The organism is Sphingobium sp. WTD-1 (assembly GCF_030128825.1).
In the GTDB taxonomy this organism is placed as follows: domain Bacteria; phylum Pseudomonadota; class Alphaproteobacteria; order Sphingomonadales; family Sphingomonadaceae; genus Sphingobium.
The window spans coordinates 4,715,350-4,771,389 of record NZ_CP119127.1; the positions used below are offsets into that span (position 1 = coordinate 4,715,350).

The 56,040-nt window shown below is 63.4% G+C and carries 54 protein-coding genes and 1 pseudogene (1 of these 55 only partly in view); 22 read left to right on the forward strand and 33 right to left on the reverse strand.

Features of this window, described 5'->3' with window-relative positions:
- Positions 1-29: 29 nt before the first annotated feature.
- The 3 genes from N6H05_RS23400 to hrcA form a co-directional block, all read right to left on the reverse strand.
- Positions 30-1,271, reverse strand: coding sequence for a threonine synthase (locus N6H05_RS23400; RefSeq protein ID WP_284111896.1), 1,242 nt, complete (start codon positions 1,269-1,271; stop codon positions 30-32).
- An 88-nt stretch (positions 1,272-1,359) separates the two neighbouring features.
- The gene (gene grpE / locus N6H05_RS23405) at positions 1,360-1,923 is read right to left on the reverse strand and encodes a nucleotide exchange factor GrpE (protein WP_125997692.1); all 564 of its coding nucleotides are present in this window, start codon (positions 1,921-1,923) and stop codon (positions 1,360-1,362) included.
- Entirely contained in the window at positions 1,920-2,963 is a 1,044-nt protein-coding gene (hrcA, locus tag N6H05_RS23410) for a heat-inducible transcriptional repressor HrcA (protein ID WP_161733000.1), read from the reverse strand. Before hrcA ends, grpE begins: the two co-directional genes overlap by 4 nt.
- Positions 2,964-3,314: 351 nt before the next feature.
- On the opposite strand from hrcA, the pseudogene N6H05_RS23415 reads away from it, so the two are divergent.
- A pseudogene (locus N6H05_RS23415) lies at positions 3,315-4,096 on the forward strand (IS5 family transposase).
- Here N6H05_RS23415 and N6H05_RS23420 read toward each other — a convergent pair.
- On the reverse strand, positions 4,083-4,376 hold the full coding sequence (locus N6H05_RS23420; protein WP_284111898.1) for a hypothetical protein: 294 nt from the start codon (positions 4,374-4,376) through the stop codon (positions 4,083-4,085). The pseudogene N6H05_RS23415 and the gene N6H05_RS23420 overlap by 14 nt on opposite strands.
- A gap of 218 nt (positions 4,377-4,594) precedes the next feature.
- On the opposite strand from N6H05_RS23420, the gene N6H05_RS23425 reads away from it, so the two are divergent.
- Complete coding sequence (locus tag N6H05_RS23425; RefSeq protein ID WP_284111899.1) at positions 4,595-5,260, forward strand: GNAT family N-acetyltransferase; 666 nt, start codon at positions 4,595-4,597, stop codon at positions 5,258-5,260.
- 343 nt (positions 5,261-5,603) lie between these two features.
- Here N6H05_RS23425 and N6H05_RS23430 read toward each other — a convergent pair whose 3' ends face one another.
- On the reverse strand, positions 5,604-6,131 hold the full coding sequence (locus tag N6H05_RS23430) for a DUF6438 domain-containing protein (RefSeq protein ID WP_284111900.1): 528 nt from the start codon (positions 6,129-6,131) through the stop codon (positions 5,604-5,606).
- Positions 6,132-6,227: 96 nt separating this feature from the next.
- Here N6H05_RS23430 and rph point away from each other — a divergent pair, with 96 nt between their 5' ends.
- Entirely contained in the window at positions 6,228-6,944 is a 717-nt protein-coding gene (rph, locus tag N6H05_RS23435; RefSeq protein ID WP_004210935.1) for a ribonuclease PH, read from the forward strand.
- A 127-nt stretch (positions 6,945-7,071) separates the two neighbouring features.
- On the forward strand, positions 7,072-7,701 hold the full coding sequence (gene rdgB, locus N6H05_RS23440) for an RdgB/HAM1 family non-canonical purine NTP pyrophosphatase (RefSeq protein WP_017499030.1): 630 nt from the start codon (positions 7,072-7,074) through the stop codon (positions 7,699-7,701).
- A 34-nt stretch (positions 7,702-7,735) separates the two neighbouring features.
- On the opposite strand, the gene N6H05_RS23445 is transcribed toward rdgB, so the two are convergent.
- From N6H05_RS23445 to N6H05_RS23455, 3 genes are all read right to left on the reverse strand, one after another.
- Positions 7,736-8,356: a CAP domain-containing protein gene (locus N6H05_RS23445; protein WP_284111902.1), complete on the reverse strand. Its 621-nt coding sequence runs from the start codon at positions 8,354-8,356 to the stop codon at positions 7,736-7,738.
- A gap of 134 nt (positions 8,357-8,490) precedes the next feature.
- Positions 8,491-9,258 carry a hypothetical protein gene (locus N6H05_RS23450; protein WP_284111903.1) on the reverse strand — a complete coding sequence of 256 codons (768 nt, stop codon included), beginning with the start codon at positions 9,256-9,258 and terminating at the stop codon, positions 8,491-8,493.
- A gap of 76 nt (positions 9,259-9,334) precedes the next feature.
- Positions 9,335-9,910: a CAP domain-containing protein gene (locus N6H05_RS23455; RefSeq protein ID WP_284111905.1), complete on the reverse strand. Its 576-nt coding sequence runs from the start codon at positions 9,908-9,910 to the stop codon at positions 9,335-9,337.
- Positions 9,911-9,962: 52 nt separating this feature from the next.
- Here N6H05_RS23455 and hemW point away from each other — a divergent pair, with 52 nt between their 5' ends.
- A complete protein-coding gene (gene hemW, locus N6H05_RS23460) occupies positions 9,963-11,138 on the forward strand; it encodes a radical SAM family heme chaperone HemW (RefSeq protein ID WP_284111906.1) in 1,176 nt (391 codons plus the stop codon).
- A gap of 5 nt (positions 11,139-11,143) precedes the next feature.
- Here hemW and N6H05_RS23465 read toward each other — a convergent pair whose 3' ends face one another.
- Both N6H05_RS23465 and N6H05_RS23470 read right to left on the reverse strand, forming a co-directional pair.
- Positions 11,144-12,742 (reverse strand): M56 family metallopeptidase, encoded by a 1,599-nt coding sequence (locus N6H05_RS23465; protein WP_284111907.1) that lies wholly within the window; start codon positions 12,740-12,742, stop codon positions 11,144-11,146.
- Positions 12,739-13,107 (reverse strand): BlaI/MecI/CopY family transcriptional regulator, encoded by a 369-nt coding sequence (locus tag N6H05_RS23470; protein ID WP_004210924.1) that lies wholly within the window; start codon positions 13,105-13,107, stop codon positions 12,739-12,741. The genes N6H05_RS23465 and N6H05_RS23470 overlap by 4 nt, the downstream gene beginning before the upstream one ends.
- 908 nt (positions 13,108-14,015) lie before the next feature.
- Between N6H05_RS23470 and N6H05_RS23475 the strand changes: the two genes are divergently transcribed.
- Positions 14,016-14,369 carry a hypothetical protein gene (locus tag N6H05_RS23475; RefSeq protein ID WP_284111908.1) on the forward strand — a complete coding sequence of 118 codons (354 nt, stop codon included), beginning with the start codon at positions 14,016-14,018 and terminating at the stop codon, positions 14,367-14,369.
- A 260-nt stretch (positions 14,370-14,629) separates the two neighbouring features.
- Positions 14,630-18,709, forward strand: coding sequence for a M10 family metallopeptidase (locus N6H05_RS23480; RefSeq protein WP_284111909.1), 4,080 nt, complete (start codon positions 14,630-14,632; stop codon positions 18,707-18,709).
- A gap of 167 nt (positions 18,710-18,876) precedes the next feature.
- Here N6H05_RS23480 and N6H05_RS23485 read toward each other — a convergent pair whose 3' ends face one another.
- From N6H05_RS23485 to N6H05_RS23495, 3 genes are read right to left on the reverse strand one after another with little or no spacing between them, the layout of a single operon-like run.
- Complete coding sequence (locus tag N6H05_RS23485; RefSeq protein ID WP_284111910.1) at positions 18,877-20,172, reverse strand: HlyD family type I secretion periplasmic adaptor subunit; 1,296 nt, start codon at positions 20,170-20,172, stop codon at positions 18,877-18,879.
- Between the two features lie 2 nt (positions 20,173-20,174).
- A complete protein-coding gene (locus N6H05_RS23490) occupies positions 20,175-21,836 on the reverse strand; it encodes an ATP-binding cassette domain-containing protein (RefSeq protein ID WP_284114303.1) in 1,662 nt (553 codons plus the stop codon).
- A 59-nt stretch (positions 21,837-21,895) separates the two neighbouring features.
- Positions 21,896-23,167: a TolC family protein gene (locus N6H05_RS23495; RefSeq protein WP_284111911.1), complete on the reverse strand. Its 1,272-nt coding sequence runs from the start codon at positions 23,165-23,167 to the stop codon at positions 21,896-21,898.
- Between the two features lie 696 nt (positions 23,168-23,863).
- Between N6H05_RS23495 and N6H05_RS23500 the strand changes: the two genes are divergently transcribed.
- A complete protein-coding gene (locus N6H05_RS23500; RefSeq protein ID WP_284111912.1) occupies positions 23,864-25,120 on the forward strand; it encodes an aminotransferase class V-fold PLP-dependent enzyme in 1,257 nt (418 codons plus the stop codon).
- A gap of 66 nt (positions 25,121-25,186) precedes the next feature.
- Here the strand turns inward: N6H05_RS23500 and grxD are convergent, their stop codons facing one another.
- From grxD to N6H05_RS23530, 6 genes are all read right to left on the reverse strand, one after another.
- Complete coding sequence (grxD, locus tag N6H05_RS23505; protein ID WP_284111913.1) at positions 25,187-25,519, reverse strand: Grx4 family monothiol glutaredoxin; 333 nt, start codon at positions 25,517-25,519, stop codon at positions 25,187-25,189.
- Positions 25,520-25,583: 64 nt separating this feature from the next.
- The gene (locus N6H05_RS23510) at positions 25,584-25,817 is read right to left on the reverse strand and encodes a BolA/IbaG family iron-sulfur metabolism protein (protein WP_037510601.1); all 234 of its coding nucleotides are present in this window, start codon (positions 25,815-25,817) and stop codon (positions 25,584-25,586) included.
- A 13-nt stretch (positions 25,818-25,830) separates the two neighbouring features.
- On the reverse strand, positions 25,831-26,154 hold the full coding sequence (locus N6H05_RS23515) for a DUF1476 domain-containing protein (RefSeq protein ID WP_284111914.1): 324 nt from the start codon (positions 26,152-26,154) through the stop codon (positions 25,831-25,833).
- A 57-nt stretch (positions 26,155-26,211) separates the two neighbouring features.
- Entirely contained in the window at positions 26,212-26,805 is a 594-nt protein-coding gene (gene leuD, locus N6H05_RS23520; RefSeq protein WP_284111916.1) for a 3-isopropylmalate dehydratase small subunit, read from the reverse strand.
- 109 nt (positions 26,806-26,914) lie between these two features.
- Positions 26,915-28,366 carry a 3-isopropylmalate dehydratase large subunit gene (gene leuC, locus N6H05_RS23525; protein ID WP_284111917.1) on the reverse strand — a complete coding sequence of 484 codons (1,452 nt, stop codon included), beginning with the start codon at positions 28,364-28,366 and terminating at the stop codon, positions 26,915-26,917.
- 99 nt (positions 28,367-28,465) lie between these two features.
- The gene (locus N6H05_RS23530) at positions 28,466-29,152 is read right to left on the reverse strand and encodes a glutathione S-transferase family protein (RefSeq protein ID WP_284111918.1); all 687 of its coding nucleotides are present in this window, start codon (positions 29,150-29,152) and stop codon (positions 28,466-28,468) included.
- A gap of 506 nt (positions 29,153-29,658) precedes the next feature.
- On the opposite strand from N6H05_RS23530, the gene N6H05_RS23535 reads away from it, so the two are divergent.
- Positions 29,659-30,147: a hypothetical protein gene (locus tag N6H05_RS23535; RefSeq protein WP_284111919.1), complete on the forward strand. Its 489-nt coding sequence runs from the start codon at positions 29,659-29,661 to the stop codon at positions 30,145-30,147.
- 350 nt (positions 30,148-30,497) lie between these two features.
- On the opposite strand, the gene metH is transcribed toward N6H05_RS23535, so the two are convergent.
- The 4 genes from metH to N6H05_RS23555 all read right to left on the reverse strand — a co-directional run bounded on the left by metH (position 30,498) and on the right by N6H05_RS23555 (position 36,181).
- Positions 30,498-33,098 carry a methionine synthase gene (gene metH, locus N6H05_RS23540; protein WP_284111920.1) on the reverse strand — a complete coding sequence of 867 codons (2,601 nt, stop codon included), beginning with the start codon at positions 33,096-33,098 and terminating at the stop codon, positions 30,498-30,500.
- A gap of 139 nt (positions 33,099-33,237) precedes the next feature.
- Positions 33,238-34,284, reverse strand: a complete 1,047-nt coding sequence (locus N6H05_RS23545; RefSeq protein ID WP_284111921.1) for a homocysteine S-methyltransferase family protein — start codon at positions 34,282-34,284, stop codon at positions 33,238-33,240.
- Positions 34,281-35,213 carry a methylenetetrahydrofolate reductase gene (gene metF, locus N6H05_RS23550; protein ID WP_037506096.1) on the reverse strand — a complete coding sequence of 311 codons (933 nt, stop codon included), beginning with the start codon at positions 35,211-35,213 and terminating at the stop codon, positions 34,281-34,283. Before metF ends, N6H05_RS23545 begins: the two co-directional genes overlap by 4 nt.
- Entirely contained in the window at positions 35,210-36,181 is a 972-nt protein-coding gene (locus tag N6H05_RS23555; protein ID WP_284111922.1) for an ArsR/SmtB family transcription factor, read from the reverse strand. Before N6H05_RS23555 ends, metF begins: the two co-directional genes overlap by 4 nt.
- 213 nt (positions 36,182-36,394) lie before the next feature.
- Between N6H05_RS23555 and N6H05_RS23560 the strand changes: the two genes are divergently transcribed.
- Together N6H05_RS23560 and N6H05_RS23565 are read left to right on the forward strand one after the other, a co-directional pair.
- On the forward strand, positions 36,395-36,613 hold the full coding sequence (locus tag N6H05_RS23560) for a hypothetical protein (RefSeq protein ID WP_004210488.1): 219 nt from the start codon (positions 36,395-36,397) through the stop codon (positions 36,611-36,613).
- An 83-nt stretch (positions 36,614-36,696) separates the two neighbouring features.
- The gene (locus N6H05_RS23565) at positions 36,697-36,930 is read left to right on the forward strand and encodes a hypothetical protein (protein WP_004210487.1); all 234 of its coding nucleotides are present in this window, start codon (positions 36,697-36,699) and stop codon (positions 36,928-36,930) included.
- Between the two features lie 57 nt (positions 36,931-36,987).
- On the opposite strand, the gene N6H05_RS23570 is transcribed toward N6H05_RS23565, so the two are convergent.
- Complete coding sequence (locus N6H05_RS23570) at positions 36,988-37,422, reverse strand: glycine zipper 2TM domain-containing protein (protein WP_284111923.1); 435 nt, start codon at positions 37,420-37,422, stop codon at positions 36,988-36,990.
- Positions 37,423-37,605: 183 nt separating this feature from the next.
- On the opposite strand from N6H05_RS23570, the gene N6H05_RS23575 reads away from it, so the two are divergent.
- Positions 37,606-38,589 carry an esterase-like activity of phytase family protein gene (locus N6H05_RS23575; RefSeq protein ID WP_284111924.1) on the forward strand — a complete coding sequence of 328 codons (984 nt, stop codon included), beginning with the start codon at positions 37,606-37,608 and terminating at the stop codon, positions 38,587-38,589.
- A 118-nt stretch (positions 38,590-38,707) separates the two neighbouring features.
- Here the strand turns inward: N6H05_RS23575 and rpmB are convergent, their stop codons facing one another.
- Complete coding sequence (gene rpmB / locus N6H05_RS23580) at positions 38,708-39,001, reverse strand: 50S ribosomal protein L28 (RefSeq protein WP_004210484.1); 294 nt, start codon at positions 38,999-39,001, stop codon at positions 38,708-38,710.
- A 153-nt stretch (positions 39,002-39,154) separates the two neighbouring features.
- On the opposite strand from rpmB, the gene N6H05_RS23585 reads away from it, so the two are divergent.
- Both N6H05_RS23585 and N6H05_RS23590 read left to right on the forward strand, forming a co-directional pair.
- A complete protein-coding gene (locus N6H05_RS23585; RefSeq protein ID WP_048938363.1) occupies positions 39,155-39,376 on the forward strand; it encodes a hypothetical protein in 222 nt (73 codons plus the stop codon).
- A gap of 118 nt (positions 39,377-39,494) precedes the next feature.
- Positions 39,495-39,953: a nucleoside deaminase gene (locus N6H05_RS23590; RefSeq protein ID WP_284111925.1), complete on the forward strand. Its 459-nt coding sequence runs from the start codon at positions 39,495-39,497 to the stop codon at positions 39,951-39,953.
- On the opposite strand, the gene N6H05_RS23595 is transcribed toward N6H05_RS23590, so the two are convergent.
- The gene (locus tag N6H05_RS23595) at positions 39,915-41,828 is read right to left on the reverse strand and encodes a hypothetical protein (RefSeq protein ID WP_284111926.1); all 1,914 of its coding nucleotides are present in this window, start codon (positions 41,826-41,828) and stop codon (positions 39,915-39,917) included. The genes N6H05_RS23590 and N6H05_RS23595 overlap by 39 nt on opposite strands.
- A gap of 44 nt (positions 41,829-41,872) precedes the next feature.
- Between N6H05_RS23595 and N6H05_RS23600 the strand changes: the two genes are divergently transcribed.
- A complete protein-coding gene (locus tag N6H05_RS23600; RefSeq protein ID WP_284111927.1) occupies positions 41,873-42,289 on the forward strand; it encodes a GtrA family protein in 417 nt (138 codons plus the stop codon).
- 19 nt (positions 42,290-42,308) lie between these two features.
- Here the strand turns inward: N6H05_RS23600 and N6H05_RS23605 are convergent, their stop codons facing one another.
- Complete coding sequence (locus N6H05_RS23605) at positions 42,309-43,202, reverse strand: AraC family transcriptional regulator (protein WP_284111928.1); 894 nt, start codon at positions 43,200-43,202, stop codon at positions 42,309-42,311.
- Positions 43,203-43,391: 189 nt separating this feature from the next.
- On the opposite strand from N6H05_RS23605, the gene N6H05_RS23610 reads away from it, so the two are divergent.
- The gene (locus N6H05_RS23610) at positions 43,392-44,123 is read left to right on the forward strand and encodes an SDR family oxidoreductase (RefSeq protein WP_284111929.1); all 732 of its coding nucleotides are present in this window, start codon (positions 43,392-43,394) and stop codon (positions 44,121-44,123) included.
- A gap of 80 nt (positions 44,124-44,203) precedes the next feature.
- Here the strand turns inward: N6H05_RS23610 and N6H05_RS23615 are convergent, their stop codons facing one another.
- Genes N6H05_RS23615 through N6H05_RS23625 form a run of 3 tightly spaced genes read right to left on the reverse strand, consistent with a single transcriptional unit; the run spans position 44,204 to position 46,651 of the window.
- Positions 44,204-45,010, reverse strand: coding sequence for a LytR/AlgR family response regulator transcription factor (locus tag N6H05_RS23615; RefSeq protein ID WP_007713350.1), 807 nt, complete (start codon positions 45,008-45,010; stop codon positions 44,204-44,206).
- Positions 45,007-46,113, reverse strand: coding sequence for a sensor histidine kinase (locus N6H05_RS23620; protein WP_284111931.1), 1,107 nt, complete (start codon positions 46,111-46,113; stop codon positions 45,007-45,009). The genes N6H05_RS23615 and N6H05_RS23620 overlap by 4 nt, the downstream gene beginning before the upstream one ends.
- A 55-nt stretch (positions 46,114-46,168) precedes the next feature.
- Complete coding sequence (locus tag N6H05_RS23625) at positions 46,169-46,651, reverse strand: winged helix-turn-helix transcriptional regulator (protein WP_010336740.1); 483 nt, start codon at positions 46,649-46,651, stop codon at positions 46,169-46,171.
- 121 nt (positions 46,652-46,772) lie between these two features.
- On the opposite strand from N6H05_RS23625, the gene N6H05_RS23630 reads away from it, so the two are divergent.
- A complete protein-coding gene (locus N6H05_RS23630) occupies positions 46,773-48,878 on the forward strand; it encodes a RelA/SpoT family protein (protein ID WP_284111932.1) in 2,106 nt (701 codons plus the stop codon).
- Positions 48,879-48,933: 55 nt separating this feature from the next.
- Here N6H05_RS23630 and N6H05_RS23635 read toward each other — a convergent pair whose 3' ends face one another.
- Positions 48,934-49,221 (reverse strand): addiction module antidote protein, encoded by a 288-nt coding sequence (locus N6H05_RS23635; RefSeq protein WP_037506112.1) that lies wholly within the window; start codon positions 49,219-49,221, stop codon positions 48,934-48,936.
- A 34-nt stretch (positions 49,222-49,255) separates the two neighbouring features.
- Positions 49,256-49,546: a type II toxin-antitoxin system RelE/ParE family toxin gene (locus N6H05_RS23640; RefSeq protein ID WP_284111933.1), complete on the reverse strand. Its 291-nt coding sequence runs from the start codon at positions 49,544-49,546 to the stop codon at positions 49,256-49,258.
- Positions 49,547-49,919: 373 nt separating this feature from the next.
- On the opposite strand from N6H05_RS23640, the gene rplJ reads away from it, so the two are divergent.
- From rplJ to N6H05_RS23655, 3 genes are all read left to right on the forward strand, one after another.
- Entirely contained in the window at positions 49,920-50,435 is a 516-nt protein-coding gene (gene rplJ, locus N6H05_RS23645) for a 50S ribosomal protein L10 (RefSeq protein WP_284111934.1), read from the forward strand.
- Between the two features lie 72 nt (positions 50,436-50,507).
- Positions 50,508-50,882, forward strand: a complete 375-nt coding sequence (rplL, locus tag N6H05_RS23650; protein ID WP_004210471.1) for a 50S ribosomal protein L7/L12 — start codon at positions 50,508-50,510, stop codon at positions 50,880-50,882.
- Between the two features lie 169 nt (positions 50,883-51,051).
- A complete protein-coding gene (locus tag N6H05_RS23655; RefSeq protein ID WP_284111935.1) occupies positions 51,052-52,479 on the forward strand; it encodes a carboxylesterase/lipase family protein in 1,428 nt (475 codons plus the stop codon).
- 9 nt (positions 52,480-52,488) lie between these two features.
- On the opposite strand, the gene N6H05_RS23660 is transcribed toward N6H05_RS23655, so the two are convergent.
- Positions 52,489-53,964 carry a porin gene (locus tag N6H05_RS23660; RefSeq protein ID WP_284111936.1) on the reverse strand — a complete coding sequence of 492 codons (1,476 nt, stop codon included), beginning with the start codon at positions 53,962-53,964 and terminating at the stop codon, positions 52,489-52,491.
- 246 nt (positions 53,965-54,210) lie between these two features.
- Here N6H05_RS23660 and N6H05_RS23665 point away from each other — a divergent pair, with 246 nt between their 5' ends.
- Complete coding sequence (locus N6H05_RS23665) at positions 54,211-55,719, forward strand: ABC transporter substrate-binding protein (protein WP_284111937.1); 1,509 nt, start codon at positions 54,211-54,213, stop codon at positions 55,717-55,719.
- Between the two features lie 65 nt (positions 55,720-55,784).
- On the forward strand, positions 55,785-56,040 hold the 5' portion of the coding sequence (locus tag N6H05_RS23670; RefSeq protein WP_284111938.1) for a DUF4112 domain-containing protein. 167 nt of this gene lie beyond the right edge of the window; only the first 256 of its 423 coding nucleotides appear in the window; its start codon is at positions 55,785-55,787; its stop codon lies off the right edge, out of view.

Consider the following 56,040-nt stretch of genomic DNA (forward strand, 5'->3'; position numbering starts at 1 on the left):
GGCGGGTGCAGACCCGCCCTCCCCATTCTTCAGAGCGACGCGAAATCGATCGGCGCGTGCCGGTCGAGCGTGCGGCTCTGGTCTTCCAGCGGATATTTGAGGCCGCTGGCGCAGTTGAACAGCACCGCGCGCTCATCCCGCCCGATCAGCCCTTCGTCCAGCGCTCGGCTGTAGGCCGCCAGCGTCGCCCCACCCTCGGGGCAGAGCAGCAGCCCGTCGTCGCGCGCCACGTCGCGCACCGCCGCCGCGATCGCCGTGTCCGACACCGCCAGCGCCGCGCCGCCGCTTTCCCGCACCGCGCGCAGGATCAGGAAGTCGCCCACGGCCTTGGGCACGCGAATGCCCATGGCGATGGTCTGGGCATCCTCCCAGCGCTCGGCAAATTCCACGCCCTGCTCGAACGCGCGGACCATCGGCGCGCAGCCTTCGGCCTGTACCGCGAACATCTTAGGCCGCTTGGAGCCGATGAAGCCGATCTTCTCCAGCTCGTCGAACGCCTTCCACATGCCGATCAGGCCGGTGCCGCCGCCGGTGGGGTAGAAGATCGCGTCGGGCAGTTCCCAGCCAAGCTGCTCGGCCAGTTCCAGCCCCATCGTCTTCTTGCCCTCGATCCGATAGGGCTCCTTGAGCGTCGAGAAATCGAACCAGCCGCGTTCCTTGACGCCCTGGCCGACGATCGCGCCGCAATCGTCGATATAGCCGTTGACGCGATAGACCCGCGCGCCCTGCGCCGCGATCTCGCGCACATTCACTTCGGGCGTATCGGCCGGGCAGAAGATCACCGATTCCATACCGGCAACGGCGGCATAGGCGGCCAGCGCCGCGCCGGCATTGCCGTTGGTCGGCATCGCCACCTGGGTCACGCCCAGTTCCTTGGCCATGGAGACCGCCATGACCAGGCCCCGCGCCTTGAACGAGGCCGTCGGCAACCGCCCTTCATCCTTGGCGAGCAACTGCGCCCCGCCCAGCCGCTTCGCCGTGCGCGGCAGCGGAATGAGCGGCGTCGCATTCTCGCCCAGGCTCACGATGTTGCTGGTCTGCCGCACCGGCAGCAATTCGCGCCAGCGCCACAGGTCCATCGGCCGCGCGGCCAGTGCTTCCTTGGTCAGCGTGGCCCGCACGCCGTCCAGATCATAGCGCACCAGCAGCGGCTTGCCCGCCGCCGACAGCCCATGCAGCCGATCCGCCTCATAACGCTCACCGGTCAGCGAACATTCGAGATGGGTGACAAAGGTCGGACGGTCGGTGGTAAGGTTGAGGTCGTGCAGCAAAAGGGGCCTCCGTTCGGGCAAGGATTCGGTGCGTTTGCGGCCCCACGGGGGACCCTGACCGATCCAGCCCGAACGGGGCGGATATTTGTCAGTCCGGCTTCTTCGCCACGCTGACCATGGCGGGGCGCAGCAAGCGGTCCTTGATGCTGTAGCCGGCCTGCATTTCCACCAGCACGGTGCCCGGCTCGGCGTCCGCCGACGGCAGTTCCATCACCGCCTGATGCTTGTTCGGGTCGAGCGGCTGGCCGACCGATTCGATCTTGGTGATGCCGTTGCGGCCGAACACCGCCTCCAGCTCGCGGCCGGTGGCTTCCAGGCCAGTCACCAGCCCCTTGAACTTGTCGTCCTCGCGCAGATCGGCGGGGATGGCGGCCAGTGCCCGACCCAGATTGTCGGCCACCGACAGCATGTCGCGGGCGAAGCTGGTCGCGGCATAGGCGCGCGCGTCGGCCAGTTCCTTCTCCAGCCGGCGCCGCACATTCTGCGTATCGGCATGGGCGTAGAGAATGTCCTGCTTGGCCGTTTCCAGCTCGGCTTCCAGCGCTGCGATACGCTCGGCATTGGCGTTTTCAGGGGCGTCCACGGGGGTCTCCTGCTCGGGCAGCTGGTCCAGGGTTTCGGTATTTTCGATAGTCTGCTTGTCTTCGCTCATCTCATCAATCTCGACAGCGTCTGTGCGGTGAAATCCACCATGGGGATCACTCGGGCATAGTTCAAGCGCGTGGGGCCGATCACGCCGACCACGCCGACGACCCGGCCGTCCCCGCCGCGATAGGGGGCGGCTATGACCGATGAACCCGAAAGGGAAAAGAGCTTGTTTTCCGAACCGATGAAGATTTTGGTCGCGCTGCCGGCCAGCGCGCTCTCCAGCAAGCGCGAAATCTCCTGCTTGCCCTCCAGCTGCTCCAGCAATTGCCGCACCCGGTCGAGGTCGGCGGCGGTGCCATCGTCGATCAGATGCGCCTGCCCCCGCACGATCAGCACGGGCCTGTCATCGGCATCATGGCTCCAGATCGCGATGCCGCGCGTCACCAGTTCGCGCGCCGCGCCCTCCAGCGTGGAGCGCTCCTGCTCCATCTCGCGCGCCAGCAGGTCACCGGCCTGGCGCAGCGTCAGCCCGCCAAAGCGCGCCGACATGAAATTGGCCGCCTCGTTCAGCATCGAGGGCGTCACCCCGCGCGGCAGGTCGAGCACGCGATTCTCGATCGATCCATCCTGCCCGACCAGCACGGCCAGCGCCTGCCGGTCATTCAGCGGCACGAAGCCGAACTGGCGCAGCACCGGCTCGCGCCTTGGCACCATGACGATACCGGCGCAGGCGGACAGGCCCGAAAGCGTCGCCGTTGCCGCCGACAGCGCCTCCTCGATCGGCCCGCCCTCGGCCAGTCCGGCCTCGATCGCGCGGCGCTCTTCGGCGGACGGCTCGGCCGCCTGCATCATCCCGTCGACGAACAGCCGCAGCCCGGTCTCGGTCGGCATTCGCCCGGCCGAGGTATGCGGCGCGGCGAGCAGGCCCAGCTCCTCCAGATCCTGCATCACATTGCGGATCGAGGCGGCCGAGAGGCTCAGCCCCATCTTGCTGATCGTGCGCGACCCCACCGGCAATCCGGTGCCCAGATAGGAGTCCACCACCATGCGAAACACGTCGCGCGCGCGGTCATTCAGTTCGGCGATGGAGGCAGTGGCGGCCATGGCGATGATGTAGGCGGCTTTAAGCGCTGGCTCAACGGGGGAGATTGGCCAATTCCCTATCCGTCATGCCGGGCCTGACCCGGCATCCTGCTTTTCTTGATTCAAGCAGGAAAAGCAGCGGGGCGCTGCAACGCGAAGCCGAGGTGGTGATGCGCGCAAAATGGCCGATAGCGGAAGGACGGGTTTCTAACTAATCTGATGATATAGCTGCCATTGGACGTGGCTGAAACAATGGTTAATCGAGCGCCTTCGCCAAACTGTATGTAACACGTCGAAGGTTAGGCGGCGTTGACAAAAGGGATTCCCAATCGGTGCGTGTTCTGATTCAAGGCTGCTCTTTGGGGAGCGGTCATGGATCGAGGGGATTTGTCGGACGCGGAGTGGGAGTTGATCGGGCCGCTACTCCCGTCCGAGCGTGGGAGGCATGCCCGACCGGCCGGCGATAACCGGCGCTTTCTCAATGGCATGCTGCATGTGCTGCGGGTCGGTTGCCCGTGGCGCGACATGCACGAGCGCTATGGCAAGTGGAACTCGGTCTATGTCCGGTTCCGGCGCTGGGCGGAGCAAGGCGTCTGGGACGCCATGCTGCAAACGTTGGTCGATCTGGGCCTCACCGACGACTGGCAGCACATGATCGACAGCACCACGGTTCGCGGCCACGTCTCGGCAGCGGGCGGAAAAGGGGGGCTTGTGCGCAGGCTTTTGGTCGATCACGCGGCGGCTTTACGAGCAAGATCCACGCCCGCTGTGACAATCAGGGCCTCCCTGTCGGCTTCATCCTTACCGGCGGCGAGGCATCGGACTATACGGCGGCCGACGATCTGATGAACCTGCCGCTGCCCAAGCCCAGGGCGCTGCTCGCCGACAAAGGCTATGATGGCGACAGGTTCCGGGAGAACCTGCTCATGCGAGGCATCCTGCCCGTCATCCCGCCGCGCTCCAACCGCAAGGTGCCGGCCCATCCCGACTACCGGCGCTACAAGGATCGCAATCGTGTCGAGCGCATGTTCGCCAAACTCAAGCAGCAGCGCCGCATCGCCACCCGCTACGACAAGACCGTCCTGTCGTTCGAGAGCTTCATCAACCTCGCTGCCGCGCGACTATGGCTGAAAGCTTTTGTCAACACCGCCTAGTATCGATCTGGCAATGCACCACTAAAATACGCCAACTTGTCAAAAGGTCGTCTTTCTGTCCGGCATGGACGATGGCCTCGCGAAGCGGACTCGGCGTTGAAAGGTTGACCGTCACCGTATGCTCATAGGTGTTCATCGCCCACGAGCTATCTTGTCCCTCATCGGCTGAATGGATGTTTATCGTCCATTCACCTTCCTTGATAACAACGGGCTGATCTTCAGGGATGATGAGTGTATCATGGCTATGGAGCCGGAAATTCCCTACTTGTATTTCTGCCATTCACCGCTCCAAAACCGATCCTTTGATCGAAGCATTGCTGAAACCCTCCCATAAAGCATCATCCGAGAAAAGGCGACAGGCCCGATCGTCGTTCTACAAAAACCGTTATACTGGAAACGGATGTGAGTAATCGCATGTTTCCGACACGACGAAATAATGTATAGTGCCTATTCAATGACGATTGCCGTCGTGACATCTCAGCAAGGGACTACATACACGTGACGCACTTGTCCGACGCGATACCGCTGGAACATTTCAAGACGCTTTTCTCTACCGTGGAGGAGGTGATTGTGGCACGCAACACCGCCGCCTACTACGTAAGAGACTCTGCGAGCGCTTCGACCACGAACCTGTTTGTTTGGGACGAAGCCATTGGCCGAGGCCTAGTCAAGGATGGTGAAGAAATGCGGAAATATCATCCGCATAAACTACGTAAAGCCTATGGTCTGACTAAAGATCGAATTGGCGAGGAGCCTTTCAAAGAAGTCTACTGTGTCAAATATTTCAATGAGTACAGCACTCAGAATTTTTTCGGTGAGGAGGCGCGCTTCCCATTCGCGCAGATTGATTTGGTACAATGTTATCCCGGTGATATCCATATTTCTGACGTCACCCTGCTTGACCTGACCAAACCCCTCATGGACCAGAGCAAAATTGCGCCGCGTTCACATAGAGGGTTGCATGTGTTCCCAATGTTGCTCGACGGGTTGAAGTCGGTTGCAAAGCAGAAGGGGATACGCCGGTTATCACTCATGGCGGCTTCGCCAGCGGCACATGAAACGTTTTCGCGATACGGAGTTACACCGACCGATGCGCCCGCCTCACAATATGCGTTCAAAAACTTGGGCTTCAGTCATGCGATGGCGTTGACACTCGATCCTTGATGGGAGTTCAGTTCTGCTTCTGGGCATCGCGCAATAGGCAATCAATGGCCGACATGGGCGCACTCCCGACTTCCCTTTCCTACTCGCCGCTCTTCTGATCTACCCTGCGCGATGGAACAGGCCGCTCCCACGCCCCGCTTAACACCTCTGCCCCACGCCCTAACCTGTCGCCTCGCTGTCGCTTCATTGTCGCGTAACAGGCGCGCGACCGTCGCGTCGGCGTGACCCGCGTGTGACGTGCCTGTCGCTGCGCCGGCGCGTGGCAGGCGCCATTCGCCGGAATCGACGCAATTTAGCCCTGCGACACTGTGAACTTCGGGCTGTCGCGTCGCGGGGCGACGGTTCAGCTTGCCGGCTTGGGCTTCAGCATCGGTTCGATGCCCAGCATCTTGGGTATCCCGCCGATCGTCGTGCGGAGTTTCGCATAGCGGCTGTCCATGCAGCCCGACTGGAAATCGAGCCGGGTCGGCTTCGTCCCGTTCTTCCCGCCGCCGCGCGTCCATTCGATCGTGTAGCCGGGCATGTCGGTGGCGAAGCGGGTGCAATTCTCGCCCTGGGCGATGCGCTTTGCCGTGCCGGTCGCCGGCTTCCACGGGGCGAGGCCGGCGCGCAGCTGGCGATATTGCGCGGCGCTGACGGTGAAGCGGGTCGGACCGGGGACGGAGGTGAAGCGCTCGGGCTCCAGCAGTCCCGAGCCATCGGGCGTCACCGTGAGCGTATAGGCGGGGCAGGCGCCGAAGCAGCGACCGGCGGTAAAGCGGATCGTGTCGCCGGCGGCCGTCGGCGGCTCCAGCTCCACCTTCTCCCGGTCGGTCACGCATCCCGCCAGCGCCAACATCGCAACCGGCCCCATCATCATCGCTCTCTTCATGGCGCCCCTCTTATCGCAACTTTTGGCGGATGGCACTGGCATGACGCGCATCCCGGCGCTATCCCCCGCCACCTGACCGCTTCGGAGTAGAATATTATGCGTCCTTCCGGCCGCGCGCCCGACCAGATGCGCGACATCACCATGGAACCCGGCTTCACCATCCATGCCGAGGGTTCGTGCCTCGTCAGCTTCGGTGACACCCGTGTCCTCTGCACCGCCTCGATCGAGGAAAAGGTGCCTCCCTTCCTGCGCGGCAAGGGTTCGGGCTGGGTCACGGCCGAATATGGCATGCTGCCCCGCGCCACCCACACCCGCGGCAGCCGCGAAGCGGCCAAGGGCAAGCAGTCGGGTCGCACGCAGGAAATCCAGCGCCTGATCGGCCGCTCGCTGCGCACCGTCGTCGATTTGAAGAAGCTTGGCGAACGCCAGATCGTGATCGACTGCGACGTGATCCAGGCCGATGGCGGCACCCGCACCGCCGCGATCTCGGGCAGTTGGGTTGCGCTGCGCATCGCCGTCGACAAGCTGCTCGCCTCGGGCGCGCTCAGCGAAGACCCCATCATCCAGAAGGTCGCGGCGATCAGCTGCGGCATCTATGAAGGCACGCCGGTGCTCGACCTCGACTATGCCGAGGACAGCAATGCCGAGACCGACGCCAACCTGATCCTGACCGGCGACGGCAAGTTCGCCGAAGTGCAGGCCACGGCGGAAGGCGCCGCCTATGACGAGGAAGAGCTGCTCCGCCTGCTCCGCCTCGCCCGCATCGGCTGCGCCAAGATCTTCGCCGCGCAGGATGTGGCGACGGGTCGGTAAGCCAAAACACAAAATGCCGTCATGCCAGCGAAAGCTGGCATCTCCCTTTTCTTTCGGCTCTAACGTCAGAAAGAAGTGAGATCCCAGCCTTCGCTGGGATGACGGAAATAATGCAGGGTAGAGCCAGATGAGCGACGACTATGGACAGGAACAGGCGATCCGCAAGCTGAAGCCCGGCAAGCTGGTGATCGCCAGCCACAATGCCGGCAAGGTGCGGGAAATCGCCGCCCTGCTCGGCCCCTATGGGATCGAGCCGATCTCCGCCGCGTCGCTCGACCTGCCCGAGCCGGAGGAGACCGGCACCACCTTCATCGCGAACGCCGAGCTGAAGGCGATGCAGGCCGCCGACCTCAGCGGCCTGCCTGCGCTGGCCGACGACAGCGGCCTGTGCGTCGAGGCGCTGAACGGCGATCCGGGTCTCTTTTCCGCCCGCTGGGCCGGGCCGGACAAGGACTTCGGCATGGCGATGCAGAAGGTGTGGGACGGGGTCCAGGCCAAGGGGCCGGACGCCGGCCATGGCGCCCATTTCATCTGCGCCCTGGCCCTCGCCTGGCCCGACGGCCATGTCGAGGCGTTCGAGGGCCGGGTCGACGGCCTGCTGGTCTGGCCACCGCGCGGGGCAAATGGCTTTGGCTATGACGCGATGTTCCAGCCCTTGGGCCACGACATCAGCTTCGGCGAGATGGACCCGGACGCCAAGCACGCAATGAGCCACCGCGCCGACGCCTTCGCCCAGTTGGTGAAGGCGGTGATCTGATCGGATTGGGGGGGGGGGGCGGTCCCGGCCGCCCCTATTCCTCGCCGCTCGCCAGCACCGGCGCTGCATCCAGCGGCCCCATGCCGAACATGTTGCCGGCGGGATAATAGCGGCAGACGAGATAATCGAAGCTGCGCCCCTCGGCCAGCGCGCAGCCAACCGACCGGGTGCCGCGCCAGATAATCTGGGTATAATGGGCGACATCCTGCCAGCGACCGGTGGTGCTGAAATTGGGCATCTTGCCGGCCCGGCGGAAATAGCGCCGTTCATTGAGGAAGGCCCCGACCATCACCTCATAATCATAGAGGCCCCGGCTTCCCATCCACAGATTTTCGCCGCTCGGCACTGCACGGGTCGCGCGCGGACTGTGGGCAAAAATATTGGTCCGCGCCATCTGCCGCGCATAGCGCGCAGCATCCGCCGCCAGCGTCCGGTCCCAGGTAAGCGGAACCAGGCCCCAGCGGCTGCGCTCGTCATTATGCATGCCCAGGACCACGTCCTGCAGCAGCCCATCGTCGCGATCGGCCTCTTCCATGCCATATTGTTCGGCCGGGCTGGGCGCGCGCCGCGCCGGCGCCGCCTGCCCCTTGCCACCGAAAATCCCCAGCATCATGGCAGCCGTCGCAACGGCCAGCCCCCATTTCCACCCGCGCATCGTCTTTATTCTTTCGACCCGATAATCCGCGCCTCTCCCCCGGCCGGACCGGTTCGGAGCACGATGCTGCGGCTAGGCATCGGATCATATGAAGCGGGGATGAATGGTCGGGCACAGGCAGCACGCCGCCCGCCTCACTCCGACGAAACGGGTCGCAGCTTCGCCGAATCGATATGCCAGCGCCGCTGCGCGGCTGACGCCCCATCGACATCATTGACGCGCCGCACGACATAGGTGCCCACAAAATGCTGGCGGGTGCCATCCGCCAGTTCCGCGTCGATCGTCACCGGCACCGGCTGGTAAACGGAGCCGGCGCCCGCATCGCCCGGCGTCATCCGGCCGATCGTCACATGGGTCGCACGGGTGGCGGCAAAGCCGGCCTGGAATTTTTCCATCGTCTGCCCTGCCGGCCCATTCTCGCCCCACTGGCTCCAGGCGGTGCCATAATCGCGCGCGTTGATCGCCGCATAATAACGCTGCACCACGGCCGCCGCAGCCGCCAGACTCTTGGGCTCGGGCGTGCATCCCGCCATCGGCTCGCCCTGGCCGTCAAACAGGGCGCAACTGCGCGCGATCTCATCCTCGATCATCGCACAGCTATTGGCGGCATTGCAGGGCGGATGGGTGGCTGGCGACACACTGATGCACAGCTTCACGCGACGCGCGGCCGCAGCAGCGCCGATCTCGGCGGTACAGGACAGGGGCGACAGGTCGGCCTCGCTGTGCTGGGGGAGCGGCGCCTTTTCCGGCTGGGCAGCGTTGCTGGAGGAGTTTTCCGGCGCGGCGGGCGCAGCGCCCTGATTGTCGGGCGTCGGAGATGGTGAACCACACGCAGAAAGGGCAAGCAGCGTGATCGCTGTGCCTATGCAGGCCCATGGCCTTGTTCTTGAATCCAGCTGCATTTTTCCTCCCCCCTTTTGCCGACTGCGCTTCAAGGCATAATCGACAGAGAGGAAAAATGATCCGCTTGGGAAAACCTCAGCCCTGCCAGCCGCCAAAGTCGCGGTCGAACGGGCTCATGCCATAGACATTGCCAGCCGGATAATAGCGGCAGACCAGATAATCATATTGGGCACCCTCGCCCAGCGCGCAGCCGACCCGACGGGTGCCGCGCCAGATCATCTGGGTATAGTGGCCGACATCTTCCCAATTGCCGGTCGTGCTGACATCGGGGAAGCGGGCCTTGAACACGAAGGCACGGCGTTCGTCCATGAAGGCGTCGAGCATGGCGGTATAGCCATAGGCCCGGTGCGTCCCCATCCACAGATTTTCGCCGATTTCCTCGTCGCGCTCGCCGCCATGCGAATGGCGGAACTGGTTGGTATGCACCATCTGGCGCGCATAACCGGCGGCGTCAGCAGCCAGACCGTCGTCCCAGGCCAGCGCGGGCACGCCCAGCGACTGGCGCTCGCGATTATGCACGTCCATCACCACCTGGCGCAGCATCGCGTCGGACCGCGGCGCCGGCTGGATATTATAATAATTCCACACGTCGCGATTGACCGAAGCCGATGCCGGTGCGACCGCCCCTGCGATCATCCCGCCGAAAAGCATCAGTGCAGCCGCTAGCGGGCCGCGCTGAACGCGTCTAAAGATATGTCCACTCATGTCACCCGAAGTCCTTCTCGCCCCACCGGCTTTCACCGAGGCTCTTGGCCTATATGTTCATTGGCCATTTTGTGTTTCGAAGTGTCCTTACTGCGATTTTAACAGTCATGTGCGCGACCGGATCGACACCGATGCATGGCAGGCTGCATTGCTCGCCGACCTTGCCCATGAGGCGGAAAAAACCGGCCGGCGACCGCTCCGTTCGATCTTCTTTGGCGGTGGCACGCCGTCGCTGATGCCGCCCCGCATCGCCGCTTCCCTGATCGAGGCGGCGGAAAGACATTGGGGCTTTTCCAACGATATAGAGATCACGCTTGAGGCCAACCCGAACTCGGTGGAAGCCGCGCGTTTCGGCGATCTGGCGGCCGCCGGGATCAACCGCGTGTCGCTCGGCCTGCAGGCACTCGACAATGAGGCACTGGCCTTCCTGGGACGTGCCCATGACGTGGATGAGGGGCTGGGCGCACTCGACACGGCTCGTCGCATTTTTGACCGGGTCAGCTTTGATCTTATCTACGCGCGCCCCGGCCAGAGCGAATCGGACTGGGAAGCGGAGCTGGCGCGCGCCCTCTCCTTCGGCACCGGCCATTTGTCGCTCTATCAGTTAACGATCGAGCCGGGCACGCGCTTCGCCACGCTCGCCGCACAGGGCAAGCTGAAACCGGTCGACCCAGATCATGGCGCCACCCTTTATGAGCTGACCCAGGCGATGACCGCGCAGGCCGGTATCCCTTCCTACGAAATCAGCAACCATGCCCGGCCGGGCCAGGAAAGCCGCCATAACCTCATCTACTGGCGCTATGGCGACTATCTCGGCATTGGTCCGGGCGCCCATGGCCGCCGCGGCGGCATGGCGACATTGCGCCACAAGAAGCCGGAAAACTGGATGGGCGCGGTCGATCGCAACGGCAACGGCCTGCAACAGGAAGTGCCGCTGCAGGCCGAGGACAAGGCGCGCGAGGCGCTGCTGATGGGATTGCGTCTGGGCGAAGGGGTCGATCTGGCCCGGATCGCCGGCCTGTCGGGCCTGCCGATCGACGCGCTGGTGGATGATCGGGCGGTCGACCGGATGAATGATCTGGGGCTGGTCTGGCGAACCGGCAACCGGCTTCAGGTCAGCCCGGCGGGCATGTTGCTGCTCGACGCCATCCTGCCCGAAGTGGTCGCGGTTTAAAAGCCTCAGTCCGGGTTGCGATCGAGGTCGGCCAGTTCCTGATCGATGTCGCGCAGTGCCTCTGCCCGGTCGCTTTCCGGCATGCGGCTGGCGGCGATCTGGGCACGGGCAGCGGTGAGCCCGGCGCGCGCGGCATTGCGCCCCGCCCGTTCGGCATTGCGGGACATGCGCTCGGCATCGCGGGCGTTCAGCATGGCGATCCGCTCCGCCTTGCGGGCCTGCGCCTCGATCGCCCGCTCACAGATACGCACCCGGATGTTGCGGCGGCCATTGGCATCGACAAATTCGCGACGGCTGGTGACCTTGTCACCCTCGCAGCCTTCGCGCACGTCGACCACCGGCACCATGCGGGCAATCTCCGCCTCGGTCGGGATGCGATGGGTTTCGACCCGGCCATTGGCATGGGTGACGATCACCCGGCCCGGCTCGCTGCGCACCGTCACCGGCGGCACGGGCGGGACCGGCGGAACCGGGGGCACGATGTCGGCGGCCGGAACCGGTGGCACGGGCGCTGCAGGCGGCACGCGATCGGCATGGGCAACCGGCGCGGGCGCTGCCGCCGGCATGGGCGCGGCGGCGGGAACCGGTGCGGCCTGCGGCAGGGCCTCGCGCGCCGATACGGGCTGCGACACCAGGTTGGTCAGCTTGGCGAAATCGGCCTGATCGACCTTGTCGGTGATCGCCGCCATCTGCTGCGCGGCGCGGCTGCCCGACGCGGTAAGGGCCAGGCCCGTGGCGACGACCATGGCGACGGCAGCCATGCCCCAACTGATGCGCTTCAATGATGTTTCATGGCTCGAAAGCATTTTCAGCCTCCCCTTGAGCGTGGTGATGCGGGTGAGATGGCAGGCGCCGGCAAATTGGCGACCACCGGCGGCCTTCAATATGGCGCGGCCATAGGCATGGGCCTGATCCTGGCCGTAGAGCGAGAGGACGCGCGCGTCGCAAGCGGTTTCCTGATCGGCGCGATAGGCGCGGTAGGCGATCCAGGCGACCGGATTGCACCAGTGCAGTGCCAGCAGCAGCAGCGCGACCATATTGGCGGCCAGATCGCCGCGCTCATGATGGGCGCGTTCATGGGCGATCGCCATATCCTGCTCCTGCGCGTCATAGCGCAGTCCGAAATCGGCCGGCAGGACAATATAGGGCCGAAAAATACCGAAGGCGAGCGGCCCCGATGCCTGTGGGCTGGTGATCAGGCGGATGCGCCCTTCCTCACCCAGCGGCGTCGATCCGGCCAATATGTCGCGGCGAAACCGGGCATAGCCGATCGCCTGCACGACCAGGAACAGCACGACGCCCAGCGCCCACAGGCCGATCGCCATTTCCAGCCAGGGGATGCTCGTCTCTGCGGCCTGTGTCGCGGGCGATGGCGCAATCTCCAGCAGCGCCGGCAAGCCCGCCTGATCCACGACATTATGCAGCGGCGAAGGCGCGGCAACCTCGCGCGGAAGCGTCGGCAACAGCATGCGGGCCAGCGGCAGCAGCCACAGCCAATAGGCCGCCCCTGCCCCCAGCCAGCGCGCCACCGGGCGTCGCAACATCATCACCATCGCCATCAGCAGGGTCGTGGCGATCAGCGTTTCGGCCATCCAGACGCTCATGATTTCAACCCCTTCAGGATTTCCTCAAGCTCCGCGATATCATCCGCGCTCAACTGGTCCTGGCTCGCCAGCTGGGCGACCAAGGGAGAGATGCGTCCACCGAACAGGCGATTGACCAGCCGGCCGGACTCGCTCGCCACATAATCCTCGCGCGCCACCAGCGGGCGATAGAGGAAACGGCGGCCATCCTGGTCGGCGGCGATCACCTCCTTGGCCATCAGCCGCGACAGCAATGTCTTGACCGTCTGCAGGCTCCAGTCGCGTTCGGCGGTGACGCGATCGGCGACGTCATTGGCGGTGGCCGGCGCCTGTTCCCACAGCGCTTCCATCACCACCAGTTCCGCTTCGCTGATCTTCTCGCTCACTGCCTGATCCCGACCTTGTTCCGACTCTCCAACTACATATGTAGTCGCACCGATTACGAATGTAGTCAATAGCCTTGCATGGCGCGCCGGTGGGGCGGATTTTTGAGATTGGCAGCGGCAACATGGCCGCAAAGCTTTATTTATCCTCAAAGAAATGGCGGAAAAGCGCCACTTCAGCCGCGTGTCATTGCCAATCTCTATGGTCCACATGTCGGCAATCGAAAATGTCGAAAACACTGGATTGCACTGAGATTGCGGACAGCGGCGGTGACCCCTGCCATGATTTCCGCGCGGCAAATCCGTCGGGCACCCGCTGTGCATGCCTAGGAGTAATCGCTACCAGAGCGGCAAATTCGCCAGCGGTCAGATAGGTCATGCTCATTCGCAGGTGCGGGATGTCCGCGCTGCCTTGTGCCAAAGCCTAGGCAGGACGTCCAAAACGGCGCGCGGCTCACAGGTCTCTTAAGAGGTTTTGAGAGGCATTTGAAGATCGAATTGGGCACGGGTCTTTCTTCTTCTCCCCGTGTCATCATTGGCAGAGCAATCATGCGCAAGCATGGCCAATGATGAGCTGGGACAGCGACCGCAAACGCGGCCTCACCCCTCTCAACTGGGCGCGGATTAGGTCACCGCGTCGCCTCGCTAGCTGAGGTGAACGGGGGAGCGGCACTTCTTCTCCCTGTTCCTCCGTCCCACACAATCCCGGATGATCTCGGACTATCCCGCCTCATTTCCCGGTTGGCGATGCCACGGGGCAAGGAACACTGCCAATCTCCATGATCCTATCTACCGGCCAGCCGTTGTCGGTCTGGTCGAGGCATGGTAGAATAAGCGCCGGTACGGGCATCGTCGCACGGAACACTGCTCCGATTACAGCCCGCTTCTCCGACTGGCCCTGGATCGCGCCCTTGGCCATCGCGCCCATCAGGGAGATGCCGATGCCCCCCATTTACCGCGCTAGCCTGCTCGCGGCACCTTTGATCGCTTGCCTTGGTTCCGCGCCATCCGCCGCGAAGGACGAAACGCCGCAAGGCACCCTGGTGCCCCCGCTGCCTTCGGGAACGAAAGCGCCACCGGGCACCGGCGGGATCATGGCCCCTCCCGGTGATGCGGACGAAGCCATCCGATCGGAATTCAGGACGATAGAAAAAAGGGGTACGCGGGACGCCTATCTGCTTTTCATCGAGCGCCATCCTGACCATCCGCTTGCACAGGAAGCTCGCAGACGCACGACAGAACGCACAAATCGAACACCCGAATGATCGTTTCCAATATGTTACATTATTAAGAAAAAATGTTATTTTTCATTAACCTAAAATAAGAATAAGACATGATTGAAAATAACCTCAATTAAAAATTCGAACCTTTTCATGACCATGCCACCCGGAATCAACTAAGTTCATGTTTTTAATGGAAAACACTTCTCTTGGAATCCATTATAAATAGTGACATTACTTGGCCAAAATAAACGGTCGCCGACCGACACAGCGAACGTGTCAGCCTCTAACCCTTGGGAGGATGTATGTTCAAAGTTACTGGAACGGGCCCGGCAAAAGCGAAGCTGACCCCCGATTATTCTGTACCCATCGCGGATGAGCAACAGGCGGCCAACGCAGGCACGGTAACCTGGGCAGTTTCGCGCGAGGCGCAAATTCGCAGCGAAGTCACGCTGCTCTATCCCCAGGATGTGATGACGCCGCCGGCCACGACAACGGGCAGCGCGGGCGATCTCGACAAGCCTCAGGAAAATGGCAGCGCATCAACCACGGCCAGCCAAGCCGCAACCGGCGATGCCAAGATCGATGGCATATTGAGCGGCGTGAAATGGGCCGCAGGCATCACCTATAGCGACGTGGACTCCGCCGCAGACTATCAAGCCGGCTACAGTTCCGACGGCGATGGCGACGGCATCAGCGCCCAGAATGAAGGCTTTTCCCAGTTCACGGCGCAACAGACGCTGGCCATGCACACGGCGTTGAACAATGCCACCTATACGCAGTTGGCTGCCGCCTGGGGCTTTTCGATCGAGGGATTCACAAATCTGACGATCGACTATGCGGGCGCCGGCGCCGCCAACGCGACCATCCGTGCCGCCAATTCAAGCGATCCCAGCACCGCCTATGCCTATTATCCCAACAGCAACATCTATGGTGGCGACACCTTCTTCGGCAATTATTATGACAGCAGCATATATACGCTGAAAAATCCGGTCGCGGGCAATTATGCGTGGCACACCATGCTGCATGAACTGGGCCATTCGCTCGGTCTGAAGCATGGACAGGAAACCGGCGGGCCGGCCAATGTGGCACTACCCTATGCCTGGGACTCGATCGAATTTTCGGTCATGACCTATCGCAGCTATGTCGGCGCCCCGCTCTCGGGCTATACTTATGAACAATGGGGTGCGCCACAGACCTACATGATGCTCGACATCGCTGCGCTACAAACGATGTATGGCGCGGATTACTCGGTTCAATCGGGTGACACGGTCTATACTTGGAGTCCGACGACAGGCGAAACCTATATCAACGGCGGCCTGGCCATCGATCCGGGCGACAATCGTATCTTCGCCACCATATGGGATGGCGGTGGTATCGACACCTATGACCTGTCGAACTACAGCACCAACCTGACACTGGACCTCAATCCCGGTGGCTATTCGGTTTTCAGCAATGCCCAGCTCGCCTATCTTGGCTCCAGCCAATATGCGCGCGGCAACATCTTCAATGCCCTGCTGTTCAACGGCAACACGGCCTCGATGATCGAAAATGCCATCGGTGGATCTGGCAATGACACGATCACCGGCAACGATCTGGCCAATGCACTGACGGGTGGCTCCGGCAGCGATTATCTGTCCGGCGGCAAGGGCGATGATGTGCTGGACGGCGGCGATGGCGACGACACGCTCCTCGGCGGCGATGGCAACGACATCATTGACGGCGCCTCTGGCGCCGACTTGATCTATGGCGGGGCCGGCAACGACATCATCTACGGCGGCTGGATGGACGACACCGTCTATGGCGAAGCAGGTGATGATATATTCGTCATCCGCCAATCGCTGGCCGGCACCGAATTTGGCGATTATACCGATGGCGGCTCCGGCACGGATCGGCTCGACCTCAGCCAGATCGCAACCGACTATAGCGCTATCGTCAACCTCGGTACCGGCACTTGGCAGTATAATCCGCTCTATGGTGGCCCCTGGACCATCACGGGCGTGGAAAATGTCGACGGCACGCAACTGGGCGACATCATCACGGGCAACAGCGGCGTCAATGTTCTGAATGGCAATGGCGGCAACGACAGTATCGATGGGGGGGCCGGCAATGATATCATTGATGGCGGCAGTGGCGACGACACCCTCTTCGGCGGCGACGGCAATGATATCATTGATGGTGGTGATGGCGCCGACCTGATCTTCGCCGGGGCTGGCAACGACATCATCTATGGCAGTTGGTACACCGACACCGTCTATGGCGAAGCTGGCAATGATGTCTTCATCATCCGCCAGTTCGGGAGCAGCACCGAATTTGGCGACGATACCGATGGCGGGTCGGGCACGGATCGGCTCGATCTCAGCCAGATCACCACCGCCTATGGCGCTGCCGTCAATCTCGACACGGGCAGTTGGCAGTATAATCCGCTCTATGGTGGCCCCTGGACCATTACGGGCGTGGAAAATGTCGACGGTACGCAGTTGGATGACGTCATCACCGGTAACAGCAGCGTCAACGTCTTGAACGGCAATGGTGGCAACGACACCATCTATGGCGGAGGCGGAAGCGACACCATCAACGGCGGCAGCGGCAACGACACCATTTATGGCGATGCCGGCAACGACGTCATCAACGGCGGCAGTGGCAACGATGTGCTGATCGGCGGTGACGGTAACGACGTGTTTGATGGCGGCGATGGTACAGACCTTATCTATGGAGAGGGCGGCAACGACACCTTCCTGCTCGCCAATGGCTGGACCGGCAGCTATGGCGAAGTCTTCCTTGGCGGGGCCGGCTCAGACACGTTCGACATCTCCGCAGTTACCGGACTGGCAACATCGACCATCAACCTGACCGATGGCACATTTACCTATACGCCCGGCAGTTCAGGGCCGATCAGCCTGTCGAGTATCGAAAATGTGGTCGGCAGCAGCGCCGCTGACGAGATCACGGGATCTGGCGAGATCAACCGGCTCGCGGGCCTGGCTGGCAATGACATATTGTTTGGCCTGGGCGGCGATGACATGCTGGATGGTGGCGCCGGTAACGATCTGCTCGATGGCGGCACCGGCATCGATACGGCTGTCTATGGCGGCGCGACCTCAGCAGTCACCGTCAGTCTGGCCATCACCGCCGCGCAAGCGACCGGTGGCGCGGGCACCGATACACTCACGGGAATCGAAAATCTTAGCGGCTCTGCCTATAATGACACGCTGACGGGTGATGCCGGAAACAACGTCCTGGACGGCAGAGTCGGGGCGGATACCATGACGGGCGGGGACGGGAATGACACTTATTATGTCGACAATGTCGGCGATCTCGTCGTCGAAAACTCCTCTACCGGCGGCACTGACGATCGGGTTTTTTCTTCGGTTTCCTATTCGTTGACGAACCGGACGATCGAGACCCTGACCCTGACGGGCGTTGCCGCCATATCAGCAACCGGCAACAGCAAGGCGCAAACGCTCAACGGCAACGATGCCGCCAACACCCTGATGGGGCTGGATGGCAATGACGTGCTGAACGGCTTCGGCGGGGACGACACGCTGGATGGCGGCAACGGCGATGACAGTCTGGACGGGAATGACGGCATCGACACCGCCGCCTATAATACCGCAACCAGCGCCGTCACCGTCAGCCTGGCCGTGCCCGGCGCCCAGGCGACCGGTGGCGCAGGAACCGACACATTGGCCAATATCGAAAACCTGATCGGCTCGGCCTATAATGACACACTGACGGGCAATAGCGGCGCCAACGTCATCAATGGCAAAGCCGGCAGCGACACCATGGCCGGCGGCGATGGCAACGACATTTATTATGTCGACAATGTCGGCGATGTCATCACTGAAACCTCAACAGGCGGTAGCGACACCGTCTACAGTTCGGTCAGCTACAGCGTTTCGAGCACCTATGTCGAAACCTTGATCCTGACGGGCTCCGCAGCGATCAATGCAAGCGGCAACAGCCACAACAATAGCCTCACCGGCAATAGCGGCGCCAATGTCATTCAGGGGGGCGGCGGCAATGATGTCCTCAATGGTGGCCTTGGTGCCGACACGTTATCGGGCGGGTCGGGATCGGATATCTTTGTCTTCAACTCTGCACTAGGCGGTGGAAATGTGGATTCGATTACGGATTATTCGATATCCAACGACACCATCCGGCTGGATGATTCCGTCTTCACCGGCCTAGCTCTGGGGGCCTTGGCCGCCAACGCCTTCTATGTCGGGACGGCGGCGCACGATGCGGACGACCGGATCATCTACAACAGCAGCACTGGCGCATTGTTTTTCGATGCCGACGGCAATGGTGCTGGCGCTGCGATCCAGTTCGCAACGCTCACCACCGGACTACCGCTGGTCGCGAGCGAATTCGTCGTGATCTGACACACGAACCAGCCGATAAAAAAAGGGGGCGCCCGATGAAACGGGCGCCCCCTTTTTGTCTACTGCATCCGTCGCATAGGATGCCCTGAGACCTCCCGCTCAGGCCGAACCGGGAGGATGACAACCCACGCAATCCAACGGATCAGCGCGATCGATGATCCATTCGCTCATTCGCGGAAGGCGGTCTCGCGCAGCCGCGTCAACGGCGTCAGAATATATGCCAGCACAGTGCGCTTATCGCCCAGAAGCTTGACCTCGGCCCCCATGCCTGGGCCAATCAGCAATCGACGGCCATTCCGATCCATGATCGCATTGGCCGTCGTGCGGACCCGGACCAAATAGTGGCTTTCCCCCGTGCGCTCATTGACGACGGCATCGGGAGAAATGGCGATCACCCGACCATCCATCGACCCGTAAATCGCACTGTCATAGGCCGTAATGTCGATCTTAGCGCGCTGGTCCAGCCGGACCGATGCAATATCCTTTGCATCGACCAATATTTCGATCAGCAGATTGTCATGTCCTGGAACCATCTCCAGCAGGGGATCGCCGGGCCTGACGCTGCCACCGATCGTCGTCGCGAAGACACGATTGATCCGCCCATCCATCGGCGCCCGCACAATCGTGCGTTCCAGCTTATATTCATAGGCCGGCAATGCCGCCTGCCGCGCTGCCGCTTCGCCACGCGCCGCCGTCAGTTCGCCGGCGGTCCGGGCGAACCAATCGCGCTTGTCCTGCGCGGCGCTGGCCTGCGCCTCGGCCACCGCCGCCTGCGATCGCGCAAGAGCAGCCGCCGCCGCAGCCGCATCGGCGGCTGCGACATTATATCCATTTTCCGCCTGCAATAACGATCGGCGCGGTTCAATGCCCTCCAGCACCAGCGGCCGGACAAGTTGCAACTCTGCGCGGGCGGTATCGCGGGCCGAGTTGCGGGCCATCTGTGCAGCCTCCGCCTCCAGCACGGCCCGCCTTGCCTGGTCGATCCGCGCCGAATTGACCATCATCAAGCTGCTGAACTCAGCGATGCGGGACCGATGCAGCCCCTGTTCCACGGCGATCTGGCTCGCCATGACAGGATCGCGGGCGGCTGGGAAATCCGGCTCTCGTCCTGCCATTTCCGCTTCCAGCCGAGCAGTCTTGAGCGACAGGACATCGCTGCTGGTACGATTGACGGCCAGATCGGAACCGGGCTGGATGGGATTGAGCCGGATCAGTTCGGCTCCCTGCTTCACCTGCTGTCCGGTCCGCACGAGGATCGCCTCGACGATCCCGCCCTCAAGGTTCGAAATAACCTGCAACTGGGAACTGGGAATGACCCTGCCGGCGGCACGGATGGTGCGGTCGATTTCCGTCAGCCCCGCCCAAAGCAGGAAGATCAGCAGGAAGGCCCCGATCGTCCAGAGGAAGATATTGGCCGGAACCGCCGCCTGAATCGGCGCGACCGGGTCCATTTTGCGCTCCATCTTCATGCCGCCTTGCCCTGCGCCAGCCGCTGCAATACCGCATCGCGCGGACCATCCGCCACGACCCGCCCCTGTTCCAGCACGATGATCCGATCCACAAGTCGCAGCAACGGCGTGCGATGAGTGATGAGCAGGAAGGTCCGGCCATGAATTTCCTCCTGCAACCGGCCAATCAGATCCAATTCGGTCTGGGCATCCATCGCGCTGCTGGGCTCGTCGAAAATCAGAATTGGCGGTCGTCCAGCCAGAGCGCGCGCGATCGAAATCGACTGGCGTTGTCCGCCTGACAAACCGTCACCACGATCCGTCAGTTTCAGATCATAGCCATTGGTGATCTGCCCCATGAAACGATGGGTGCCACTGATTTCGGCGACACGAACCATTTCATCCGGATCGACATGATCGCGCTCAAGACAGATATTTTCGCGGACCGAGCCGGCCAGAAGCGCATTGTCCTGCAGGGCCGCGCCAATATGCCGGCGTAAATGGATGGGATCAAATTGGCGTATGTCGATCCCGTCGACCATCACCACGCCATCCTGCGGTTCATACAGGCCAAGCACCATGCGGGCGAGCGTCGACTTGCCGGACCCCACTCGACCAAGAAAGCCGACCCGTTCCCCCGGCGCGATCATCAGGTTGAGTTGGTCGAGCGCCTTGTCCGGCGTTCCGGGATAACGAAAGCCGACATTGCGCAATTCGATCCGTCCCTGCACCGACGGTCGCAGCGCATCGCCTTCCGGCCCTTCGCTCGGCGTTTCCATCAACGCATTGATCTGGCGATAGGCGACACGTGTGCTCGACAGGCGCGAGAGCAAGGTGGCAATCTGCGCCAGCGGCGCGATGGCGCGACCGCACAGGACGGAACAGGCCAGCAATGCGCCCGTCGTGATGCTGTGGCTGCGTAACAATCCGACACCGACGATGATCGTACCACAATAGGCAATGGTGTTCGCACTGCTGGCAATGGTGATCGCCACCGACGAGAGCAGTCGCTGGCTGAGGGAACTGTGGGAATGACGATTGAGCGCCATGCGCCAGCGCGCATTGAGCATTGGCCCGGCACTGGTGGCCTTGACTGTCTCCAGATTGCCGATCGCTTCAACCAACACCGATTGTTTGACAAGACCATCGCCCAGGCTTTGGGCTGACAGCCGGTCCAACGCCGGATTGGTGAAGATTCCGGCCAGAACCACGATCGGAATCATCGCAAGCGGCAACAGCACCAGAACCCCGCCCAACATGGCAATCACGGCCAGCGTCACGAGAATGAACGGTACATCTATGAACGCCGTGAGAGTGGCCGATGCGAAAAAATCGCGCAGCGTTTCCAATTCCCGCATCAGACCGGTCAACGTCCCGGTCGACCCGCGACGCTTATCGAGCCGCAACGCCACGATCTTGGCAAACAGGGTATCGCCGACCTCATAGTCGATGTTCGCGCCGGCAATATCGACAAAATAAACGCGCAGCAGGCGCAGTATAAAATCAAATATCACGACGATGATCAGGCCGATACTCAACCCCACCAGAGACGAGGACGCATCATTGGGGACCACCCGGTCATAAACCGTCATGGTGAAGAGCGACGAGACCAATGCGAACAGATTGATCATCGCTGCCGCGATCGCCACCTTGATATAGGTTCGGCGATTGCGCAGCATCGGTTCGATCAGCCAGGGGGCGAAACGGGCCTTGGCAACGGCAAGCAGGGGCTGGTCGGTCACGGGGTCACCATCCGATCGGCTGGAGCGATGCTTATTCCCAGTTCGGCGAGCAACTGGCCATTTTTCGCCAGCAATGCAAAGCGGGACAAATCCCGTTCCGCCAGGGTCTCGACAAGGCTGGTGAGAGCCAGAAAATAGCTGTCCTCGGAATATATCAGGTCGTAGAGCGTCCCATCCAGCGCCTCGAACCGGGTTGCAACGACATCCCTGGCGTCGCGATTGGCTCGATAACTCGCCTGCGCCGCGACAAGCTGCGCCTCCACCCCCTTAAGGTCCGCCAGCGCCATTTGGGCGTCGCGCAAGGCTTCCTGGCGTACACGGGCAGCATAGGCCTCTGCGGCGTCCGCCCGCGCCGTGGCCTGGTCCGCCCGTGCATTGATCCCGGCCCCCAGTTGGGCCCGGACGATGATACGCCCACGAATGTCGTAATCATCCGGATTTTCGAACAAGCCGTATCGGCTTGCTTCCAGCCCCGCTGCGATGGTCGGCAACCGTTCCGCACGGGCTGCACGGGCGTCCTGTCGCGCGGCACGCGCTTCGGCATCGGCACGCAGAACGGCCGGCGAGCGCAGAACCAGCGCCTCCAGCGCATCGCTTTCATCGCGAATATCGATATATGGCAACGGCCCACGCGCAATTTCCGCCGGTACATCATGGCCCGTCAGCGATCGATACTGTGCCTCGGCGCTGCCCCGGTCACGACGAAAGCCCGCAAGACGCATTTCCACCGAAGCAATCGAACTGTCGAGGCGAGGCAGGTCGCCCCGCGCCGAATAGCCGCGCGCGATGCGCCGTTCCAGCGCCGTTCGGAACCGCTGCTGCCGCGCAATATATTCGATTGCCGCCTGCTCCATCCATCGCTGGGCGAGGATCGAATACCAGGCCGTAATTGTTCGAATGGCAACATCCTGCCCATAGCCCTGCGTGGTCGAACGGGCCGCTTCCACCCTCGCCGTTCCCGCCCCGATCCGATTGGATGCCGTTCCAAAATCGAGCAACCGTTGGCGCACGGATGCGATGGCATCTGTACGCCCTCTGGGACGCGCCCTTTCGATCACATTGTCGGGATCATCAGAAAAATTGCGTGCGAGCGACCGGTTGGCGTCAACACTGAGGTCCACGGACGGGAACAGGGCCGATCGGGCCTGAACACGGGCAGCCTCGGCCTCATGCTCACCAGCGCGCCCTTCCTCGATCAATGCATTGTTCCGGACCGCAGCCGCCACTTCCGAACGGAAAAAGGCGCCGCTGCTGGTTTGGTCGATCAAGGCGAGTACCGGATCATTCGTCGCCGGCGCTGAGAAGGGATTGGGATTGGGGGGAACGACCAATCGATCCTGGCACCAGGCTGGAATGATCGATGCACTGTTGAACGCAATGACCAGCCCTAAAAGCTTCGGCTTACACCAAAGATTTTCGTTCCTCATTGAGCCTGTTATCATTGACACTCGCACAGAACCCCAACCGTGCTAAAGCCTCATTTTCCAACCATGACTCACCCCAAGCTTCGCCATGATCTTCAGCATCCAACAATGCCTGAACAAATAATATGACACAACTCCATAAAAAACGATGCTCATATTACATATTTGGTAAATTTATTTAGCCATCACATTATGATATCACTGTACCATCGATAATCATCCATATTTTCAGTATATTTAGCCCGAACCCTATATTGCAGTGCGCGAGCGACGATGTTCGCTGCAATTCCAAAAAATGTCGATCAGGCTTACAATGGGATTGATGGGCCATGCGTCATTAACCTTCATCACGCCCTTATTTTCGCCAATCAACACAATTGGCACGACGCCTGCTTCTCCCCGTGCATTCCCACCGTTCAACTACCCGGGGGATGCCGGCACGGTCTCCGCCGGCATCCCCCACCCGGTGGCCCTCCTCCTCCTTCTTGCCGCGCGGATCGCTCCGCTTCATTCGTTATGCATGACGAAGGGGACGGCGCGATGAACAAGCGGGACATGCTCAAAATAAGTGCCACGGCCGCCATGAGCCTGATGCTGAGCAAAGGCAGCATGGCGCAAGCCCTCGCTCAACCACCAGCCGATCTGGCACGAAACGAGCCCTTCTGGGCCGCGCTCCGCGCCCATTACCGGACCGACAATCGCTTCATCAATCTGGAGAATGGCTTCTACTGCTTCCAGCCCGATACCATCCTCGACGCCCATTTCGCGAATGTCCGGGCGATCAATGGCGAGGCGTCACATTATATGCGCACGAAGCTCGAGGCCGATGTGCTGAAGGTCCGTGGTCAGGTCGCGCGGCTGGCCGGCTGCCCGGTCGAGGAACTGGTCGTCACCCGCAACACCACGGAATCGCTCGACACCATCATCAACGGCATCGACTGGAAACCGGGCGACGAGGCGGTGATGGCGACCCAGGATTATGGGTCGATGATCGACATGTTCGCCTTGCAGGCGCGGCGCCATGGCATGGTCAACCGCATCGTCGAGGTGCCGCTCCACCCGAAAAACGATGCCGAGATCATCGACGTCTATAGCGCCGCCCTGACCGATCGCACCCGCCTGCTGATGGTATCCCACATTGTCGGCGGCACCGGCCAGGTGCTGCCGGTCAAGGCGATCTGTGCGATGGCGCAGGAACGCGGCGTGCCGGTGATGGTCGACGGCGCCCACAGCTTTGCTCATCTCGACTTCGCCATTCCGGATCTGGGCTGCGACTATTATGGCGCGTCGCTGCACAAATGGCTGTCGGCGCCGCTCGGCCTTGGCCTGCTCTGGGTGCGGCGCGATCGCATACCGGCGTTATGGCCGATGTTCGGCGATGCCAGCATGGCGGACGACGATATCCGCAAGCTCAACCATCGCGGCACCCACCCGATCCACAGCGACCTGACGCTCGCGACCGCCATCGCCTTCCACGAAACGATCGGCGCATCGCGCAAGCTCGCCCGGCTGCGCCATCTGCAAAGCTATTGGACCAGCAAGGTGAGTGTCCTGCCCAATATCCGGCTCAACACGCCCGCTGACCCGGCGCGGACCTGCGCCATCGCCAATGTCGGTGTGGAGGGCATCGCCCCGGCACAGCTCGCGGCGATGTTGATGGACAGATATGGCATCTACACCGTCGCGATCGATCGCGGCACGGTGCAGGGCGTGCGCGTCACGCCCCAGCTCTATACGTCGATCGCCGAGCTGGATGCGCTGGTCGCCGCCCTCACCGCCATCGCCCGCAGCGCCTGAGCCCCAAAAGAAAAAGGGCGGCCCGACCAGCGGACCGCCCCTTACTCTCTCATCCTGAAACGGGGATCAGTTCGCCGCAGCGACGCCGTTGTCGGTCATCAACTGCTGCAGTTCGCCAGCCTCATACATTTCCATCATGATGTCGCTGCCGCCGACAAATTCGCCCTTCACATAGAGCTGGGGAATGGTCGGCCAGTCGGAGAAGGCCTTGATGCCCTGGCGGACCGCCTGGTCCTGCAGCACGTCGACCGTCTCGTAATTCACGCCCAGATGCTCCAGGATCGCGATCGCGCGGCTGGAAAAGCCGCACTGGGGGAAGAGCGGCGTGCCCTTCATGAAGAGCACCACGTCATTGCCGTTGACGATGTCGGCGATCCGCTGCTGCACGGCGTCGGTCATTTCACTGGGTCCAATTCTTTGTCTGGCGTCGCCGCGCGGCGGGACGCAAATGTCGCTATGGCGGTTAGTTGGGAACGGCGGTGGTCAGTTGCAAGGCATGGAGCACCCCGCCCATGCGTCCGCCCAGCGCCGCATAGACGGCGCGCTGCTGCGCCACGCGGGTCATGCCCCGAAAGCTTTCGGACACGACCTTCGCCGCATAATGATCGCCGTCGCCGGCCAAGTCGGTAATCTCGACCTGCGCATCCGGGATCGCGGTCTTGATCATCTCGGCAATATCGTCTGCTGCCATCGGCATGGCGATACCTGCCTTACTGCGCTTCGATGAACATGCGGCGGGCGATCACCGCCTGCTCGTCGAGCGCGGTGCGCACGCCGGCCTCATCCACCTCAAGGCCCGCCTGGGTCATGTCGCCCAGCAGCTTGCGGATGACGTCCTCGTCGCCCGCTTCCTCGAAATCGGCCTGCACGACAGCCTTGGCATAGGCGTCGGTTTCCTCAGGCGTCAGGCCCATCTTCGCGGCCGCCCACTCGCCCAGCAGGCGGTTGCGGCGCGCCTGGATGCGGAACTGCATCTCCTGGTCGTGCGCGAACATATTTTCAAATGCGCGCTCGCGGTCGTCGAAAGTGGTCATGCGTGAAGCCCTGTTGAAATGCGTCTGTCGCGCTCAGAGATAGGCGGAACCGCGCCTTTAGGCAACGGCCGGCACCAGCCAGGGGCGCAATGCCGCATCCTTCGCCTCGAACGAGTCGATCACATCCGCCTCGTCCAGGGTCAGGCCGATCTCGTCCAGGCCGCCCAGCAGGCAATGCTTGCGGAACGGATCGATCTCGAAGCTGAAGCGATCCTGATATTGGGTGGTGACGCTCTGCTGCTCCAGATCGACATGGATCGGATCGGTCTTGGCGACCTCCATCAGCCGGTCGATCGCCTCCTGCGGCAGCACCACGGTCAATATGCCGTTCTTGAATGCATTGCCCGAAAAGATGTCGGAGAAGCTCGGCGCGATCACCACCTTGATGCCCAGATCGCCCAGCGCCCAGGCGGCATGTTCACGGCTGGAGCCGCAGCCGAAATTGTCGCCCGCGATCAGGATCGGGCTGCCGGCATATTCGGGATCGTCAAAGACATTGCCCGGCTCCTTGCGCAGCACCTCGAACGCGCCCTTGCCAAGGCCGGCGCGCGAAATCGTCTTGAGCCAGTGCGCCGGGATGACGATGTCGGTGTCGACATTCTTCATCCCGAACGGATAGGCCCGGCCGTCAACGGTAGTCAGCTTGTCCATCAGTGCGCCCGCTTCGCCTCCACCGCAGGACCGTCCTCAGCGCGGCCCAGCGTCGCGGCCATCGCCGCACTGGCCAGCGCGCCCAGCGCCAGCACCCAGAATACCTTCTTCATGCGACCATCCCCTCTTTTTCACCCATCAATGCGCGCACATCGGTCAACCGCCCGGTCAGCGCGGCCGCCGCCGCCATTTCCGGCGAGACCAGATGCGTGCGCGATCCCGGACCCTGGCGGCCCATGAAATTGCGGTTGCTGGTCGATGCGCAGCGTTCGCCGGCCGGCACCTTGTCCGGGTTCATGCCCAGGCATGCCGAACAGCCCGGCTCGCGCCATTCGAAACCGGCGTCGAGGAAGATGCGGTCCAGCCCCTCGGCCTCGGCCATGCGCTTGACCAGGCCCGATCCCGGCACGACCATCGCATGCTTGATGCCGACGGCGATATGCCGCCCTTTCAGCAAGCCGGCGGCGGCGCGCAGATCCTCGATCCGGCTGTTGGTGCAGCTGCCGATGAAGACATGCTCGATCGCAACATCTTCCATCTTCTGCCCGGCGGACAGGCCCATATAGTCGAGCGACTTCTGCGCGGCGGCGCGCTTCGACGCATCGGCGAAGCTTTCGGGATCCGGCACCACGCCGGTCACCGGCACGACATCCTCGGGGCTGGTGCCCCAGGTGACGTTGGGGACGATGTCGGCCGCGTCGATCACGACCGTCTTGTCGAACACCGCGCCTTCATCCGTGTGCAGCGTCTTCCACCAGGCGACGGCCGCATCCCAGTCGGCACCCTTGGGCGCCATCGGACGGCCCTCGATATAGGCGAAGGTCTTTTCGTCCGGCGCGAACAGGCCGGATCGGGCGCCCGCCTCGATCGACATGTTGGCGACGGTCAGGCGGCCCTCGATCGACATGTCGCGGAACACCGACCCGCGATATTCCATGACGTATCCGGTGCCGCCGGCAGTGCCGATCGTGCCGCAGATCGCCAGCGCCACATCCTTGGGGGTGACGCCATAGCCCAGTTCGCCCTCAACCACGACCTGCATGGTCTTGGACTGTTTCAGCAGCAGCGTCTGGGTCGCCAGCACATGCTCGACCTCGGACGTGCCGATGCCGAAGGCCAGCGCGCCCAGCGCGCCGTGCGAGCTGGTATGGCTGTCGCCGCAGACCAGAGTGGTGCCCGGCAGGGTGAAGCCCTGTTCCGGGCCGACGACATGGACGATGCCCTGTTCCGGGTCCGCGTCACCGATCAGGCGCACGCCGAATTCGGGCGCATTGCGTTCCAGCGCGGCAAGCTGCTGCGCGCTTTCCGGGTCGGCGATCGGGATGCGATGCCCCTCGGCGTCGCGGCGCGGCGTGGTCGGCAAATTATGGTCGGGGACCGCAAGGGTCAGGTCGGGCCGGCGCACCTTGCGTCCAGCCAGGCGTAGGCCTTCGAACGCCTGCGGGCTCGTCACTTCATGCACGAGGTGACGATCGATATAGATCAGGCAGGTTCCATCGGGACGCCGTTCAACGACATGCGCGTCCCAGATCTTCTCATAGAGGGTGCGTGGCTTAACCATGGTCCCCTCCCCCTAGACCCGTAAGGCGCGAGGGGAAAGGGGGAGAAACGGAGCTTGCGATGGAAAATATGCGTTTTTCGCAAGGCTGAAGCAATAATGTTACGCCGCGCGATAATCCTCGACCACGCGGCCGACTGCCGCCAGTTCCGCCTCATGGCCCTCCTCGCGCCAGGTCTCGGCCAGCGCCGCCTGTTCCCATTCGCGCATCGCGGGATGGGCCAGCATGGTTTCGACCCAGCCGCGCGCGATCGGCCCGACATCCAGGCCATAGCTGCGCACCCGGAAGGCGACCGGCGCATAGAAGGCGTCGAGTGCGCTGAATTGCGCACCCGCCAGATAGGGGCCGCCAAAGCGCGCCAGCCCCTGCTCCCAGAGTTCGCGCAGCCGGGCGATATCCTTGTTGAGCGCCGGCTCGATCAGGTTCAGCTCCACCCGCACCCCGACATTCATCGTGCAGGTCGACCGCAGCGCGGAAAAGCCGCTGTGCATTTCCGCCACCGCGCACTGGGCAAAGGCGCGCGCATCGGCATCGGCAGGCCAGACGCCCGCATGCCGGTCGGCCAGATAGAGAAGGATGCCGAGCGAATCCCAGACCGTGCGGTCGCCATCGATCAGCGCCGGCACCTGCCCCGTCGGCGAAAAGCTGCGAAAGGCGCTGTAATTGACCGGCGCGGCAAAGGGCTCGATCCGATCGGCAAAATCAATCCCCAGCCCCTTCATCAACAGCCAGGGCCGCAGCGACCAGCTCGAATAATTCCGGTTGGCGGTGATGAGCGTATAGGCCATCGATCAATCTCCCTGTGCGTTGTGCGCGTCCCCTTAGCGCAGCGGGGAACGGCCCGACAGGCGGAACGATCCATTGGCCTGACAAGCTCAGCTTATCAGCGAAAATCGCGGATCACCGCCTCAAGTTACCGGATTGCCCTGCCGAAACCGCCAGTTCGACGCCGAGTCGAGCGGAACAACATTAGTTTTTTCAATATGTTAGAGGGAAACAATCGGAAGTTTGCGCATATGCGCCATGGGAGATTTTCGCCGAAAGCCAAAAAATGACGACAATAGAATAGGTTGACGATAGAAAGAGCCAGCCGGAACTTTACACCGGACGCATGCCTGTAGGACAGGGCCTTCATCGCGGAGGCTGCCGGGATGGGGTGGGTAGGGGACTTACAGCTATTGGGGATCGGGCGTTCATTAGCAGACATGCTTGGCGAAAACGATCCAACTATGATCGCTGAAATGCTGACTTTCCGTCATTGCGATAGCTTAACGTTTGGCTTAGCCGATCAGCTATGGATGACTTCTTTTCTGGCATGTCTTTCAAAGCCAAAGTCGCTGGTTGGAGCATAATCGTCGGCGCTATGGTTGTCCCATTTCTATTGATGGCGACCATCGGACGTCCTGAGCCAATGGCTCGCAGCTTGGTTCATGGCTGCTATGTTGCATCTAATGCACCAGCACTCCTTATTCGGGACGATGCGGTTTACATCATCGAACCCGCCCGTCGCAAATTCAGCTATGTCGTGGAGCCTTCCAAAACAAGTTATCAACTGAACGTAAGACCTGCTCTGGCGCTCTCTATCCAGCCGGACGGAAGTTATATTTTCGGTGAGCAAGTGGGTGTCGGATATTTCTGGTCGCTGTTGCCCGTAGGCAACAAGAACCGCAATCGGGTCAGGCACCCAGAAGAATATGGCGGCCGATTCGAAGTCGCTGCGATTGGACCTTCGATCGTCTATACGCGAACGACTGACCCCAGCGCATGTCGCATTGTCCGCTGATCGGAAAATGCACCCGATCCACGATTGTCCTGTCTTGGTCGGAAGCCGCCCTACCCTCATCCGTCATGCCGGGCTTGACCCGGCATCCCGCTTTTCGATGCTACAGATAAAGAAGCGGGACCCCGGCTCAAGGCCGGGGTGACGATGGCCGCATCTGGTCATTAACCGTCAAAATCCAACATCGTCATTGCGAGCGTAGCGAAGCAATCCACCGGCGCACATGGATTGCTTCGCTACGCTCGCAATGACGGGAGATGGTCGTCAGCCGTCAACGCCCGGCATCGTCATGGCCTGCGGACACGGGCGGGGTTTGCCCCTGCCGTTGATGGCAGGGGCAAAAACGCGATGGATCAGTCCAGGTTCGGGCGCAGATAGCGTTCGGCGGTTTCCAGGTCGATGCCGCGGCGGGCGGCATAATCTTCGAGCTGGTCGCGGCCGACGCGGGCGACGCCGAAATATTCCGCCTGCTGGTGGCCGAAATAGAAGCCGCTGACCGCCGCCGTCGGCAGCATGGCGAAGCTTTCGGTGAGCGTCGCGCCGGTCGCATGATGGGCGTCCAGCATTTCGAACAGGATCGGCTTCAGACTATGTTCCGGGCAGGCCGGATAGCCGGGTGCCGGGCGGATGCCGCGATATTCTTCCTTGATCAGCGCCTCGTTGGTCAGCTGCTCGCCCTCGGCATAGCCCCAGAGCGCGGTGCGGACATAATGGTGCAGCCGCTCGGCAAAGGCTTCGGCCAGACGGTCGGCCAGCGCCTTGAGCAGGATATCCGAATAATCGTCGATCGCATTCTTGAAGCGGGCCAGATGCGGCTCGATGCCGTGGATCGACACGGCAAAGCCGCCCATCCAGTCGCCATCATGGCTGATGAAGTCGGCAAGGCACATGTTCGCCCGGCCTTCGCGCTTGGCGATCTGCTGGCGCAGCATCGGCAGGGTATAATGTTTCTCGTCCTCGACATGGACAATGATGTCGTCGCCCTGACGACGGCAGGGCCACAGGCCCGCGACGCCGCGCGCGGTCAGCCATTTCTCGTCGATGATCTTCTGGAGCATCTTCTGCGCGTCGGCGAACAGGCTGCGGGCGCTTTCGCCGACAATCTCGTCCTCCAGGATGGCGGGATAATTGCCGGCCAGCTCCCAGGCGCGGAAGAAGGGGGTCCAGTCGATATAGTTGACCAGATCCTTCAAGTCCCAGTCGGGGAAGCGGTGGGTGCCGGGCAGCCTGGGACGGGGTGCCTTCAGGCTCTCGTCCATCTCGAAGGCGTTGGCGCGGGCGTCGTCGAGCGACAGGAGCTGGCTCTGTCCCTTGTTCGCGCGGGCGACGCGGACATGCTCATAATCATCCTTGGTCTTCTGGACGAAATCGGCCTTCTGCGTTTCCGACACCAGGGCGGTGGCGACGCCGACCGCGCGGCTGGCGTCGAGCACATGGACGACCGGGCCGGTGAAGGCCGGGTCGATGCGCAACGCGGTGTGGACGCGCGAGGTGGTCGCGCCGCCGATCAGCAGCGGCATGGTCATGTTGGCGCGCTGCATTTCCGCCGCCACCGTCACCATCTCGTCGAGCGAGGGGGTGATGAGGCCGGACAGGCCGATCATGTCGGCGTCATTCTCGTTCGCGGCCTTGATGATGTCCTGCCAGGGCACCATCACGCCCATGTCGATCACCTCGAAGCCGTTGCACTGGAGCACGACGCCGACGATATTCTTGCCGATATCATGGACGTCGCCCTTGACCGTCGCCATGATGATCTTGCCCTTGCCCTTGGCGCCGGGTTCCTTGGCTGCCTCGATATAAGGCAGCAGATGGGCCACCGCCTTCTTCATGACGCGGGCGGACTTCACCACCTGGGGCAGGAACATCTTGCCGGCGCCGAACAGGTCGCCGACCACGTTCATGCCGTCCATCAGCGGGCCTTCGATCACCTGGATCGGCTTTTCGGCGGCGAGGCGGCATTCCTCGGTGTCTTCCACGACATACATGTCGATGCCCTTGACCAGCGCATGTTCGAGGCGCTTGGCGACCGGCCAGCCGCGCCATTCCTGCGCGGCCTTTTCCGATGCGGCATCCTTGCCCTTGAAGGATTCCGCGAGCGCGACGAGGCGGTCGCCGGCTTCGGGATCGCTGTTGAGGAGGACGTCCTCGCACGCCTGGCGCAGCGCCGGGTCGATCGCGTCATAGACGTCGAGCTGCCCGGCATTGACGATCGCCATGTCGAGGCCGGCGGGAATGGCATGATAGAGGAAGACCGAGTGCATCGCCCGGCGCACCGGCTCGTTGCCACGGAAGGAGAAGGAGAAGTTGGACAGGCCGCCCGAGATATGAACGTGCGGGCAGCGCTGCTTGATCTCGCGACAGGCTTCGATGAAGTCGACGCCGTAGTTGTTATGCTCCTCGATCCCGGTGGCGACAGCGAAGATATTGGGATCGAAGATGATGTCTTCGGGCGGGAAGCCGATCGTCATCAGCAGCTTGTAGGCGCGCTCGCAAATCTCGACCTTGCGGGCCTGGGTGTCGGCCTGGCCGGTCTCGTCGAAGGCCATGACCACCACGGCCGCGCCATAGGCCATGCAGAGGCGGGCGTGATGCAGGAAGGCCTCCTCACCTTCCTTCATGCTGATCGAGTTGACCACCGGCTTGCCGGAGACGCACTTCAGCCCCGCCTCGATGACTTCCCATTTGGAGCTGTCGATCATCACCGGCACGCGGCTGATGTCCGGCTCCGACGTCATGAGCTTGAGGAAGGTGGTCATCGCCTCGACCGCGTCGAGCAGGCCTTCGTCCATGTTCACGTCGACGATCTGCGCGCCATTTTCGACCTGCTCGCGGGCGATGTCGATCGCCGCGGCATAGTCGCCGGCCATGATCAGCTTCTTGAACTTGGCGGAGCCGGTGACGTTGGTGCGCTCGCCGATGTTGACGAAGGTGGCGGTGGATTGCTGGGTCATCGGTTTCTTCCAAAAATCCTCCCCCTTTGGGGGAGGGGAACCATGCCGCAGGCATGGTGGAGGGGTATCACGCTATCGAGGGGGTGACACCCCTCCGTCTGGCTTCGCCAGCCACCTCCCCTTCCAGGGGAGGATGAAACTAGGCCGCGATGTGCATCGGTTCGAGGCCGGCAAGGCGGGTCACGACCGTCAGTTCGGGCACCTGGCGCGGCTTGTGGCCGGCCAGCGCCTTCGCCACTGCGCCGATATGGGCGGGCGTCGTGCCGCAGCAGCCCCCGACCATGTTGACCAGCCCTTCGTCCACCCACTGGCGGATCAGCTTCGCGGTGGTTTCCGGCAGCTCGTCATATTGGCCCAGTTCATTGGGCAGGCCGGCATTGGGATAGGCCAGGATCAGCGTGTCGGCATTTTTCGACAGTTCGGCCAGATAGGGCCGCAGCAGGTCCGCGCCGAAGGCGCAGTTCACGCCGATGGTCAGCGGCTTCAGGTGGCGCAGCGAATACCAGAAGGCATTGATCGTGTGGCCCGACAGGTTGCGGCCCGACATGTCGGTGATGGTGAAGCTGAGCATCACCGGCACCGAACGACCCGCCGCTTCCTCGGCCTCGCGCGCGGCCATGCCGGCGGCCTTGGCGTTGAGCGTATCGAAGCAGGTTTCGATCAGCAGGAAGTCGACGCCGCCGGCGATCAGCGCGTCGCACTGTTCGCGATAATCGGCCTTGAGCGTGTCATAATCGACTTCGCGATAGGCGGGGTCGTTGACGTCGGGCGAGATGCTGAGCGTCTTGTTGGTCGGGCCGATCGAGCCGCAGACGAAGCGGGGCTTGCCGTCCTTGGCCGTCGCCTTTTCGCAGGCAGCCCGCGCGATCTTGGCGGCGGCGACATTGATGTCCCACACCAGATGCTCGCAGCCATAATCGGCCATCGCGATCTTGGTCGAGGAGAAGGTGTTGGTCTCGATCATGTCGGCGCCATTGTCGAGATAGGCGGTATGAATGCCCTCGACGATGTCCGGCCGGGTCAGGCAGAGCAGGTCGTTATTGCCCTTCTGGTCCTTGGCGAGATCCAGGTCACCGCGATAATCGGCTTCGGTCAGGCCGTGCTTCTGGATCGACGTGCCATAGCCACCGTCGAAGATCAGGATCTTTTCCGCCGCCAGGGCGCGCAAACGTGCTTCGGCGTTCATGCCGTCTTCTCCAGTTCAGCCGCAACCTGCGGGCGCAGGCCCAGCAGGTGACAGATCGCATAGCTTAGTTCCGCCCGGTTGAGCGTATAGAAATGAAAGTCGCGCACGCCGCCCATATAGAGGTTGCGGCACAGTTCGGCCGCCAGCGTGGCGGACACGAGCTGGCGCGCGGCGGGATGCTGGTCCAGCCCGTCGAACAGGCGGCCCATCCAGGCGGGGACATCGGTGTTGCACATCGCCGACATGCGCTGGACCGCGGCGAAATTGCTGACCGGCATGATGCCGGGAATGACATCCGCATCGATGCCGGCGGCGGCGACCGTGTCGCGGAAGCGGAAGAAGGTGTCCGCCTCGAAGAAGAATTGGGTGATCGCACGGGTCGCGCCGGCGTCGATCTTGCGCTTCAAATTGTCGATGTCGCTCTGCGCGCTCAGCGCATCGGGATGGGTTTCGGGATAGGCGGCGACCGAAATCTCGAAATCATGGCGCTTGCGCAGCCCCTCGACCAGTTCGGCCGCGCCCTTGTACCCATCGGGGTGCGGCTGGAAGGCGGTGCCGGCCTCCGGCGGATCGCCGCGCAGCGCGACGATATGGCGCACGCCCGCTTCCCAATAGGCGTCGGCGACCTCGTCGATCTCGGCCTTGCTGGCGGCGACGCAGGTCAGGTGCGCGGCGGCGGCCAGCGGCGTTTCCTTCGCGATGCGCGCGACCGTATTATGGGTGCGCTCGCGGGTGGAGCCGCCCGCGCCATAGGTCACCGACACGAATTTGGGCGCCAGCGGCGTCAGCGTCTCGATCGCCGACCAGAGCTGCTCCTCCATCTTCTCCGTCTTGGGCGGGAAGAATTCGAAGCTCACATTGAGGTCGCCGGCCAGATCCGCATAGAGCGGCCCTTCGGCATCATGGCGGGCGCGGTCAGTCTGGGTCATGCGGAAATCCGTTCTTCGATGGGCAGGATGTCGGCGCCGCGCTGGCGCCCGAGCCACAATTGTACCGTCAGTTCCTGGCCGGGCAGCATGTCCACCCGCTCCAGTTCCAGGCCCGCCTGCGCGAACCAGCCTTCGATCTGCATGTCGGAAAAGCCCAGGCGCGCATGCTGGTCGCGGGTGCGCAGCTCCTCGCGTTCATGGGCGGCGAAATCGACGATCAGCACCCGGCCGCCGGGCCTCAGCACCTGCGCCGCCTGTGCGATCACCTGTTCGGGCGCCTGGGCATAATGCAGCACCTGATGCAGCAGCACCGTGTCGACGCTGGCGGGATCGATCGGCAGCGCGGCGAAATCGCCGAGCAGCAGCGCATATTTATCGCCCGCATCCTCGGGCAGCTTGGCGCGGGCGAGCCGCAACATATCGGGGCTGCGATCAAGCGCCGTCACCTGATCGGCGGAAGGGCCGAACAATTCGATCATCCGCCCGGTGCCGGTGCCGATGTCGAGCAGATGGCCGATAGCCTGCCCGTCCAGCATCGCGCGCATCGCCGCTTCCACATCGGCTTCGGCGACATGGAGCGAACGGATCGCGTCCCATTCCTCGGCATGTTCGGCGAAATAGGCTTCGGCTGCACGGGCGCGCTCGGCCCGGACGGCAGCAAGGCGCGCGAGATCCGCGCTCTGCCAGGCGGCTTCGGCAGCCGACGGCTGCAACTGGTCGAACAAAGTGATGAAGGGCTGAAGCGACGCCGCCTGCCCCAGCCGCAGGAAGACCCAATTGCCTTCCTTGCGCCGCTCGACCAAACCGGATTCCACGAGAATGCGGATATGGCGCGACACCCGCGGCTGGCTCTGGTCGACCACCTGCGCCACTTCGCCCACGGCCAGTTCCATCGCCCGCAACAGGTGGACGATGCGCAGCCGCGTCGGGTCTCCAAGAGACCGGAAAATGTCGAGGGCGCCACTCATGCAGCAATCATATAAAGAAATCTTTATATGCGTCAATGGCCGTCCATTGCGGGCACTTCCGACAAAAACCGCGCCTTATCAGGCCCTCCCGCTCAGGAATGGGATTGCCTTGCTCCGCCCAAAGCATTACGAATCAGCGCGCAGGCGCAATGGGGGGTGAGCTTTTCTCCGAGAGTGGTCTGCATCTTTTTTTTCTCTGAGAGGGGTTTGCCCATGTCCAAGTCGATTGCTCTTTCGCTCGTTCTCGCCGCTTCGCTGGGTCTGGCTGCTTGCGGTGGCCACACCGCCGAAAACGCTGCCAACAACGCCGCCAACGCTGCTGAGAACGCTTCGAACGCTGCCGACAACGCCATGAACGCCGCGATGAACGCTGCCGACAACGCTGCGAACGCCGCTTCGAACGCGACCAACAACGTCGCCAACGCGATGTAATTTCCCTTTCGGGAAGAGTTTTTGGAAAAGGGCCGCACCGGAAACGGGAGCGGCCCTTTTCTTATGCGCGAAAGGATCGGCGAGTGACCAAGCGACCTGCCCTGCTGCTCCTGCTGGCGCTGGGCGCCTGCAATTCCGGCCAGGATGATGGCGTCGGTGGCGTCAGCGCGGCCGAAGCCAGCGCGCTCAATGCCGCCGCAGCGCAGCTCGATGCGCGCGCCGGTGCCGCATCACCGCAGGAGGCCGGGCTCAACCCCGCCGCCGTCGCGGCCGCCCGCGCCGACCGGCGACAGGCCGGGGGCAACGCCGCCCGATAGCAAAAGGCCGCCCCCTTCACGGGGACGGCCCTTCAAAGTCACCAGATGGGGTGACGCTTAGCAGTTGCGGTCGATCGCGCGGCCGGCCAGCGCACCGACGCCCGCGCCGATGATGGCGCCCGTGGTGCCGTCGCCCCGGCCATAGCGGCCGCTGCCCCGACCCACCTCGTTACCGAGCAGGCCGCCGGCGATCGCACCGATGATGGTGCCGCCCGTGCCATTGTCCCGGCAGCGATAGCCGCCGCGATAATCATTGCGGTAATAATTGCCGCGATAGCCGCCGCGATAGCCACGGTCGCCGCGATAATAATCGCCCCGATAGCCGCGATAGCCACGGTCACCGCGATAGCCGCGATCACCCCGGTAATAGTCGCCGCGCTCATAGCCGCGGCCCCAGCCATCGCGCGCCATGGCGGGCGTCGCGGTGACGGCGAGGGAGGCAGCGCCCATGGCGAGCGCAGCACCCAGATTGATCAGATACTTCATCTTCATGGCGTTGCTCCTCAGATTGCCATTTCCGCAGTGAACCGGACGGGCCGATCACCAGGATTGATGCCCTTATGACTGATTCGCGTTGAGTGGAGCCTGAATGGCGGTGACAGCCACCGTTCAGCTGGCAACGCTTCGCCACTCCCCTGCTGCGTCCCGCCGACATTTCCCCTATGGCGGAGCGCGATGCGTCGAATCCTGATCGTTCTCGCTCTTGCGATCCTGCTGCTGCCTGCCCCGCCGTCCACCAAGCCCGCCGCCGTGCGGCCGGGCACCTTGCTGGTGACGGCGCGGGCCGTGCCGCTCGACAGCAGCGATCCCGATCGCCGCCGGGTCGGCACGCTCACCTATCTGGGCGGCTGGCAGCTTGGCAGCGACAATCCGGGCTTTGGCAGCATATCCTCGCTGCTGGTCGACGGGCCGGGCCAGATATTGGCGCTGAGCGATGCCGGCGTGCTGATGGGCTTCCATGTCGGCCCCGGCCGCGCCAGCCGCCGCCCCTTCATCGCGCCGCTGCCGGTAAGGGCGCAGGACAAGGATCGGCCCTGGTGGTCCTGGGATTCGGAATCCATGACCCATGACCCGGCGAGCGACCGCTATTGGGTGGGGTTCGAGCTGCTCCAGGCGATCTGCCGCTATTCGCCGGGCTTCGCGCGGGTGGAGGCGTGCCGGACCTGGCCGGAAATCGTCGCCTGGCCCAAGACCGGATCGATCGAATCCTTCACCCGCCTGCCCGACGGCCGCTTCATCGCGATCGGCGAGATGGGCATGACCGCCGACGGCCATCATGACACATTGCTCTGGCCGGGCGACCCGGCCGAGCATGACACGGCCGATCCGATCCATCTCCATTATGTCGCGCCGCAGGGCTACCGCCCGACCGACATGGTCGCGCTGGACGATCGCCACCTGCTGGTGCTGAACCGGCGCCTGACCCTGCAGGAACTGTTCACCGCGACGATCGCGATGATCGAGCTGCCTGAGCATCCCGCACCGAACACGGAACTGCGCGCCCGGACGCTGGCGCGACTGGCGCCGCCGCTGCTGGCCGACAATTTCGAAGGACTGGCGCTCAGCCGGGAACAGGGCCGGACGATCCTGTGGGTCGCATCCGACGACAATCACGAATTCTTCCAGCGCACCTTGCTGCTGAAATTCCGATTGGATTGATCAGGGCCGAAACGCGGGCTGGTGCGGCGCATTCCCTGCAACGCAGGGAATATCAAAAAAACGCAAAAAAGCGGCCTGTTGCCAGGCCGCTTCTTATGCCGAAACGAATCGAAGCGAATCAGGCGGCTGCGGCAGCCTGCTTCTTGACGATGTCGCGCTTCAGGCGACGGGCCTTCAGCGACAGCTTGTCGTCGCTGGTCTTGACCAGCCAGTTGTCGAGGCCGCCATTATGCTCGACCGAGCGCAGACCATGGGTCGACACGCGCAGCTTGACGGTGGTTTCCAGCGTTTCGGAGATCAGCGACACGTTCTGCAGGTTCGGCAGGAACACGCGCTTGGTCTTGTTGTTGGCGTGGGAAACATTGTGACCCACCTGGCGACCCTTACCGGTCAGCTCGCAAATGCGCGACATAGTCAATCAACCTTTGAAATTCGGGTTCGTTCGGAAAGCGGCGCCGATAGCGGGATTCCCGCTCGCCGTCAACCTTCCGCTCGGTTCGTGGCACTATCGCAACCATTTCACCGGGCCCCGCGTTCATCCCCCCGTTCAACAGAGGAGAGTGCCATGCGTTTCATCGGCGGATTGCTGCTGATCGCGCTTATCGTCATCGGCGCCGGGATAGCAACCGGATTCATCGACTTGCAGAAGACTCAGGAGGGTCGCCTGCCCGAAGTGCAGGTAAAACAGGGCGCCCTGCCCAAATATGAGGCGAGCGTCGCCAAGGTCGAAGTGGGCAGCCGCAACGAAACGGTCGAGGTTCCGACCGTCGACGTGAAGAAGCCCTGAGTCGATTCGCGGCTTCTTGATGCGCCTCCCGGCGCATGAACGGCACCAGCCTTCAGCCGAGTCCCGTGCCTTCCGCTGAAGGCTGGTGCAGCTCTCCCTCTCCGACTAAGGCGGGGTCATGACCTCGCCCTTTCCCTTGCCCGAACCCATGCGCCGCGCCTTTGCGCTGGCGCGGCAAGCCGAAGCGGCGGACGAGGTGCCGATCGGCGCCGTGGTCACGCGCGATGGCGTCATCATCGGCGAGGGCGAGAATCGCAACCGCCGCGACAATGATCCCACCGCCCATGCCGAAATGGTCGCGATTCGCGCGGCCGCCATCCGGATCGGCGACTTCCGCCTGACCGGCTGCGACCTGTGGGTGACTCTGGAGCCCTGCCCGATGTGTGCGGGTGCGATTTCCCACGCGCGCGTCGCCCGGCTCTATTATGCGGTGTCCGATCCCAAGGGCGGCGCGGTCGAACAGGGACCGCGCCTCTTTGCCCAGCCGCAATGCCTGCACCGCCCCGAAATCTATGGCGGGCTGGCCGAGGCGGAGGGATCAGCGCTGTTGCGCGACTTTTTTGCCGCCCGGCGCTGAATAATCGATTCTGTACAGCGTGTAAGGCAGCGTCATCGCCGTCCTGAGCTTTACCGGCTGCAACCAGGCCGGAATCGTGCCACGCATCAGGTCCGCATAGAAACCGCGCGGGCTGCGCGACTGATAAATGGTCCCTTCGGGGAAATTCGGACAGACCAGCAAATAGGTCGCATGATGCTTCGCCGCGATCGGGCGGAAGGCGTCGGCCGGCCCGTCATAGGCATGATGCATGTCGAGGATCGTCGCGCCATTGCGATGATAGGGTCCGGCCACCGCGCTATGATGCGTCGTGGCGATGATGCGCGGCCCCAGATCGACCATGGTGAAGATGGTCGCCGGCGGCAGCTGGTCCAGCACCTCCAGCGCCGGCAGCGTGCGACAGCGGCCATTGGCCTTCTTGATCGCGTCGGTGCGGGCAATGGCGGACGGGCGCCACGGCTTGGGCTTGGTGCCGGTCGCCTGCTGCCACAGCGTAATCACCTGCGGATAGAGCGGATAGGCAAAGGCGATGGCGCCGACCAGCAGCGCGCCGATGCCCGCCAGGATGCGCACCCGGCGCGATCCGGTGAAGATCGCCGTTACCAGCCGCCATCCGGCCCAGGCAGCGGGCGGGATCGCCAGCAACTGTGCCGCCGGCCCGGCGCGCAGCTGCCAGAAGAGCAACGCGGTCGAGAAGAGCATCATCAGGCCGATCGTCGCGAAGGCCCAGAGCCGGTCGCTGTCGCGCCGCAGTTCCCATAGCGCCCAGAACAGGCCAATGAGACCCACCGCCGGCAGCGCCATCAGCGGCACGACCAGGCTCTGCGCCTGCGCGGTGATGGGCTTTGCCTCGCGGATATTGGCGAGCCAGAGCTGCTGCAGTTCGGGCGAGATCTGATAGGGGGTCAGGCATTGCGGCCAGTTGAGCAGGAAGAACAGCCCCACCGCGCCGCCGACGATCATGCCGGCGATCAGCCGCTGCCACCAGAGCCGCAGCGGCAGGCGGCTGAGCAGCACCATGCCCGCACCGGCCGCGCCGAACACCGCGACCCAGATCGGCGATATGGCGTCGCACACCATGTGGCGATTATCGTAGCTGGCGAAGAGGACGTAGCAGAGCGAGGTCGCCCCCGCGAGGCTGAGGCCATAGGGCAGCATCCGCCGCCCGGCGCCATCGCGGAACACCCAGCGCAGCGCCACCAGCGCGCCGCCGGCAGCGAGATAGACGATCATCTCCATGCCGATCGCCACCGACAGGGCGCTCGACACGCCGGCCACCACGCCGCCGCGCAGCCAGTTGCGGTCAATAAGGCCCGCCATCATCGTCAGCGCCAGCGCCAGTTGCCAGCCATGATGGTCGATCCGCATCGGCGCGAACATGCCCAGGCCCATCTGCGCGGCGAGCGGCGCCAGCACCGCGAACAGCCAGGCCCAGCGCGCGCCGACCGCGTCCCCCGCCAGCCGCCGCGCGATCGCCCCCAGGCTCAGCATCAGCAGGAACAGCGGCAGCAGCGGCGCGATCGCGCAGGCCAGCCGGTCGGCCAGATCCTGTTCGACAAAGGCGCGGAAGAACAGCATCAGCCCGGCGAGCGGGATGTCGACCAGCCGCGACCAATGGATATTGGCGCCGCCCGGCGGATCGAGCCGATATTGGCGCAGATCATACCAGCCCTGCCCGGCCAGCCAGTCCTTGACCTGGACGAAGCGGATATTGTCGTCCGTGTCGCTCAGCGTCAGCCAGTGGATAGCGGGCCAGCGATCGACCAGCATGCCGACCAGGATCGCGATCCAGATCAGGAAGGTCAGCCACTTCCAGTGGCGATCGGCATAGGCGGTGAGGATCGCGAACCAATGGGACGCGCGGGCGCGAAAAGCAGGCCAGCTTTGCAAGTTCATGGCCGGTGGATTAGACGCTCCGCATCAAAGCGCAACGGGGCTCCATGAAAATCATCGACCAATTGTCGCCCGCCCACCGGGACCTGTTCTGGCAGATATTGCGCTATGGCGTGACCGGCCTGTTCATCACCGCCTGCCAGGCGGCGATCTACTGGACCCTGGCGGCGCCGGTCGGCCTCCATCCCCAGGTCGCCAACGGCATCGGCTATCTCTGCGCCGTGGTCATCGGCTATGTGCTGCACAATGCCTTCACCTTCCGCGGCCATGGCAGCCAGTCGGGCCATGCCGCGCGCGGTTTCCGCTTCGTCGCGGTCTCGCTGGTCAGCTATGCGCTCAACGCCCTGTGGGTCTATCTGTGCGTCACCCATATGCGCTGGCCCGAATGGTCGCCGATCCCGGCGATGATCTTCGTCACCCCGGCGGTGGTGTTCGGCCTCAACCGGCAATGGGTGTTCCGCTAAGGGAAATACCCCCGATTCCTCAGATCGCCAGCGCCCGGTTCGGCATGGTGCGCAAGCGGCCGACGTCGCGCTGGGGTGGCGCGCCGAACAGGCGGCGATATTCGCGGCTGAACTGGGACGGGCTGTCATAGCCGACCTGATAGCCGGCCTCGGCCGCGTCGATCCGCTCCGCCAGCATCATCTGCCGCGCCTGCTGGAGCCGCAGCTGCTTCTGATATTGCAGCGGCGTCATCGCCGTCGCGCGGCGAAAATGATCGTGGAAGCTCGACAGGCTCATGCCGGCAAGATCGGCCAGCACCGGGCCGCTGAACGGTTCGCGATAATGGGCCTTGAGCCAGCGGATCGCGCGCGCAATCTGGCCGGTGCGGCTGTCTCCACTGGCGATCGCCCGCAGCAGTCCGCCACTCGGCCCCATCATCAGCCGCAGCAGCAATTCCCGCTCGACCAATGGCGCCAGCAGCGCGGCGCTGTCCGGCTGGCCGAGCAGGCCGGTGAGCCGGCTCGCCGCGTCCAGCAGTTCGGGCGTGATCGGATGGAGCGAGAGCGCCCGCCCCTCCTCCACCGCCGCAGCGGGCGACAGGGTCAGCGCGATGTCGGACAGCATCGCCGGGTCGAGATAGAGGCAGAAGCAGAGATAGGGTCTGTCCCCATCCGCCTGCGTCACCGTGCCGGTGATCGGCAGGTCGAGCGAGGCGACCAGATAGCTGGCCGGGCCATAGGCTATGACCGCGTCGCCCATCATCACCTGCTTGGCGCCCTGCGCGATGATGCACAGTGCCGGGCGCTGGAGCATATGCACCGGCTCGCCCGGCTGCGACCAGCGCACCAGCGTCAGCCGCGGGATCAGCGTGTCGCATATGCCGTCCGTGTCCATATGGCGGGCGATCTGTTCGCCCAGATGCTCATGGCTCATGCGCACCACCTTCCAGGAATTTCAGGCAATCCAGATAGCCCATAAGCCCATCAATGGCCACGCAAGATCAACCATTCGGAAAATCGTGCAATCATGGCGCAGGACCATTCTACCGCTCCGGGGTCCATCGGGCGCATTCCTGCTCCATCGGATCGGATGTCGATCCACCCCAAGGATGGAGCTTCAATCATGGCTATCGAGAACAAGGTCATCGCGATCACCGGCGCCAGCAGCGGCATTGGCGAGGGCACGGCGCGGCTGTTGGCGGCGCGCGGCGCCAGGCTGATGCTGGGCGCGCGCCGCACCGACCGGCTGGCGGCGCTCGCCGACGAACTCAATGCTGCTGGCGGCAAGGTCGCCTTCCATGCGCTCGACGTCACCGACCGCGCCGATGTCGAGGCCTTCATTGCCGCAACCGAAGCCGAATTTGGCCGCATCGACGTGCTGGTCAGCAATGCCGGGCTGATGCCTCTGTCGCGCTTCGACAGTTTGAAGGTCGAGGAATGGGACCGGATGATCGACGTCAACATCCGCGGCGTGCTGCACGGCATCGCCGCCGCCCTGCCCCGCTTCAAGGCCCAGGGCAGCGGCCATTTCGTCAACATCTCGTCGATCGGCGGCTATCGCGTCTGGCCGACCTGTGGCGTCTATTCGGCGACGAAATATGCGGTGCGCGCCGTTTCCGACGGGCTGCGGATGGAGCATGACGATATCCGCGTGACCATCGTGTCGCCCGGCGTGGTCGAATCCGAACTGGCCCACACCATCACCGAAGCGGGCGCCGCCGCCGCGATGGAGGATTTCCGCGCCATCGCCCTGACGCCCGACGCGATCGCCCGCGCCATCGCCTATGCGGTGGAGCAGCCCGACGATGTCGATGTGAACGAATTGATCGTCCGTCCGGTGCGGACGATGGACTGAGGAAAAGGGCGCGGGATCGGCTCAAGCCATCCTGCACCAAACGGCCGGCCGCCCCTGCACGGGCGGCCGGCGCCGTTTCGTCAGTGGACGAAACGCGCGACGACGTCGCGGTAGGAACGGCTGACCTTTACCTGTGCGCCGGATTCCAGCACCAGGAAGCATTCGCCGTTGGTATGGGGTTTCACCTGGCGCACCTGGCTCAGGTTAACGATGGTCGAGCGATGGACACGCTGGAAATTGCGCGGGTCGAGCCGCTTTTCCAGATCCTTCATCGTCTCGCGCAGGATCAGCGAATTGTCGGCGGTATAGATGCACATATAGTCGCCGGCCGCGTCGATCCGCTCGATCGAATCCACGTCGACGCGGAAAATCTGTCCGCGATCCTTGATATTGATGAGCTTTTCGAAACGGTTGGATGCCGGCGCATCCTCATCCCCGGCGGCGGAGAAATCGCTCATCGCCTGGGGCGCGACCTCGGCCAGCACCTCGCGCAGCTTTTCCGCTTCCTGCACCTGCTTCTTGTCGGACAGCCGCAGCCGCACCCGGTCGAGCGCATCGGCCAGGCGGCCTTCATCCACCGGCTTCATCAGATAATCGACCGCCTGCGCCTCGAACGCGCGGATCGCGTGGTCGCTATAGGCGGTAACGAAGATGAACAAAGGCGGTTCGACCTCCATCATCCCCTGGACGACGGAGAAGCCGTCGAAACCGGGCATCTGGATATCGAGGAACACAAGGTCGGGTTTATGCGTCTTGATGGCACGGATGGCTTCGCGGCCATTGGTGCAGGTCTCGATGATTTCGACATCCTCATGCGCTTGCAGACGGAGCTTAAGGCCTTGGATAGCCAGGCTTTCGTCGTCGACGAGGATTGTTCTGATGGTCATGCGGCCACTTTCGATGTTTCATCCATGTTAAGCGGAATTTCGATGATGACCGAAAAACCGCTTGGCGTGGAACGCGTTTCGAAGCTCTGTCGTTCCCCGAAGGCCTGAATTAACCGGTCCCGGATGTTCGGCAGGCCGACGCCCGTCCCCTCGCTGACCAGAATGTGTGGCTTCATTGCGCCATCGTTCAATCCCGGCCCGCTGTCCGACACGACGATCCGGACATTTTCACCGGCGGGTTGCGCCGAGACCGAGATTTCCGCCCCTTCCTCCTTGGGCGTGACCGCATATTTGATCGCATTTTCCACCAGCGGCTGCAGCAGCAGCGACGGCAGACGCGCATGGGCGACCGAGGGATGGACGTCGAAGGACGGCCGCAACCGGTCCTCGAAGCGCATCTTCTCGATCTCCAGATAGAGTTTCAGCGTCTCGATCTCCTGCTCGATCGTCACCTGCGCAGTCGGCTCGTTGATCAGCGTATAGCGCAGGAAGGAGGACAGCCGCGACAGCATCGCATTGGCGCGCGTCGTTTCCTTGAGCAGCACCAGCGTCGAGATGGAATTGAGCGTGTTGAACAGGAAATGCGGATTGAGCTGATAGCGCAGCATGGCGAGCTGCGCGCTCGACGCCTGATTCTCCAGATGCAGCAGCTGGTCGGCCTGTTCCTCCACCGTCAGGTAGAAATTGATCGCATAATAGAGCGCCGACCAGGCGCCCAGCAGCGTCATCGACAGGTAGAAAGCGCCCAGGAACAGCTGCAACCCGGCGGTTTCGCTGCCCTTGTTCTGGGTCGAAAAGACCCAGGCATCGATGAAGGCGACCATCGCGGCGGCGGCGACCACGGTGACGATCGACGCGCCCCAGGTCAGGATCGGCCGTTGTTTCTGCAGGAAGCGGAAGGCGACCGCGATCAGCAAGGTCGCCGAATAGCCGGTGACGGTGGAGATCAGCACCGGGATCAGGCTGGAAAGCGGCTGACCATTGGCGATGGTCGACGATCCGCGCAGCAGGAAGGCCCCGGCCCAGCCAAGCGACTGGAGGTTCCAGAAAGCGCGATTCTTGTCCGCGAAAAAGGGTTTGGGCTGCAGGGGATGGACTGACATTGCCGATAGCCTAGGCGATTTCAGCGCCATGGTGAAGCCGCCCCGTCGTCCGGTATCAGGCCGCCGCAGCCGGCTCTTGCGCCATCGGGGTCACTTCGTCGCGGCACAGCCAGACCAGATCGCTGAGGTCGAGCGTGCGGCCGTCATGCGCCTGGATCGCGATCGCGCGGATCGGCAGGCCATCGCGCTTGTCCGCCAGCACCTGGCAAAAGGGCGGCGCGCTGCCCCATTTTTCGCCCCACTGGCGCAGCGCGATCATCGCGGGGGCCAGTTCCTGCCCCTTTTCGGTCAGCCGATATTCGACCTTGCGCCGGTCGCATTGCATCGGCTGGCGCAGCATGATGCCATTTTCGACGAGCCGCGCGAGGCGGTTGGCCAGGATGTTGCGGGCAATGCCCAGCGTCGACTGGAACTCCTCGAAATGGCGAATGCCCGACAGGGCACCGCGCAGGATCAGGAAGGACCAGCGCTCACCCATCGCCTCCAGCGCGGCGGGAAGAGCGCATTGTTCCAGGTCCTGGGCAAGATTATGTTTCATGATGTCGATCTAATAGCGCAAAGCGGCAACCGTTGCAAAAGTTGCACAAGGGCAACCCAAATCACACAGATCGGGATTTTTTTGTTGCGCTGCAAGGCGCTTCCCACACAATCGGGAAACGATGCTACGTCAATATGAACTTGTCGAACGGGTAAAGCGCTACGATCCGGATGCGGATGAAGCGATGATCAACCGCGCTTATGTCTTCTCCGTCCAGAAGCATGGCAGCCAGAAGCGCGCCAGCGGCGACCCCTATTTCAGCCATCCGATCGAGGTCGCGGGTATCCTGACCGATTTCTATCTGGACGACCAGACGATCGTGACCGCGCTGCTGCACGACACGATCGAGGATACGCTGGTCACCTATGACGAGATCGAGGAGGCGTTCGGCAAGGATGTCGCCCGCATGGTCGACGGCGTGACCAAGCTGTCCAAGATCGAGGCCATGTCCGAAAATGAGCGGGCGGCCGAGAATCTGCGCAAGTTCCTGCTCGCCATGTCGGACGATATCCGCGTGCTGCTGGTGAAGCTCGCCGACCGCCTCCACAATATGCGCACGCTGCACTTCATCAAGAATGAGCAGAAGCGCCGCCGCATCGCCAAGGAGACGATGGACATCTATGCCCCGCTGGCGGAGCGGATCGGCATGTATGACTTCATGCGCGAGATGCAGCTGCTCGCCTTCCGCGTGCTGGAACCCGAAGCCTATGACAGCATCACCAAGCGGCTGGAGCAGCTGAAGGAAGGCGGACATGACAAGGTCGACCGGATCGGCGCGGAACTGCAATTGCTGCTGGGCGGCCATAATCTGTCCGTCACCGTGTCGGGCCGCGAAAAGCATCCCTATTCCATCTGGAAGAAGATGCAGGAACGGCACATCAGCTTCGAACAGCTGACCGACGTCATGGCCTTCCGGGTCATCACGGAAACGACCGAGGATTGCTATCGCGCGCTGGGCGTCATCCACCAGACCTTCAAGATGGTGCCGGGCCGGTTCAAGGACTATATCTCCACCCCCAAGCGCAACGGCTATCGCTCGCTCCACACCACGGTCATCCATCAGGAAAATGCCCGTATCGAGGTGCAGTTGCGCAGCCGCGACATGCATAATGACGCCGAACTCGGCCTCGCCGCGCACTGGGCCTACAAGCAGAAGGGCGACGCCACTGACCAGAATGCCGCCTGGCTGCGCGACCTGGTCGAAATCCTGGAACAGAGCCAGGATGCGGACGAGCTGCTCGAACATACCCGCATGGCGATGTATCAGGATCGCATCTTCGCCTTCTCGCCCAAGGGCGAGCTGCACCAGCTGCCCAAGGGTTCGACCCCGGTCGACTTCGCCTATGCCGTCCACACCTCGCTCGGCAACCAGACCGTCGGGGCAAAGGTGAATGGCCGGGTGGTGCCGCTGCGCACATCCCTGGAAAATGGCGACCAGGTCGAAATCCTCAAATCGGCCGGCCAGGAACCCCAGCCCGGCTGGCTCAGCTTCGCCATAACCGGCAAGGCGCGGGCCGCCATCCGCCGCTTCATCCGCCAGAAGCAGCGCGGCGAGGAAGTGGCACTGGGCGAAAAACTCTATGAGGAAATCATCGGCCGCTTCTCGCCCGAGCTAGCGAGCGAGCTGGGCGACAAGGCGCTCAATGCCGCGCTCAAGCGATTGAAGCTGGAGGATCGTGCCTCGCTGATGGTGGCGATCGCCACCCATCGCCTGCTCGATTCCGAGGTGATGGAGGCGCTGATCCCCGGCTCCACCAGCGGCCAGGAACTGGAGGACGCCCATCCACGCCAGCATGCCCCGGTCTCGATCCGCGGCCTGACGCCGGGCATCGCCTACAAGCTGAGCGAATGCTGCCACCCGGTGCCGGGCGACCGCATCGTCGGCATCCGCCGCACCGGCGAGCCGATCGAGGTCCACACCATCGACTGCCGCACGCTGGAGGCGGGCCAGGACGACGACTGGGTCGACCTCAGCTGGGACAGCAAGTCCAAGGGTGGCACCGCCCGGCTGCAGGTCATCGTCAAGAACCAGCCCGGCGCGCTCGCCGCGGTCGCCAATGTGTTCGGCGCGACCAAGGCGAACATCCTCAACCTGCAACTGGTCAATCGCGAAGGCCCCTTCCACACCGACATCATCGACCTGGAAGTGGCCGACGCCCAGCATCTGAGCCGCATCGTCTCGGCGCTGCGCGCCCTCGACACGGTGGTGCAGGCGGACCGGGTCTAGGACCATCCTCGCTTCGGCGGTGGCACCTATCGCCACTGCCGAAGCAGGCCATCGATCAGGCAGCCGCCTCGATCCGCATCCGCAGGCCCAGCGCCGGCAGCAGCTTCAACATGCTGCCCAGCGTCGGATTCCCGTCGGGGCCGAGCATCCGATAAAGTTGCTGGCGCTTCATGCCCGTTGCCTTCGCCAGCTCGGTCATGCCATGCGCCCGCGCCACGATCCCGATGGCCTGGGTAATGACATGCACGTCACCGGTGGCGAACGCATCGGCGAGCAGTTCCGCCTGATCCTCCGCTTGCGTCAGTGCCTCAGCGGCATCAAAACGGGTCAATTCGATCGTCATACCAGCCTCCTTGGCCGGGTCGATGAGGGATAGCTCAATCGATCCGGGCCGCCATATCCTTTGCCCTGGCGATGTCCCGCGGCTGGCTCGACTTGTCGCCACCGACCAGCAGGACGATCAGCCGATCCCCGCGCCGCACGCAATAGAGGCGATAACCCGGACCGAAATCGACACGCGCCTCCAGCACGCCATCGCCCACCGACTTCACATCACCCAGCAGTCCCAGTTCGAAGCGCGCAATCCGCCCGGCAATCTTCGACCGCGCCCGGCGATCGCGAAGCGCGGCAAACCATTCTGCAAAGACCGGCGTTTGCAGCACTTCCATGGCGACAACATATATGTGACACGCCGACACTTATCAAGCCATCGTCGGCCGCACCGGCCGTCCTGCCAGCGTTTATCCGTTGCGTTCCATGCCCAAAATCTGTAAGGGAGCCCCAGCAGACCCGTGGCTCATGCCATTGGTCTTCCGTCCGAGACAGTTGGTGAAGGGAATTTGCCCTTCTTAATCTCCAGCCTAGACGGGGAAAAGTTCTTTACCGGACGGGCCATGCGCCCGATTCGGGTCTGCCTGTCTTCCTTCTCGAGGATATGGGCCAGTCGACCTCTCCCCTTCGGACTTAACTGCCCCATGGCTTGCCATGGGTTTTAGCCGTTCGCGTGGCGCAAGCGACGCGAACATGAAGTGGAGTAATGGCATGGATCGTAATCAGAAAGCTGAGGTCGTTTCCGCGCTGAACGCAGAGCTGGCAGAAGTTGGCGTGGTCGTCGTGACCCGCAACCTCGGCATGACCGTCGCCCAGTCGACCGTCCTGCGCCAGAAGATGCGCGACGCCGGTGCGTCCTACAAGGTTACGAAGAACCGCCTCGTCAAGATCGCCCTCGAAGGCACCGACTATACCGGCATCAGCGACCTGCTGGCCGGCCCGGTTGGCCTCGCCTCCTCGGTCGATCCGGTTGCAGCCGCCAAGGTTGCAGTCGATTTCGCGAAGACCAACGACAAGCTTGAGATCGTTGGCGGCGCGATGGGCGAAGTGCTGCTCGATGCGGAGGGCGTCAAGGCCCTGGCATCGATGCCGTCGCTGGATGAACTGCGTGCGAAGCTGGTCGGCCTTCTGGTCGCCCCGGCTACCAAGCTCGCAACCGTCACCCAGGCACCGGCTGCGCAGCTTGCGCGCGTCTTCAACGCCTATGCGGAGAAGGAAGCGGCCTGAGCCGCCCCTCATCCTCATTAACTTTTGAACCTCATTTGTTCGGGGCGATCGCCCCTTAGAAGGAATTGAAAAATGGCAGACATCAACGCTCTGGTCGATCAGCTCTCGGCCCTCACCGTCCTCGAAGCCGCTGAGCTGTCGAAGGCTCTGGAAGAAAAGTGGGGCGTTTCGGCCGCCGCTGCTGTCGCTGTGGCCGCTCCGGCTGCTGGCGGCGCCGCTCCGGCTGCTGAAGAGCAGACCGAATTCGACGTGATCCTGACCGGCGACGGTGGCAAGAAGATCAACGTCATCAAGGAAGTCCGCGCCATCACCGGCCTGGGCCTGACCGAAGCCAAGGCTCTGGTCGAAGGCGCCCCGAAGGCTGTCAAGGAAGGCGCCAGCAAGGACGAAGCCGAAAAGCTGAAGAAGCAGCTGGAAGAAGCCGGCGCGACCGTCGAGCTGAAGTAAGCTGTTGCGGCCTTGCTTCGGCAAGGCCCGGCTTCCTGGCTCCGGCCAGAGAAATAGGGGGTGGTGCCTTCGGGCGCCGCCCCTTTTTCTTTGCCCGATCAAGCGGATTGATTTCCGCGCCATATTTGCCTCTATTCCCGCCGAAAGAACGGAATGGAGGATGCAGGCGATGCAGCGGACCACTATCATCGGGCTGGGCGCCCTATTGCTCGGCACCAGCGCCCTTGGCACGATGCCCCTCGCCGCCCGTTCCCCCACGCCCCAGCCGCAGATGGTCCAGACCGAGGCGGGAATCGTCCATGGCGCGCTCGACGCCGGGGTGGAAAGCTGGAAGGGCATTCCCTTCGCCGCGCCGCCGGTCGGCGACCTGCGCTGGCGCATGCCCCAGCCCGTGGCCCGCTGGCAGGGTGTGCGCGAAACCACCGCCTATCGCAACGACTGCATGCAGCTTCCCTTCCCCAGCGACGCCGCCCCGCTCGGCACCCCGCCGGCCGAGGACTGCCTCTACGCCAATGTCTGGAAGCCCGCCGGGGCGAGCGCCAGGCTGCCGGTCCTGTTCTGGATCTATGGCGGCGGCTTCGTGAATGGCGGCTCCTCCCCGCCAACCTATTCGGGCGCCGCGCTGGCGAAGCAGGGGCTGATGGTGGTCAGCTTCAACTATCGGCTTGGCCGCTTCGGCACCTTCGCCCACCCCGCCCTTGCCGCCGCGAACGAGGACAAGGGCCTCACCGGCAATTACGGCCTGATGGACCAGGTCGCGGCGCTGCAATGGGTGAAGCGCAACATCGCCCGCTTCGGCGGCGATCCCGCCAACATCACCATCATCGGCGAAAGCGCGGGCGGCATGTCGGTCCACGCGCTGCTGACCTCGCCTTTGTCGCAGGGCCTGTTCCAGCGCGCGGTCATCATGTCGGGCGGCGACGGCCAGATGATGGGGCCAAAGGACGGCAGTGCCGCGACGATCGGCGAGGCCTTTGCCGCGACCAAGGAAATCAAGGGCAGCGACGCCGCCGCACTCAAGGCGCTGCGCGCTCTGCCCGCCGACCAGGTGATCGACGGCCTCAACCTGGAAGGCATGTTCAAGGGCCAGCTCGGCCCCTACAGCCCGCCCTTCCCCGACGGCAGGATCGCGGTCAATCCCGCCGCAGCCTATGCGGCCGGCAATTTCGCCCATGTGCCGGTAATGGTCGGCGCGACCGGCGCGGACATTGGCGGCCCGACCGGCTTCATGGTCGGCGGCGCCCGCACCGTCGCCGCCTCGCTCGCGGCGGCGAAGCTGCCGGTCTATGCCTATCGCTTCGATTATGTCGCCACTTCGGTGGGCAAGCCCGGCGCCGGCCATGCCACCGACATCCCCTATTTCTTCGACACCCAGGCGATCAAATATGGCGCCGCGACCACGCCACGCGACAAGGATATGGGCCGCACCATCAGCGCCTATATCGTCAATTTCGCGCGCAGCGGCGACCCGAACGGCACCGGCCTTGCCGCCTGGCCGCGCTATGACGCGAGCGAGGACCGGATCATGTTGTTCAACCCCGACGGCAAGGCGGCGGCACAGAAGGATCCGCTACCGCCGGTCACGCCCAAAGGGTAGATTGGCCGGTCAGTAGTTCCACTGCACCTGGGTGCGGATCAGATTGCCTTCCGCCCGGCCGGTGCGCCGTTCGTCGGCTTCGGCGCGCTTCATCCGGCTATAGGCGAAGGTGAATTCCAGCGCCTTCCACGGCTGCCATTCCACACCCAGTTCGAATTCGTCGGTTTCCAGCCGCGGCGCATTGGTGCCGGCCTTCCACCCGCCGCGATAATGCTGCCAGCGGGCGTAGGGCATCAGCGCGCCGATCGTCTCGGTCGGCAGGCGATACATCATCTGGACATAACCGCCGCTCAGATTCTTGGTCTCGATCGACTGGCTGTCCAGGTCATATTCCGGCCCCTTGCCCCAATTCCATTCGGCCTGGATGCCGAACGGCTGGGGATAGAGAATGGCGTGCAGGCCGACGCGATCATCGTCATAGGCGATCGTGCTGACGCCGCCGCTGCGCAGTTCGGGCTGCACATCGTTCATCATCGCCGATCCGCCGATTTCCAGCACCTGGCCTTCAAAGGCGCCGCCCAGCCCGTCCAGCTCGAACGGCCAGGTCGCGAACGCCACCTTCATCAGCCCGCGATTCTGTTCGGTCCGGTTGGTGCCCTGCCCGTTGAAGACGCCCAGGCCGAACGCGCCATAATTGCCGAACAGCTTCTGCCCGTCATGCCCCAGCCGGTCCCATATCTGCTGCACCGATGTCGGCGTATAATAGCCGACAATGCCCAGATCGCGCTCGCTTGGCACCGCGCTGTTGATCGCGTCGCTGCGGTCCAGCGTCAGCCGGTTGGACGAGGACTGCATATTTTCCCAGCCGAACGGCACCTTCGACTGACCGAAGCGCACACGCCAATTCTTGTCCTTGTCGAGGAAGACATCGGCATAGGCATCGCGCAGCTGGACGAAGCCCTCGCGCCGTTCGGTGCCCGCCTGGTTGTTCACCGCCGACGCGAAATCGGACTGGAGATAGAGCGACACCCGATCGGACACATCGCCCTGCAGCACCAGCCGCGCCCGGCGCAGCGAAAAGCCGCCGCGATCCGAGATCGAACTGTCATGGGGAGAACGCAAACGGGATTGGCCCGCCGGCGCCGTATCATCGCCCGACAGGAAGCCATTGTAGCGCATCTGGGTATAGCCGCGCAGCGACAGCTTCTCATACCAGGCCTTGGACTTGGACGGGGTCGCCGACACCGGGACGGCCGCCGGCGCAGCCGGTGCAGTGGCGAGCGTGACAGGCGCAGCAGGCGCAGCAGGCGCAGCAGGCGCAGCAGGCGCAGCAGGCGCAGCAGCGGCTTCCACCGCGGGCGCGGGCGCGGCCGCCACCGGCGGCGCGCTCTTGTTGGCGGCCAGTGCGCCGGTCAGCGCCTGCACCTGCGCCTTGAGTTCGTCGATCTGGCGCTGCAAGGCCGCGTTATCCTGCGCCTGTGCCGGCGCGGAGATCATCAGCGTCGCCAGCGCGGTGCCGGCGGCCAGTCGCAATCGGAGCGTCATTCCTGTCCATTCCCCTGTTTCGGGGACGCCAGTATGAATATTATGTTACATCGCAGCGTCTTTCAGATGTCGGTTTTGTGACATCGGCAAAAGCGCCGATCGCGGTTGGCGGCGGCGCCCCATCGGGCTGGAGCAGATTTTGCTCCGGCTGTGCCGGATCGGCTGCTCCATATTTTTGATTTCCCGCGTTTTCCGAGTCATCAGGTGATTCCACCTGATTGGAAAACGCTTTAAGCCCGTTGCTGCATGTTTGCCGTCCCGCCCCGCCTGCGTCGCCTGTCGCGCCACGCCACCCTGATCGCCGGGGCCAGCCTCGGCCTCGCGCTCGGCAGCTGCTCCGACGAAGGCAGCGGCCCGGTGGTGGTTAGCGTCATCGGCAGCCGCACCGAACTTGCCAAGCCCTTGCAGAACCTGCCCAATCCGGCGGCGAAGCTGATCCTGGAGGCCACCGCCCAGGGGCTGGTCGCCTTCGATGCCGGCGGCGACATCTTGCCTGCCCTCGCCCAGCGCTGGGTGGTGGAGGATGACGGGCGCAGCTATATCTTCCGCCTGCGCCGCGCCTTCTGGGCCAACGGTTCCCGCGTCACCGCGCCCGATGTCGCCCGGATGCTGATGGCGCGGATCGAGATGCTGCGCCAGCTCGACCCCGACGGGCCGCTCGACGCGGTGCAGGCGGTCGTGCCGATGACCGGCGAGGTGATCGAGATTCGCATGGCCGCCGCCCGCCCCTATGTGCTGCAGATGCTGGCCCAGCCGCAAATGGCGGTGCTGTCGCGCGACGGCGGCACCGGCCCCTATCGCAGCGTCTGGCGCAGCGGCGCGGCGATGCTCGCCCCCGTCGATCGCCTCAGCGGCGACGATGCCGACAGCGATGAGGAAGAAGCCGGCGTCCCCGCCTGGCAGACCCGCGTGCTGCGCGCCGAGCGTGCATCCCTCGCCATCATCCGCTTCCGCGAGAAACAGTCGGCGCTGGTGCTGGGCGGCCGTTATGCCGACCTGCCCCTGCTGGTGCCCGCCGGGATCGATCGCGACGCGGTGCGGATGGACCCGGTGCAGGGGCTGCTGGGCCTTGCCGTCACTGGCAAAGGCGATCTCCTCGACGATGATGGCGTGCGCGCCGCGATCAACATGGCGGTCGATCGCAACCAGTTGCTCCAGATGTTTCCGCTGGGCGGCTGGGCGATCAGCGAGCAGTTGCTGCCCGGCCAGCTCGACCTGCCGGTGGCGCCGCCCACGCCCGCCTGGGTCGGGCAGGCGATGGATGATCGCCGCGCACAGGGCCGCGCCATCATCGACCGCTGGCGCAATACCCATGGCGATCCGCCGCCGCTGCGCATCGCCCTGCCCGCCGGCCCCGGCTCGACCCTGTTGTTCGGCCTGTTGGCGCGCGATCTGGGCGCCATCGGCCTGGCCGCAGAGCGGGTCGACCTGGTCGACAAGGCGGACCTGTCGCTGATCGACGAGGTCGCCGCCTATGACAGCGCGCTCTGGTATCTCGGCCGCATCGGCTGTGCCCGCAAGATTCACTGCAGTCCGGAAGGCGAATCCGCGCTGCAGGCCGCCAGCCTCGCCAGCACGGCGGAGGAACGCGCCGCCCGCGTCGCCCAGGCGGTGGGCCTGATTCAGGCCCATAATGGCTATATCCCGCTCGGCGCGCCGATCCGCTGGTCGCTGGTGTCGAAACGGCTCAGCGGCTTCCTGCCCTCGCCGCGTGGCCGCCACCCATTGAACCATCTCTTCCGCAGCACCAACTAAGGGTCTGCGCCCTTTTCGCCGCGCCGGACGTTATCCGGCTGCTCGGGGCTTTGGAGAGTGATGGAATGCCCGTTTCGGCCAAGCAGTTCGATGAACTTGTTCGTGACATGCCCGGCTTCGGCCGCGACCCCGCCTCGATCCGTCGCCGGATCGAGATGATGGAGGCCGTGCTGGAGGGGCTGTTCGTCATCCCCGGCACCAAGCGCCGGGTCGGCCTCGACAGCCTGGTCGGCCTGGTGCCCGTCGTCGGCGACATCGCGACCGCCGCCATGGGCGCATGGATCGTGTGGGAAGCCCGCAATCTCGGCCTCTCCAAATGGC

Bases quoted from the DNA above. Each gene is read 5' to 3' on its own strand.
- grpE (WP_125997692.1), bottom strand. From the start codon at position 1,923: ATGAGCGAAGACAAGCAGACTATCGAAAATACCGAAACCCTGGACCAG.
- hrcA (WP_161733000.1), bottom strand. From the start codon at position 2,963: ATGGCCGCCACTGCCTCCATCGCCGAACTGAATGACCGCGCGCGCGAC.
- N6H05_RS23420 (WP_284111898.1), bottom strand. From the start codon at position 4,376: ATGGCAGAAATACAAGTAGGGAATTTCCGGCTCCATAGCCATGATACA.
- N6H05_RS23430 (WP_284111900.1), bottom strand. From the start codon at position 6,131: ATGAAGAGAGCGATGATGATGGGGCCGGTTGCGATGTTGGCGCTGGCG.
- rph (WP_004210935.1), top strand. From the start codon at position 6,228: ATGCGTCCTTCCGGCCGCGCGCCCGACCAGATGCGCGACATCACCATG.
- rdgB (WP_017499030.1), top strand. From the start codon at position 7,072: ATGAGCGACGACTATGGACAGGAACAGGCGATCCGCAAGCTGAAGCCC.
- N6H05_RS23445 (WP_284111902.1), bottom strand. From the start codon at position 8,356: ATGCGCGGGTGGAAATGGGGGCTGGCCGTTGCGACGGCTGCCATGATG.
- N6H05_RS23450 (WP_284111903.1), bottom strand. From the start codon at position 9,258: ATGCAGCTGGATTCAAGAACAAGGCCATGGGCCTGCATAGGCACAGCG.
- N6H05_RS23455 (WP_284111905.1), bottom strand. From the start codon at position 9,910: ATGCTTTTCGGCGGGATGATCGCAGGGGCGGTCGCACCGGCATCGGCT.
- hemW (WP_284111906.1), top strand. From the start codon at position 9,963: ATGTCACCCGAAGTCCTTCTCGCCCCACCGGCTTTCACCGAGGCTCTT.
- N6H05_RS23465 (WP_284111907.1), bottom strand. From the start codon at position 12,742: ATGAGCGTCTGGATGGCCGAAACGCTGATCGCCACGACCCTGCTGATG.
- N6H05_RS23480 (WP_284111909.1), top strand. From the start codon at position 14,630: ATGTTCAAAGTTACTGGAACGGGCCCGGCAAAAGCGAAGCTGACCCCC.
- N6H05_RS23485 (WP_284111910.1), bottom strand. From the start codon at position 20,172: ATGGAGCGCAAAATGGACCCGGTCGCGCCGATTCAGGCGGCGGTTCCG.
- N6H05_RS23490 (WP_284114303.1), bottom strand. From the start codon at position 21,836: ATGCTGCGCAATCGCCGAACCTATATCAAGGTGGCGATCGCGGCAGCG.
- N6H05_RS23500 (WP_284111912.1), top strand. From the start codon at position 23,864: ATGAACAAGCGGGACATGCTCAAAATAAGTGCCACGGCCGCCATGAGC.
- grxD (WP_284111913.1), bottom strand. From the start codon at position 25,519: ATGACCGACGCCGTGCAGCAGCGGATCGCCGACATCGTCAACGGCAAT.
- N6H05_RS23510 (WP_037510601.1), bottom strand. From the start codon at position 25,817: ATGCCGATGGCAGCAGACGATATTGCCGAGATGATCAAGACCGCGATC.
- N6H05_RS23515 (WP_284111914.1), bottom strand. From the start codon at position 26,154: ATGACCACTTTCGACGACCGCGAGCGCGCATTTGAAAATATGTTCGCG.
- leuD (WP_284111916.1), bottom strand. From the start codon at position 26,805: ATGGACAAGCTGACTACCGTTGACGGCCGGGCCTATCCGTTCGGGATG.
- leuC (WP_284111917.1), bottom strand. From the start codon at position 28,366: ATGGTTAAGCCACGCACCCTCTATGAGAAGATCTGGGACGCGCATGTC.
- N6H05_RS23530 (WP_284111918.1), bottom strand. From the start codon at position 29,152: ATGGCCTATACGCTCATCACCGCCAACCGGAATTATTCGAGCTGGTCG.
- N6H05_RS23535 (WP_284111919.1), top strand. From the start codon at position 29,659: ATGGATGACTTCTTTTCTGGCATGTCTTTCAAAGCCAAAGTCGCTGGT.
- metH (WP_284111920.1), bottom strand. From the start codon at position 33,098: ATGACCCAGCAATCCACCGCCACCTTCGTCAACATCGGCGAGCGCACC.
- N6H05_RS23545 (WP_284111921.1), bottom strand. From the start codon at position 34,284: ATGAACGCCGAAGCACGTTTGCGCGCCCTGGCGGCGGAAAAGATCCTG.
- metF (WP_037506096.1), bottom strand. From the start codon at position 35,213: ATGACCCAGACTGACCGCGCCCGCCATGATGCCGAAGGGCCGCTCTAT.
- N6H05_RS23555 (WP_284111922.1), bottom strand. From the start codon at position 36,181: ATGAGTGGCGCCCTCGACATTTTCCGGTCTCTTGGAGACCCGACGCGG.
- N6H05_RS23560 (WP_004210488.1), top strand. From the start codon at position 36,395: ATGTCCAAGTCGATTGCTCTTTCGCTCGTTCTCGCCGCTTCGCTGGGT.
- N6H05_RS23570 (WP_284111923.1), bottom strand. From the start codon at position 37,422: ATGAAGATGAAGTATCTGATCAATCTGGGTGCTGCGCTCGCCATGGGC.
- N6H05_RS23575 (WP_284111924.1), top strand. From the start codon at position 37,606: ATGCGTCGAATCCTGATCGTTCTCGCTCTTGCGATCCTGCTGCTGCCT.
- rpmB (WP_004210484.1), bottom strand. From the start codon at position 39,001: ATGTCGCGCATTTGCGAGCTGACCGGTAAGGGTCGCCAGGTGGGTCAC.
- N6H05_RS23585 (WP_048938363.1), top strand. From the start codon at position 39,155: ATGCGTTTCATCGGCGGATTGCTGCTGATCGCGCTTATCGTCATCGGC.
- N6H05_RS23590 (WP_284111925.1), top strand. From the start codon at position 39,495: ATGACCTCGCCCTTTCCCTTGCCCGAACCCATGCGCCGCGCCTTTGCG.
- N6H05_RS23595 (WP_284111926.1), bottom strand. From the start codon at position 41,828: ATGAACTTGCAAAGCTGGCCTGCTTTTCGCGCCCGCGCGTCCCATTGG.
- N6H05_RS23600 (WP_284111927.1), top strand. From the start codon at position 41,873: ATGAAAATCATCGACCAATTGTCGCCCGCCCACCGGGACCTGTTCTGG.
- N6H05_RS23605 (WP_284111928.1), bottom strand. From the start codon at position 43,202: ATGAGCCATGAGCATCTGGGCGAACAGATCGCCCGCCATATGGACACG.
- N6H05_RS23610 (WP_284111929.1), top strand. From the start codon at position 43,392: ATGGCTATCGAGAACAAGGTCATCGCGATCACCGGCGCCAGCAGCGGC.
- N6H05_RS23615 (WP_007713350.1), bottom strand. From the start codon at position 45,010: ATGACCATCAGAACAATCCTCGTCGACGACGAAAGCCTGGCTATCCAA.
- N6H05_RS23620 (WP_284111931.1), bottom strand. From the start codon at position 46,113: ATGTCAGTCCATCCCCTGCAGCCCAAACCCTTTTTCGCGGACAAGAAT.
- N6H05_RS23625 (WP_010336740.1), bottom strand. From the start codon at position 46,651: ATGAAACATAATCTTGCCCAGGACCTGGAACAATGCGCTCTTCCCGCC.
- N6H05_RS23630 (WP_284111932.1), top strand. From the start codon at position 46,773: ATGCTACGTCAATATGAACTTGTCGAACGGGTAAAGCGCTACGATCCG.
- N6H05_RS23635 (WP_037506112.1), bottom strand. From the start codon at position 49,221: ATGACGATCGAATTGACCCGTTTTGATGCCGCTGAGGCACTGACGCAA.
- N6H05_RS23640 (WP_284111933.1), bottom strand. From the start codon at position 49,546: ATGGAAGTGCTGCAAACGCCGGTCTTTGCAGAATGGTTTGCCGCGCTT.
- rplJ (WP_284111934.1), top strand. From the start codon at position 49,920: ATGGATCGTAATCAGAAAGCTGAGGTCGTTTCCGCGCTGAACGCAGAG.
- rplL (WP_004210471.1), top strand. From the start codon at position 50,508: ATGGCAGACATCAACGCTCTGGTCGATCAGCTCTCGGCCCTCACCGTC.
- N6H05_RS23655 (WP_284111935.1), top strand. From the start codon at position 51,052: ATGCAGCGGACCACTATCATCGGGCTGGGCGCCCTATTGCTCGGCACC.
- N6H05_RS23660 (WP_284111936.1), bottom strand. From the start codon at position 53,964: ATGACGCTCCGATTGCGACTGGCCGCCGGCACCGCGCTGGCGACGCTG.
- N6H05_RS23665 (WP_284111937.1), top strand. From the start codon at position 54,211: ATGTTTGCCGTCCCGCCCCGCCTGCGTCGCCTGTCGCGCCACGCCACC.